This window comes from Sutcliffiella rhizosphaerae (assembly GCF_917563925.1).
Classification (GTDB): Bacteria; Bacillota; Bacilli; order Bacillales; family Bacillaceae_I; genus Sutcliffiella_A; species Sutcliffiella_A rhizosphaerae.
In genome coordinates this window covers 115,344-173,014 of sequence record NZ_CAKJTJ010000005.1, presented here as the reverse complement: position 1 = coordinate 173,014, position 57,671 = coordinate 115,344, and the positions used below count along the sequence as shown (strand labels likewise).

The following is a 57,671-nucleotide window of genomic DNA, read 5'->3' as shown; positions in this document are numbered from 1 at the left end:
ACTGGTAAAAGAACTGAATGATCTTACATCTAATACGATTTATGTTGGACAAAAGCTGAAGCTAACCTAATTTGAAACCATCTTGTCATTTTTTGAATCAGCTTTCTATCGTCTTACTATCTATGATTCTGAACCTGAAATGGAAGAGCTAGTTGCCATAATAATGGGAATCTGAGTAATTGAAAACCGAAGAAACCACAACAATACAGGAGCTATTACTCAGTAATAATCCGACAGAACACTTTAAATATAGCAAGCAGTAAATAATGTTCCTTTTCCTGCTTGCTATATTAGAATAAATTAGCCTGTTAGAGCTGCATCCTTACTTTTATTTCATAACCTATTGTTACTTTTTGCACAACCGTTTTCTTTTAACATCTTTTTCATTCCCATTACGCTTACTAATTCCCGATCCAATACTGCATATTCTTCACTTTCTTTGTTTACGATGCAAATTTTCCCAAGTAGTTCTGTTATTTTCGTTTCCAGAATGGCGAGTTTTTCCAAGTGTTCTTTTCTTGAAGGCTCTAGTTGTTTATCTTTTTGTCCACGAAAATCTCCCAGTCCTGTTTCCACTCGCTTTATTCGTTTATTTTCGATTACCAGAAGTTTATCACATAGTTTTTCTATAAAATATCGGTCATGGGAAATGATGATCAAGGTTCCCATATAGCTTGTTAATGTGTTCTCAAGCTGTTCTCTACTCGGTAAATCTAAATGATTGGTTGGTTCATCAAGTATCAACACATCATACTCTTGCATAATCATATGAACAAGTTTGACTCTAGTCTTTTCTCCGAGACTTGTAACACTCAATGGTTTGTTGAGTTTTTCTTCCTTCATACCCATATTCGCAAATATAGTTCTTGCTCTCGAAGTGTTCTCCCACCCACTTAAGTTCAAATACTCAAGAGCTGTTTGATTATCATTCATATCGTCAACGTCTTGGCTTAAATAGGCAATTTTTATAGATTCACTCTTCCAAAGAGATCCTTTTGTAATTTCTTCTTCTTCCATAAGCATTTTTATAAATGTCGATTTCCCTACACCGTTTTCTCCAATTAGTCCGATTTTTTCACCATGCTTTACATAGAAGTGACTTTTTTCAAAAAGTGTATGTGTTGTGAAGCTTTTGGTCAGCCCTTTTGCTTCTAGAATTCTTTTACCTCTTTTGCCACTATATTCAAAATCAAACTGAACTTTTTGTTCTTCTTTTGGCTTTTCCATTTTGTTTTTTGAAAGTTCGAGAGCCAGTCTTTTCATTTTTGACTTTACTTGATTATCCTTTTTCTTTGCTTTTACTCTTTCATGCTCCCTTAAACCCATTTGTTTTCTTTCACCAGGATTGTCCCGCTTTCCTGCATCTCTATGAGCCTTGTCAGACCATTGTTTCAGCTTTGAGACTTGCTTTTCTATCATATTTATCTTTCTCTGCTGCTTCTCGTAATCCCATGCCTGCTGATCAATTCGTCGTTGCTTCTCCTTCCGAAAATCGGTATAGTTCCCTTCATAAATTGTCAAAAGACTATCCTCAATCTCAAAAATTTTAGTAACTGTTTGATCTAAAAAATATCTGTCATGTGAAATGATGATTGCTGCGCCATCAAAATTTGCCACTTCTGACACAAGCCAATTAACTCCCCTCATGTCAAGATGATTGGTCGGTTCGTCTAAGCATAGAAATTGAGGCTGATTGGCCCATATTTTCGCTAACGACAACTTTAGGCGTTCCCCTCCACTGAGCGTTCCATATCTAGTTCGCTCTGTTGTAATGTTACGGTCTAAACCAAGTGCACTCGTTGCATGTAGCAGCTTTTCACCATGCTCGTATAATTCATTTTCTATGTGGACTTCATACTCTGTTGATTGAGGAAGATATCCTATTCTTAGTGTGGATGGAAATGTTGTAACACTTCCTGTATCAGCATGAATTAAACCGCTTAACAATTTGATAAGTGTCGTTTTTCCAGTACCATTCCAACCTACTAGCCCAATTTTCTCTCCATTTCTTATTTGAAAAGAGCAATCTTTTAAAACTTCTCTTTCTCCAAAACTTTTTGATAACTGTTTTACTTGAATAAGTGTTGTCAATAATAGCACCTCATTTTATTTTTTTGTGTTTGTGTTACAAAAAATGAGCAGACCTATCAATCATAGAAAAAACCTCCCTAGGAACCCTAGAGAGGTTGTTGATGAATAAGTCCATACCATATAGACAACATAAAATAGAATAAATAACACTATCTTACCAATTGTGAAATATTGCTATTTTCATGAAGTACAAAAGGGCAGACTAATCCAATTCTCTAGGGTCCTCATTTTATTAACCATATGAGTTCACTCCTAAAAATCAGATTAATTCCACATCGCACCTTGTACCTTCCTTTTCTTTATTCCCTACTAGTATATTTTCCCTTTTCACAAGTGTCAATAAAATATTTCTTCGTTTCACTATGTGATACCATATTTAACACTTCTTCTTTTGTAAAAAGACCAAAATTGTCAATTTCATCATCTTGTGGACAAATATCAGATAACTCACCGTAAAAGGAAACAAGAAACATTGTTGTAAGTTGAGACCGATACCCTATTTCTTCCGCAACATCCCGCGGGAAATCGAATTCGATTTTTCTGCTGTATTCTTTTTCTACTTCAAATAAGTTTGTTCCAGTCTCTTCCTTCAATTCTCTTAATATTGCCTCTTGTAAAGATTGGTCTTTCTCCTTAACTCCTCCTTTTATAAAATCCCATAACCCAGATATGTTTTTTTTACCCTCCTTAGTGTTGATTTTCACCTTATGAACCAGTAAATACTTTGCTTTTACTTTCACAATAGCTCCTACAGCCTGCCGTATCATATGAGTCCCCCATATCATAATGCGAATCTTTTTATTATTTTATGATATACTATAAATATCTATTTACACCAACATAACGGAGGTTATGCATTACATGGAATATTTCTTTCCAGTGATTGCGGTTTTATTATTAGGTGTTCTTGTCTTATCAGGTAGCGGGGTTATGGCATATTTAAATGGTCAAGTACATTTTATTGTGGTAGTACTCACGATGGCTGTCTTTGGAATTCTATACAGTATGATTGCAAACATTACCGGCATTCTACCGGTAATTATTACAGTTTCTACTCTCCTATCCCTTGTTGGAATATGGATAGTCAGATACTTTAGATTTAATCGTAATGCCTCAAAGGAATTAGGTAAGCTTCCTTAATTTTTTTTAGTACTTTTTCAATCACATCAGTTATACAGTTTTAAAATCTGGGGATGAACCCCTTTTGTATGGGAAGAAATTGAGATCACATTTTCCTTGTTTGCTAAAGTGCTTCCTTGCCCCTTCCTCCCTTCCACTATCATACGGGAGGAAGGGATAAGGGAATACTCCATTGGAACAGCTCCGAAGAGGCTTTCGGACCACCCGCAGAAAGCGAAGCAACTGCATTGAAAAACAACTGTATATTTTACGTTCTTTTTTTTAATAAAATACCTTGCATTACAAGATAGCTATCCTTATAATGAAGGTATCATGTAATGCAAGTTACTAACAGTTATTGAACCTCGGTACCTTGTTATGCAAGTTACCCTTACCATATTTAAAGTAGGTGAAAAAATGGCAGCACGAAGCCAGCTATTAAAAGGAATCCTTGATGCTTGTGTGATGGCAATCGTAGAAGAAAAGGCCGTTTACGGATACGAATTATCCCAGTTGCTGCAAAAAGTCGGATTGCCGGATATCAGTGAAGGAACCATTTATCCTGTACTGCTCCGACTGCAAAAGAACGGATTTATTGTGGGGGAAATGCGGCCATCCGCATCAGGCCCAAACCGAAAGTATTATTTTTTAACCGACAGCGGAAAAGCAGAACTGGAACGAATCTCAAACGAGTGGATGCTGATCGCAGGTCCAGTAAGTCAACTATTGCAAAGAGGTGAGAACGAATGAAAAATACAAAAAGATTAATCGATGAGAATAATCAAAAACGAAAGCTTTTGAATGATGAAAATCTGGAATTATATGAGGACTTTCTGACATACATTCGCACAGACTTTCGTGTTGCAGAACATGAAGGCGAGGAGCTATTAATGGAACTACTTGACCATATGCTTGAAGTGCAACATGAAGGCAGAACAGCTAAAGATATGTTCGGGGATGACCCAAAAGCTTATGCAGAAGAAATTATTGAAGGGTTACCTAGAGAAAAGAAACGGAAAACTATTCCATTTTTCGCGACGATTCTATTCAATTTTTTCGGCTTTGGCGCTATCAATATTGGAATAATTTATCTAGTACTTTCTAAATTTATTGATGTGAAAGAGTCTATCTCACTAAGCAGTTTGCTAACGATATTCCTTCCCGTTCTTTTGACATCTGCTATTGGCGTAAAAGTAATCTTCTCCTTGATTCGATCTACATTATTTCAAGAAAAGAAGAGCCATAAAAATGCGTATTGGAAAGCTGGGTTATATGGAGGAGGATCTTTCGCAATTATCTTGCTAATCGCTTGGTTGATTCCTGATTTCGGACCAGCAGTGCAAATCGTATGGTGGATTAATATTCTCATTGGTCTTTTGTTAATCCTTTTAGGAAAACTATTAAAGCGCCAATTCAACACCAATTAACCGAAAGGAGCTAGCACAAATGACCAATCTACCTTTATCGAAAAAGAGTCATACTTTTATAGAAAATTTACGGGTCTACCTTTTCTCAAGTGGTAAAAAAACAAAAGAGATCAATGAAATAACCGACGAACTGGAAGTCCATTTATATGAGGCAGAAAAGGAAAACAAAAGTGTCGAGCATATTATTGGAAATTCTCCTAAGAAATACATGGAACAGATTTCAAAGGAAATGTCCTTTGATGTTCGGGGTTGGGCTAAATACGTTCCAATCATCATCCTTGGTGCCTTTTCCGGTATTGTTCTAAAGGATATCGTGTTCGGCGGCTTTCAATACTCTCTAGTCGAGCTCATTGGTTATCCGCTAGTATGTGTCATTCTATTACTTGCCTTTATGGGGACCTTCAAGTACGTAGCTAGTGATACTTTCTCCAAATCAAAGGAGTTCTTTTTGTTAGGTATGGTGAGCTTACTTTCTGTCACCTTATTTCTTGCGCTTGCGTTTCTTCCGAATTTAATTGATTCACCAATAATATTGCTCGGCTATTATGGGAATCTCATTGTAGCAAGTTTGGCCGTTTCGTTTTTGATTGGAATTTCCATTTGGAGTAAGACACTGATTTCCATTGTTCTGCCTATCTGCTATATTGTCCCTGAATATATGTTGAGCTTTTCCAACTTGACGGATGCCAATCAACTGATAATAAGCAGCTTAGTGATGTTTGCACTTATTGGAGGATATATGTTTTTGGTAAGTAGAAAGGGACAATAAGGGGAAGGAAAATTAGGTTTGGAGTCTTTCGGACCACCGCATAGAAAAATACATTCTTATCGTTTTAAAAAGGGCTGTTAGTAAGTCAATGACTTTCTAACAGCCCTTTTTTTATCCATTTTTTAAGGACAGGCTTTCTTTTAAATACCCAAATGGTGTTTGAATGGCTTTGACTACGTATTTGTTTCCTGTTGCAATTGTGACTATGACACTAAGAAGAAGTAGCAAAATGTAACCTGAAGTTGAGTTGATTGCTTGACCGAAACTTGTTTCAAATATCCATTTAATGATAAAGCCGTGAAGAATGTAAACATAGAATGACCTTCTGCCGATACCCGTAAATATATTTTTCTTTTTAGGAACTAATGCAAAAAATGCTACTGTTACTAGAAAACTTCCTACATATATCCCAAGCCGCAGAAACATGTCAAATATAGAAGAAAACGTATATGTTCCATAAAGGATACTTGCACCATCAATTCCTCCAAGCCAAATATAGATACCAACAAATAATAGGATTAAGAATCCTGTAGCAACACCTCGGTAGGCACCACTTTTCAACTGTTGAAATAAATTTGTCTTTGATTTAGTCAAATAATAACCAATCAAAAAGAATGGAAAAAAATAAAAGGTTCGATCAAGACTAAGGAATCTTTCAGGGATATCAATAAAACCTATCCCTACACCTAGCAAAATTGCAGTTGGAATACTGATTGCAGCACGAAATCTTGCAAACAAAGGCAGTAACAGTTTCCATGCAATCATACTTAGTAAGAACCACATTGCCCATCTTGGTGTAAAATATTCTAAGCTCATAGATGGATCCGCATATAGATTACTGTAAAAAAAAGTATAAAGCGTTTGTAAAATCAAATAAGGCACTAGTAACCTTGTAATGATTTTTACATAATAACCTTTTTTATAGTAGTTAGTACTAAAATGCCCAGCCAATAAAATAAAAGCTGGCATATGAAAAACAAAGATAAAATGATAAATGGACACAAGCCACTCGTCGTTTGCACGATAAGGAGAAATCACATGTCCAAAAACAACTAGAAATATTAAAATAAACTTCGCATTATCAAAGAAGGAATCGCGAGTTCTCATGATGTTCTCCCTCCATTTCTATATTACGAAGGTCTTTACCCAAAAGCATTTACCTCGTAAACATCAGACAATCATATATTCGATGAGTATAACATGAACTTGTCCGTATGTTACATGTAAAAGTTACCTATTAGCTTCCCGAAAATAGAAAAACAGGCGAATCTAGCAGCTTCACCTGTTTATTATTATTCCTCTTCACCTTTTAACACTTTTGCCAAAAACTCGACAGCCTCTTTTTCATCAGAGCCTTCCGCTTTAATTGTGACTACATTTCCTGTTTCTATCCCTAACGACAGAAGCCCTAATAAACTTTTGCCATCAATAATTTTATTATGTCTAACAATCTTGACTTCTGACACGAAATTATTTGCTTTCTGTACGAAAGCCTGTATCAATTCCGTATATATTTCTCTATTTATTACAACAGTAATTTGTTTTGAAACCATAATAATCCCCCACATAAACAGTAATTTTATATATGGTATGTAAGGGGTTATCGATTCATGAATAATTTTTGTGAAATAGTACCAATGCCTATCCCTTATTTTTCTTCTATGCCTAAAACTCGATTTATACGTTTTTTCAGCATTTTCATTCCGCTCCCACCAGCTTGGAAATGGCGCAGCTTTCCTTCCTCATCAAAAACATAGTAAGCTGGTACATATTTGTTTTCGAACGCTTCTGTAAGTTTGTGATTCCCATCCACAAATATGGGTTGAGTTATGTCATGTCCCATTGCCATAGAACGGATAACACCGATATCAAGGTCATCTTCTGAACGCGGCATATGAACTGCGATAACATTAAGTTCGTCATCATATTCGTCACGTAATTCATTTACTTCTGGCATTGCTTCTTTACATAAATGGCAGCTCACAGACCAAAAGTGGACAAGAGTTGCTTTTCCTAAAAGCTCTTCTTTTGCCACCTCTTCATTGATCCATTCTGTAGCACCGGTCAATTCCGGCATCTGCTCTCTAAGTTTCATCTCTCTATCTCTCCCTTTTACTTCATTTATACAAAATACTTTTTAATAATTATTATCAAATAATATATTTTTTATTATATTTATATTATTTTAACTTGTCAATACAGATTATATTAATTATTAATAAGTAATGAAAGTAATATGTGTTTGATTTGTGCTTTTGACAAATTTACAGTTTTGTATCCACAAAAAAAGAAGCTGTCATTGTTCATTGACAGCCTCATTCCATAATCCTATGAAAGAGTTACGCTTCCCTCTTATAAGGTACCTTCAGGATGACTAAGAGTCCTATAAGCGATAGAATAATTAAGGATCCTAGTGCAGACCTACTCGCAAGATTTCCATAGTCCGCCATTAGCAAGGTGATCGTTCCATATAAGAGTGGACCTACAATAGATGAAACTTTTCCTGAGAAGGCAAACAATCCAAAAAATTGCCCTCTTTTCCCCTCTGGTGTTAGTTCTATTATAAGAGTACGTGAAGTAACCCACGTTGCCCCAAGTGCTACGCCGAATAAGCTTCCGGCAACCCATAGCATCCACGGTGCGATAGAGAACACTCCGAAACATAATGCGACAATAAGCAGCACAGTAACTGAAGCAACGGCAAGCTTGGATCCAATTCTTCTAGTGATATATCCATAAATGAATGAACCGATAATGCTAGAAACGGTAGAAACAAGATACAGCAAGATAAATTCTGAAGCAGAAAATCCACCAATCGCTCTTGCATATATGGCCATCATCGCAATAGCTGTTGCAAGTGCATCGTTTATGAAAAAGTATGCCACCATAAAAAGAAAAACTGGACGATATAATTTCATTTCTTTAAAGGTGAGATATATTTCCTTATAACCACTAATAAATGATTTTTTCTCTATAATTTCCTTTGGCTTGTCTTTGAAGAACACAAATAGCGGAATGGAAAATAATAAGAATAATATTCCGGTTGGAATAAAGGCTTTATGAAAACCACTATCTCCCACATACAGATAGACGGTAAGACCAAGTAGAGTTCCCATATAACCTACGGCAATTCCAAAACCTGAAATAAGTGGTAGTTCTTTTTTTGTACCAAGATCAGGAAGCATCGTATCATAAAAGATAAGCGAAGAATGAAAGAAAAACTTTGCTACTACAAATAAAAGTAAGACTAGAACAAAGCTGATTGGTAATCCAAATAATGTTTGAGTGGTATCTAAGGTAGCAAATACTCCCATGAAAATGGTAGAAAAAACAGCTATTAGCGTAAATGGAATAATATATCCTTTCCTCTTTCCTGTCCTATCAATTAATACTCCAAATAATGGAGAAAAAAGAACGAGAAAAAAACTTGCAGTAGCATTCGCGTAGGATAAGAATGTGCTAGCAATTTGATCCATCCGCTCATTAGTTCCAATTACTTCCTGAAGATAAAATGGAAAGAAAATAGTAATAATGTTTGATGAAAAGATAGTATTTGCAAAATCATAAAGCGCCCACGATAGAATTGGAAGTGAAAAATATAGAGCAAGCGGTGACCGTGGTTTGACAGTTTTTATTTCTCTGTTCTGTTCAAGATTTGCCATCATGGATCCCCCATTTAGTTTCTTTTATGATGACAATTCTCTAACAAAGTCTTTTCTCCTTTTTTTTAATGATATTTTCAAGGAAAATTTACACAAATTCACATTATATTAATTTTCATAAAATAGAGTGGAATGAATTTGTCCTCTTATTTCATACTAAGGTTAATACCGGTTACGGGTTAGGGGGTTGAAAAATGAAAAAAATAGTAATTCAACTTTTCACAGTTCTTATCATTTTTGGATGTGCAAGTCCCGATGTCAAAGAGAATTCAAAAGGACCAGGCATTACTAATACCCATGATAAGCGAGGTTTTTTATCAAATGATGAACTAATAAAAAATGCAAGGAATGAAGCCATTATCTCCATTGAAGATCACCATCTTTCACTGGAACAAGCAAAAACTATCTTAAAAGAGCACCTTAACCTCTCATACCACGATAACAATGATATCTCATTTGAAGGAATGCATGATGGGGAATATGGATTTCATGTTTCAGATTTCGTCCAAGTAAATTCTCAACAAGAGAAATTATCCGGAGACTGGTATAAGGTTAATCCTGAAACTGGAGAAATCTCACTGTGGAAAAACTAGTAAGTATCTAAGGAGAAACACTAGCAAGTGTGCGGTTTCTCCGCGTGAAGAATCAGATTTTGAAGGGCAATGCACCAGAGTTTGATGCTTTTCCATTTTTAACAGGACACATTTACATGTAAAAAGAGCAGGTAAGATTATTCGTCTTCTTTCCTGCTCTTTTCCTTCATATTTCGTAGGGTGGGTAGTACAACCGTTACTGTCGTTCCAATGTGTACTTTACTTGTATAGTCGATTGTGCCCTTCATTTCATGAATAAGCCGTGTAGTAATCATACTACCAAGACCTGTCCCTTTTGACTTCGTGGTGTAATAGGGGAGACCGATTTTTTCTAATTGTTTCTCTGACATCCCAATGCCATTATCAATAAAATATATCTCAATGGTCCCTTTCACTTCTCCATGTACTTTTTTTATTTGAACTAGCCCACCTTGCCCCTCTTCCGTTGCTTCAATACCATTTTTTATGATATTCATAATGGCTTGTTTAAGATGGTGTTCATCGCTATAGATAAAGTGATCACCTTCAAGTTCTAAATCAATTGTGACATTCCGATAAGATCCAAATGGCCTTAACAAGTCAACAGAGTCCTTGAGCACTTTGTTTACATCTACATACTCTAAGGTGATGTTGGTTGGCTTGGCTACAGTCAAATAGTTGGTAATTATCTTATTTGTTCTATCTAACTCATCTAGAATGAGCGGAGCATATTGTTTTAAGCTCTCATCTTTCGTATTAGAATTAATATATTGTATAAATCCTCTTACAGTTGTAATTGGATTTCTAATCTCATGAGCAAAAGCAGCAGCCATTTGGCCAACAGTGGATAGCTTATCCATATAAACGGTCTCATCCAATTGCTGATTTGCTTTTATTAGTCTCTCCACTGTATATATCAGCGCAATAAATGTACTACCAAAAGCAAGGAAGTAAACAAAATAAAAGTTCATATTTAAGAAGGAAACTGTTTTATACAAAATATAGATATATAGAAAATAATAAAATGACAATATCATTAGACCAACAAATAATTTTTTAGTACTTTTTAAAAAAAATGAGCGAAAAATCAAGCCGATTGTAAATGCTAAAATAGATACCGTTATACCTACATAAACAAATTCCCCGCCTATAAAATAACGAAAAACTACAACGATAGTAGTACAAATTGCACCTGGAAACCATCCGCCATATAAAGAAACAATTAGTATAGGAATCATTCTAAAGTCAAAATTGGTATCCTCTAATGTTTCGATAGGATAAAGCATACATAAACATGCTGAAAACGCACTAAAAAGACCAAAAATCAATTGCTGCTTGAAAGTCAACGGTTTTCTTTTGCTGAAAGGAAAAAATAAATTGGCATTAAACAATAACGAAAAAATAATCGTTATATTAACAATTAATGGTTTTATTAAATATATCATTCATCAAAGTTCCTCCAATTAATAGAACATAACTAAATAGCCCGCTTCTTCTGAAAAGGGAGTTTATAGAAATAAAGTCAAATTTGCACTCTACCTATTATAGGCATGTTCATCTACTTCGTCTACAGTGAGTTATTTGAAGATTATTCTTCCAAAATTTTGTTGTGAAAACAAATCAGTGTAAATATTCAATTAAAGGCTTTTATAACCCGATTTTCTCTATATTCGCTGATAATATAAAACCCAAGAATTTTTACATTCTTGGGCTAGCTAGTAATTAATATTCTTTTAAGAGACTATATTAATTTTTGGAGTATAAGCTTTATAGTAAATAATTTTAACCCTTCACCAAGTTTTCTTAAGAAAATGGGCACTGTCTACAATGGTGATTTTCTACTATTATTTTCATGAAGAATAGCCTGGTTCACCTGAAAAATGGATATTTTCCCCTTACATAAGAGTTTCTAGCATTAATGCGCAGGGAAAAATATCATTTGTATTAAAAAGATAAAAGCAAAAACATAAATAAGTGGATGAACCTCCCTTGCTTTTCCGGTAACGACTTTCATAATTGGATAAATAATAAATCCGACAGCAATTCCAGTTGCAATACTTGAAGTTAACGGCATTGTTAAAATAATTGCAAATGCCGGAAATGCTTCATCAAACTTCCTCCAAGCTATTTTTGCTAAACCTTCCATCATAAAACAACCAACAATTATTAATACAGGAGCAGTTATCGCGGGTAAACCTGCAATAGCTGATATTACTGGAGAGAAAAACATAGATAGAAAAAACAAGCCCGCAACTACTACAGAAGTCAGTCCAGTTCTCCCACCTGCAGCAACACCTGCTGAAGATTCTATATAAGCACAGGAAGGACTTGTCCCAAGCGTCGCACCTGCTGTTGTAGCAAAAGCGTCTGACAGTGTTGCAGCCTTAGTGCGTGGAAGTTTTCCATCTTTCATTAATCCTCCTTGTTCAGAAACTCCTACTAGGGTACCTGTTGAATCAAAAATGGTAACAAGGATAAAAGCAAAAACTACAGTATATAACCCATTAGAAATTACTCCACTTAATGCTTCCCCGAGTGGAATGAATTGTGGAGCAGGCGGTAAATCCACAAATCCATTAAATGTTAGCATATTTAAAAAATATCCTGCGACAGCCGTAATAACCATACCGTAAAATAAAGCCCCTGACACACGTTTAGCCATGAGGATCAATGTGATTAACAGACCACCTATAGCTAGAGCAGCAACAGGATTTGTCAAATCACCTAACGCAATCATATTTGCCTCATTAGGAACGACGATCTGCGCCATTTTCAGACCAATAAATGCGATGAAAAGTCCAATTCCTGCTGTAATTCCATATTTTAATGGAGCTGGAATAGCTTCGATAAGTGCTTTTCTCAAATTCGTTAAACTCAATACAATGATAACCAAACCAGCTAAAAAGACTGTGCCGAGAACTGCCTGATAGGTTAAGCCTTGTGTAGCTACTACGCTTGTGAAGTACGCATTCAATCCCATCCCTGGTGCAACAGCAATCGGATATTTTGCGAATAATCCCATCGTTAATGTACCAATAATTGCAGCAATTATTGTAGCCATGAAGACCTGTTCAAATGGAATTCCTGCAGCTGATAAAATGGCAGGATTAACAAAAATAATATATACCATCGTAAGGAAAGTTGTGATTCCTGCAAAAAATTCTTGTTTTATACTTGTACCGAATTTTTGTAAATTAAAATAACTCTCAAACATTAAAAATCCTCCAAAAACCGAATATATTTTAAAGACATTCATTATAATATTCGTTTTTAGCACATTATTCAAGTAGTTTCTGCAAAAATTCTAAATGAATTGTTTTTAAATGTTGCAGGTTGGGTATATTCAAATTAAATAACAAGTTGTTTTTTGACAATGTTTAGCAACATTACCAGTATTTTTTCTGATATATCCCAATATTCAAAAAACAGACTTCACAAATGACACGAAATATCAGATAATAGGTAAAAGGATGAGCTATCTTTATCGTCCTTTTCATGATTCACCCATTTTTCGGCAATTCAAAATTTAGCACAGGGGGTAGAAATTATGAATAAGCATTTTTCTTTTCAACCTGAACAATCTGTTTCATCTATTAAAAGTTATGAAATGACTAGGGAGGAAAAATTGGCGCAAATCATTGTTGACTCTTCTGTCTTCCAATTTCATAAAAAAAGGCTAATGAAAGAAATAGATGACGCTTTAAGTAAGGGAAACCGCCAACAATTTATTACTCTTTCAAAAGATTATAATTGCCTACTAAAACAATTTGCATATCTCCAATAAAAAAAAGCGGGTGTTTATTCCGCTACAGTGTTTAGAGTAACATTCTAGTTAAAGCATTTGTCAGCATTCTGAAGCGGAGAATTATTCCGCTTCTTCTTTTTTATCAAGATACTTGTTTTCTTTTTGATCCGATTTGTTTGTGCAGGGACACTGTTTTTTGTTTGCTCTTTTTTCCTGCTTATACAAATACACAAGTACCCCGATGAGCAAAAATGAAACGACCCCTGATGATTCACCTTGAAAAAACACCTGCTCTGCATACCTCTCCAACAACCTTAACCAAATGTGAAGAATTACATCCATTACACAATCCCCTTTCAGGCGGAATCCAACAGACACCAAATCCCAGTAATTCAGAGGTGAAAGGAGTACATTCCACAGGCAATGGAAACAGCAAGGTTTAATTGTGTGAATTTTCTGTGTTTATAATTATTATAGAGCATTTTCCACTTTTTCCTATCCTACTTGTATCATATTTTTGTAGGTCTTCCCTCGTAACAATTTCTGCAAACGTTCGTTTCTTTTTACATTTAGGCATGAAGCAACCCCACTTCATACCTAGATTTTCCAAATATAACTATCATATTCTTCTTTATTTATCATCTGTAATGTTTCCGGTAAATTTATTGGAAACATTCATATCTTCTTATATTCTTAACAACTACTAATACTTTTTATTTATCTTTATAATCCTTTGGACAATGTTCTAAAAGTCGGTTACACTTACTAAAAACAAGTTTTCAGATTGGATCTGTCTGTAAATTTTTTCCATTAACTAGGTAAGCGAAAACAATCGATTTATACTTATTTTACACAAAGAAAAACCACAAATTTAACCTAAATACCTTAAGGAGAACTATATATGGAACATCTTATTAACTCTAATGTTCGCGAAATAGAAATATCAGGTATTCGTAAATTTTTCAACCTCGTTTCCCAATATGATGATGTGATTTCCTTGACGATCGGGCAGCCCGATTTCCATACCCCATCCCATGTTAAGGAAGCGGCACATAACGCCATCGACAACAATAAAACCAATTACACACCTAATGCCGGTCTTCCTGAATTACGGAGAGCCGCAGCACATTTCGTACAACATAAGTATGGATTATCTTATGAAGCTGATTCAGAAGTAATTGTTTCCATAGGGGCAAGCCAAGGAATTGACATCGCTTTTCGCACTATTTTGGAACCAGGAGTAGAAGTCATTCTTCCAGGTCCCATCTATCCTGGCTATGAACCGCTTATCAAACTATGTGGAGCAACACCCGTATATATTGATACAAGAGATACATATTTTAAAATAACTGCTAAACAAATCGAACAACATCTCACAGATAAAACAAGATGCATTATCCTTCCTTATCCATCCAATCCAACAGGAGTAGCAATACAAGAGGAAGAACTTATTAAAATTGCTACATTATTAAAGGATAAAGATATTTTTATTTTGTCGGATGAAATTTACAGTGAGCTTGTTTTTACAGGTAAACATCACTCGATTGCCAATTACCCAGGAATGAAAGAAAAAACCATTGTCATCAACGGGGTCTCCAAATCCCATTCCATGACAGGCTGGCGAATCGGGCTCGTCTTTGGACCTGAATATGTGATGAAGCAAATGTTGAAAGTACATCAATATAATGTTTCATGCGCTAGCTCAATCTCTCAATATGCTGCGCTTGAAGCATTAACTGAAGGAATTAATGACGCAGAAGTAATGAGTATTCAGTACAAAGAAAGAATGGAATACGTGCATAACAGACTTGTAAAAATGGGATTGGATGTTGTAAAACCTGATGGTGCATTCTATTTGTTCCCTTCCATCCAAAAGTATGGAATTAGCTCTTTTGATTTTGCACAACAGCTAGTCGAAAATGCTGGAATTGCCGTAGTCCCAGGAAGTGCATTCTCCCCTTTAGGTGAAGGATTTGTTCGTGTGTCATATGCCTATAACATGGAGACACTAGTGGAAGCAATGGATAGATTCGAAAACTACTTAACAACTATTTCATAACTTATAAAGGACTGTCCTTAAGCCATTCACATGACATAAGGACAGTCTTTTTTTCTTTACGATGAATATCAATACTTTTTTTGCCCTACAACTACCTCAAACAGAAACAAGTATTTGCTATTAATCTGCTATTGCAATGCTGCTTCAATATTGATAACTCCATTACCGTAATACCAGGATGATCCAAGACCTGTTGCAGTGCTTCTTAATCTTTCACGGACTTGAACATTTGTTAGATTTGGGTTTTGTGCAATTAATAGGGCTGCCGCTCCAGCTACGTGGGGAGAAGCCATCGACGTCCCATTAAATTCACCGTATTGGTTACCTGGTAAAGTACTATTAATTGCAACTCCTGGGGCCATTACTTCTAACTGATTACCTACACTTGAAAAAGATGCACGATTATTATTAGAATCAACCGCACCAACTGCAATAACAGAGTCATACCTTGCTGGATATCCAATCGTATTTAGCAGTCCAAGTCCAGAACCACTGTTACCCGCTGCTGCCACAACTACGATTCCACTATTATATGCGTTGTCAGAAGCCCTTCTTAACGTTGTAGATCCTATACTTCCTCCTAAACTCATATTAATAACATCCATATTATTGTCAATTGCCCATTCAATACCTTGTGCTATCCCTGCAAGTGTTCCCCCACCACTTGAATCGAGTACTTTAACTGCATAAAGTTCTACATCATAGGCAACTCCTAATACACCAACAGTATTGTTTAGCGCTGCTACTGTACCAGCAACATGTGTCCCATGACCATTTCCGTCAGTTAAGGCATCAGGTTCAGCTGAAACAAAGCTTGCTCCACCTGCAACATTCAAATCTTCATGACTAGCATCTATTCCTGTATCTAAGACAGCGACTTTCACTCCAGATCCAGTTACATTTTGCGAGTGTGCAACATCCGCTTTAACATGTGGTATTCCATAAGGAATAGTTTGAGCAGTTGCTTGCATTTCGATGTTCTCTTCTACAAATTGCACCAAAGGGTTTTTTTCTAGGGCTGCTGCCGCAACTTCCGGTATAGTAATATGTAAGACATTCATATGTTTAAATTGATGCTCCACGCCACCACCCAGGGAAGTGACAAGATTATTAGCCGCTTTGGTTACAGCCCCAGAGTTTAATCCAATCAAGTATTCTTTCATTACTGGCTTTGCACTTGCATTTACATTTGATGGCGTAAACGAAAAAGATAGAACCACCACCGCTGTCAATATTGCAACAGCTATTTTTCGAAATGTCCTGTTCATAAGATCATCACTCTCCTATAGTATTTTGGGTTTAGTCTATTAAGATGATTTGGAGGCCTTACTCCGCGTGGTGGGGGAATGCGGGAGCCTCCACGGTCATCACAACTAAACAAAACCTTCTAAATAATCAAATTATTTAGCTAATTATGATGCTAGCATAGTTGTTAACTGATTGTTATTGGGAAAGTAAGCAAAAACTTTAAGTGTGTGACTACAAAATTAAGCATAGCTTTCCCAATGGATTATCATGGAATATGTTAGAAGTAAAAGGCTAAGCTGCTAAAATATTCTAACTCCTCCATATTTTTATATTTTACAAAAGAAAGAGCATCACCCCTTTTCCATACTTGGAACAAAGGATGATGCTACCAAAGCTTTACTGCAATGCTCTCTCTACATTAATGACTCCATTTCCGTAATAGAATGGTGTGCCAAGATATGTTGCAGTATTTCTTAATCGATCACGAATTTGTACATTTGTCATATTTGGATATTTAGCCTTAATCAATGCAGCAGCTCCGGCTACATGTGGGGCAGCCATTGATGTCCCATTAAAGGATGCATAATTGTTTCCTGGTGTTGTGCTTAGTATACTCACTCCCGGTGCCATCACTTCCAACTCATTTCCTACACTAGAGAAAGATGCACGAGTATTGTTGGAACTTACCGCACCAACCGCAATTACTGAGCTATAACGCGCTGGGTATCCAATTGTATTCTGATTTCCTATGGCACCTGAGTTACCAGCTGCTGCAATAACAACAATCCCTCTTGCATAAGCATTGTCACAAGCCCTTTGTAAAGCTGTTGAACCTGAACTTGCTCCTAAACTCATATTAATAACGTGCATTCCATTTGAAATGGACCATTCAATTCCTTGTGCAATTCCACTAAGTGTTCCACTTCCAGACGAATTTAACACTTTTACAGCATATAGATCTGCATTGTAAGCAACGCCAAGGACACCAGTTGAATTATTTAATGCAGCCACCGTACCAGCAACATGTGTGCCATGTCCATTGCCATCCTGGTATGGATTAGACTCGCCAGAAATAAAGCTAGCTCCTCCCCTGACATTTAAATCGACATGGTTGGCATCGATTCCTGTATCAAGAACTGCCACTCGTACACCACTTCCAGTTACTCCTTGTGCATGCGCAGTATTTGCCTTGATATGAGGAATTCCCCATGGTACTGTTTGGGCAGATGCAAATACTTCTACGTTCTCTTCAACAAACTCAATATTAGGGTTCTTTTTCAATGCTTCTGCAGCTTTTTCCGGTAAACTTACTTCCATAACTTCCATGTAATCAAATGTATGTTGTACTTCTCCACCAAGGGAGGTGATGAGATTTTCCGAAGATTGAGCACTTGCCTTATTACCTTTTGCAAAGCCTATTAAGTATTCTTTCTTTGCAACACCAACTGCACTTGAACTAGATGCATCAGCTGAAACAGATCCAAACGCCAACGAGAATGCAAGTATTGCAATAAGAATTGCCGAAAAACTTTTCATCCACTTTTTCAAATGGTCCACTCCTTCGAATGTTTTTTAATAATTCCCACAATTGAGAACTATTAACAAAATCTTATCACTTGTTCTCTTGATTTCATATTGGGAAAACTGTTTTGGAAATCAGGAGTATCTCAAATGATATGAGTCTGTTTTCCCAATAGAAAATATTGGTTTTGTTGCATACATTATTAAATTGAATTTTTTACAAGTCATTATCTTTTAGCCTAGCACTACCAAACCTACAGTCTCTGAAAACAAAAAAACTGCAGTCAGCCTCAATTTTCAATGAGCTTGTCTACAGTTTTAATGGTTGAATTTATTAGTATTTATCCATACTTAAAAGCAGCTTCTACAAAAGAAACGCTTAATCCGTCCTTTTCCAACATCAGTTTAAAGGATAGAGTCGAGCATCATACAAAAATAATTTCTAATGCTGAATATATTAGGTAATGGCAACAATCTTTTAGCTTACTTAAAAAATCCTAACGAATGAACAAACACGAGAAAGATTCCAATTGGAATTACGTATCTAATAAGGAAATACCAGATTTGGAATAGACTCTTTTTAACACGAGATCCCTGAAAAAACTCATCTTCAAGTATATTTTTAGGGATACGGAATCCTACAAAAAAGGATATTAATAGTGCTCCAAGTGGCAGCCCAATATTACTTACCAAAAAGTCAGCTGCATCAAAAATTGTAAGCCCTGCGATTGTAACATCAGAAAGAACACCAAATGATATCGCAGATGGAATACCGAGCATAAAAATGATTAATCCTGTAATAACAGCAACCTTCCTTCTTCGCTCTGGGTTTCCTTTAACGATTACCGCAACAATTATTTCAAGAATGGAAAATGCTGATGTTAAAGTTGCAAATAATAGCAATACGAGAAATAAGATTAAAAAGAAACCGCCTAGCGGAAGTTCTTGAAAAACAGCTGGCAACACTACAAATACTAATCCAGGACCTTCATCAGGCTGTAAACCTAATGCAAAGACCGCGGGGAAAATGACAAGGCCAGCTAAAGAAGAAATAATTATATTTAGGACTACTACTGACCCTGCAGATCGAATCAAATCTTCTCCTTTTTCCAAATAGGAACTATATGTCACCATAATGGAAATACCTACACTTAGTGAAAACAAGGCCATTCCAAGCGCCAATAAAAAGGCATTTGGTGTTATCAGGGATGGGTCAGGTTTCAAGAAATACATTACCCCTTCGTAAGCACCTTCAAGAGTAACGGATCTCACTAGCAAGACAAAAAATATGATAAATAATAAAGGCATTAAAATTTTGCTGGATTTTTCTAATCCACTTTGAACTCCTGCTTGAACTACCCAAACCGTTATTCCTAAGAAGATAAACTGGGCAAGAACTGCTTGAAAAGGATCAGCTATCGTCTGTTCAAAAAGCCCACTGAATTCTGCCAAAGTATAGTTTGACAAACCACCAGTAACACTTTTCCATAAATAAGTCACAATCCAGCCACCTACCACACTATAGAAAGATAGTAGGATAAAGGAAATGACAACTCCGAGAACACCTATGTAATGCCACTTCGAACCTTTTGCCAATTCTCTGTATGCTGAAATGGCATCTTTTTGCGTAGACCGACCAATAATAAACTCAGCCAAAAGCATCGGTGCTCCAATTAACAGGGTCAAAAGGATAAAAAGAAGAAGAAAAATTCCTCCCCCGTTCGTTCCAGCCATGTATGGAAATTTCCATATTGCCCCAATACCTATAGCAGAACCTGCTGCTGCCAAAATAAAACCAATTTTTGATGTCCATTGCTCTTGTTGTTTCATTTTCTAAAAACTCCTATTTTACAGAATAAACTCCTATAATACTATCCTTTCGTAAAAATGTATAGGGAATTTTCTGTAATATCGCAAAGAGTATGCTTGCGTATCATACCATGATAAGTTTTAGCAATTCTATTTGCTCTTATACCTTTCTCAACAATGAATTACTAAAATACAAAAAAATTTTAAGCTTTTGGTAGACCTATTTCCAGCGTGGTACCTTTTCCGGTTGTGCTTGATATTTTGACAGTACCATGGTGATTTTTTATTATATTGAACGAAATCATCAGGCCAAGACCAGTACCAGTTTCTTTTGTCGTATAGAATGGCTCCCCTAATCGTGATAGCGTATGCTCTGATATACCGCTACCCTCATCTCTTATTATAATAATAACTTCTGATTCCGATTCTTTTGTATCTATATAAATACTCCCACCACTTGTCATCGCTTCAATTCCATTTTTAATTAAATTAATAAATACTTGTTTTATTTGATTTTCATCGCATTTTACTTCTGATGAAGTAGCTTTCAATTTCATGTCAAACCAAACATTATTCATAATAGCCTGTGTTTCTAAAAGTGTTGTTACATCTCTTAAAAGCGTATGTAATGATACTGGATGAACATATACTTGATGCGGTTTTGCAAGCAAAAGCAACTCACTCAATATAAGCTCAATCCTACTTAGTTCTGACTCAATAATATGAAAATACTCTTGCTTTTCCTCTACTTCTTTTTCCAAAAGCTTAAAAAAACCTTTTATGGCTGTTAATGGATTTCGTATTTCATGGGCAATTCCCGCTGCTAACTGACCTGCAACGGAAAGTTTTTCTGATTGAAGCATTAACGCCTCTGCTTGTTTTTTTTCTGTAATGTCTCGAATAATTACTTGCATCGCATCTTTACCAAGATAAGATGTGGGAATACAAACTATTTCGGTATAAATCTGATTTCCTTTCATTGTCGTCCATTCTTGTTCAAAGGTTGGTAGCCTTGAACTATTTTGTTGTTTCTTTAACTCTCTCCATATATGTAAGAAATCCTTTTCATTAATATTTTGATAAATGGAATGTCCAAAGACATCCCCATAATTCTCCACTTCTAGCATTTTTAGTCCAGATTCGTTGATAAATGTCCACTTTTCTTCGCATATTACTCCAATTGTATCAATAGAATTTTGTACAAGTTTTCGAAAACGTTCCCTACTGTTTTGTAATATTTTATGGAAGTTTTTCCGATGTGAGATATCAACAAGCATTACAAAACAAGCAGACTTCCCTTTATATGTAGTATGGTTAGAAACTATTTCAACATCAATTGGTCTTCCATCAAACCTTTTCCATCGTTGTTCCATTTGACCAACCCTGTAACCTTGTTGCACAGATGTGATGCGTTTCTTCACAATATCGTGGTAATTTTTTTCGATATAATCAAAAACAGAAGCATCTATTAGCTGATCTTTACGACATGCCCCCAGCATAGTGGTAGCTGCTTCATTCACATACTTAATAATGCCGTTTGTTACGATGAGCAACCCATTAGGGAGATGTTCAATTAGGTCAAATGCAGAATAATTCTCATTATCTCCTATATCATCCAACACTCTTTTTTGCTCTAACTCCTGCACTGTCATTTGCTTGTCCATGGTTGATTTCTTTTCAAGTGCAGTTTGGAAGTTTTCACCCAAATCAGAAGTGGGTGATAGCATTAAAATAATTTCTTTTTCAGACCCATTCAGTGACTGTACCTCCGAAAGTACAGCCTCTACCCAAAGAAGAGAATCGTCTTTCATCTTGATTCGGAAATAGCAATGAGTTTGAGTGGAAGGTTGGTAGATTATGCTTTCTATTAAATATAAGTCCTCTGAATTAATCCATTTTTCTAAGCTGGTTTGTATTAGCTCCGTGCTCTCAAATCCAAGCAATGCCTTACAAGATGAAGATACATATTTGATCGTACCAGTTCCAGATATAATGATAATTAATTGGACCTTTGAATTGGATTCTTCATTATGATTTTGTTCCTTATTTAATAAAAAGTCAGAGCCTATTATAATCATTTCCCCCCTTCTTATCACCAGAATTTACCATAATTAAATTCCGTTCTATAGATTTTTCAATATTCTACATTATACTACAATTTTCTTTATTTTTCTAAATATTATAAATAATTACTACTCTATGATTATTGGTACCTTAAAATCTATTTCCGCTTGTTATATAATTGTATAATAATAAGATAACTATTGGAGAGAATCCCTCGGAAGGAGCTTCATATGAAAACACAATCTACAAAAGTTGCATTTATTGGTACCGGAGTAATGGGGCATAGTATGGTAAAACATTTACTCTTAAAAGGCTATGATGTTAAGGTTTTCACAAGAACAAAAGAAAAAGCACAAGACTTAATTTTACAAGGAGCAAGTTGGAGTTCAAATCCTGGAGAGGCCGCAAAAAATGCAGATATTATCATCTCAATGGTTGGTTATCCAAAAGACGTGGAAGAAATTTATTTTTATGAAAATGGTATTTTAGAGAATGCTAGAGAGGGTGCCTACTTAATAGATATGACCACTTCCACCCCGTCTCTTGCCAAACAGATTTATGTAAAAGCCAAAGAAAAAGGACTTCACTTCATGGATGCTCCCGTTTCAGGTGGGGATATTGGGGCACAAGAAGCCCGTCTTACGATTATGATCGGGGGAGACAAAGAATCAGTTGCTGCATGTCTACCAATCTTTGAATGTTTAGGTAGCAATATCATCCATCAAGGAGATCCAGGAGCAGGGCAGCATACTAAAATGTGTAACCAAATTGCTATCGCAACCAATATGATCGGTGTATGTGAAGCATTGGCTTATGCTGATTCAGCTGGCCTTGATGCAGAAAGTGTATTAAAAAGCATATCTAGCGGAGCAGCAGGAAGCTGGTCTTTATCCAATCTAGCTCCCCGAATCATCGCTGGTAACTTCGAACCTGGATTTTTCGTAAAACACTTTATCAAAGATATGGAAATCGCCTTAGATGAAGCCAACAGAATGGGACTTGAACTACCAGGACTATCACTTGCTAGAGACATGTATGTAAAGCTTTCTTCTAATGGTGAGGAGAACAGTGGAACGCAGGCCTTATATAAATTGATTTCCGAAAAAAAATAATACACGGAATATTACCTTAAGGTCTAGATAAAATGTAAATTATAGTACTGGCCCTTTTATGAATGCTAAAAGGGCCAGTACTTATCAATAAATCGGTTTCCATGCCTAGGGTGTGTTTACTTATAAACAACTCCTCCCCCGCAAAAACTCCAATACACAATGTACAGCCACTCTGCTTGTCATATCTCTAAAATCCATAGTAGGATCTATCTCTACAATATCTAGTCCACACACCGTTTTTTCTTTTCCTGCCAAAAGGATGGCTTCTAACAATTGGTCACTTGTCATTCCACCTGGACCAATAGCAGGACAACCCGGTGCAAACGCTTGATCTAAGACATCAATATCAATGGAAATGTAGATGTGGTCTACTTTTTCTTTCAGGAATCTGATAGATTCCTTCATAATATTTAAAATCCCACTATTTTTCACATCACTCATTGTATATACGGTAATAGCTTGCTCTTTGGCATATTGATGGTAATGGCTGCTGTTGGAGTAATTACGAATACCTATTTGCACCAAGTTTTCTCCTTCTATTACTCCCCCTTCCAGCAAACGTCTGAAGGGGGTCCCATTCGTCGGTCCGCCATCCTCTGTATTCCTCAAATCATGATGTGCATCAAATTGTATGATTCCAATCTTTCCGTTCTTACTAATGGATAATGCTTTAATGGTAGAATAAGTAATGGAATGATCTCCACCAATAAACATTGGCAAACAATCTTTGTTTTCTTTTACGAGAGATACTACCGCTTTCTCTATTCGTAAATATGATTCTTTAATATCTGTCGCATGCATATAAATATCACCGGCATCATACAAGCTTTCTGAATTTCTTAAGTCTACTTCCCCATCTAGAGCATAGGAAGAATAAGAATGAAACAACTTTCTGACAACAGCAGGGGTAAAGCTTGCCCCAGAATGGCTAATCGAAGGCTTAGAAATAGGGACTCCAATAAGTGTGGGACCTTTTAAAGTCTCGACCCCGTCCCATCCTACCAAAAGCTCTGCCGCTTTTGGATAATGACGGTCAACAAACGGAGGTTCTCCTGCCGGAAGAAGATACGCTGGTCTATTCAAGGTATGCCCCCCCCTTTGCTGCTTCCTTTCCATTTATGAAAACGGTATTCGTGTGGTTAACTCCATAGTGATAAGGTACATATTGATAATTCGGTGCATTCCATATAATCACATCCGCTCTTCTGCCTACTTGAAGTCGCCCTGCTATCCCTTCCATTCCAATGGCTTTTGCGGCATTTACAGTCACTGCATTCCAAATCTCTTCACAAGTCATCTTTAACTTTAACATGGCAAGATTCATAATGAATTGAATGTTTTCCGTTGGAGAGCTGCCAGGATTAAAGTCTGTAGCAAGTGCTACTGCTCCACCATAGTTGATTATGTCACGTGCTTTCGCATAACTTTCTTTATTCAAATAAAAGGTTGTTCCTGGTAAAAGTACAGCTACCGTTTCTGAACGACCAAACCATTCAACTGCTTGATCGGAAGCCGCTATAAGATGATCGGCAGATGCAGCTTCAAGCTCAATCGCAAGTTCGGTTCCTCCTAGGGAAACAATTTCATCTGCATGAATCTTTACAGAAAATCCTGCTTCTTTCGCTTTTGTCAAATAGCTTCTAGATTGCTCAATTGTAAAAACTCCCTCTTCACAAAAAATATCAACAAAAGAAGCCAAATCTTCTTCTTTTAACATAGCAAACATACTTTCCATTTCAGATAAAAAAACATCAGGATTAGTATTTCTTGGTACGGCATGAGCTCCTAAAAACGTAGATGCGATCGGCACATTTCGTGAACTCTGCAACTCTTTCACAACCCGCAGTTGTTTTAGCTCTGTCTCTTTTTCTAATCCATAACCGCTTTTCGCTTCCAAAGCCGTAACCCCATAACTTATTAACCTATTCAGGTGGAAATTGGCTTTGTTCAATAGATCCTCAAAAGTCGTATCTCTTGTTGCTTGAACGGTCGAATGGATACCTCCTCCTTGTTTTAAAATCTCTAAGTAAGGTACTCCCTGCTGTTTCATGGCAATCTCATGTTCTCTTGATCCACCAAACACCAAGTGAGTATGGGGGTCAACAAGTCCAGGAGTAACTAATTTCCCTTCACAGTCGATGGTGTTAAGCCGTTCTATCGTTTCTGCCTCTTCTGTAGTCCCTATATATTGAATGACGCCATTTTTCCATCCAATCGCTCCATTCTCTATAAATGGCAACTCGTTCATTTGTTCACCTTTTACCAGGTCAGTCGCATAATCCATTGTAAGTAACTGGCCACAATTGATTAAAAGAGTATCTAATATCATAATTTACTCAGTCTCCTTTAACAGCGGAATGTGAACACCTTTTTCCTTCGCTACCTTTTTGGCCAAGTCATAACCTGCATCAGCATGACGGACAATACCCATTCCCGGATCAGATGTCAGCACCCGTTCCAAGCGCTTGGCAGCTGCTTGCGTTCCGTCCGCCACAATAACCATTCCCGCATGTAAGGAATACCCCATTCCCACTCCTCCACCGTGGTGGACAGACACCCAGCTAGCGCCGTTCACCCCGTTGATCAGTGCATTTAGTATCGGCCAATCTGCCACAGCATCACTACCATCCAGCATCGCTTCTGTCTCACGATTAGGAGAGGCAACAGATCCACAATCAAGGTGATCTCGACCAATTACAATTGGAGCAGAAAGTTCCCCACTTGCAACCATTTCATTGATTATTTTTCCAAATCTAGCTCGTTCTCCATAACCTAGCCAACAAATTCTTGAAGGCAAGCCTTGAAATGCTACTTTTTCACGCGCCATTTTAATCCAATTACATAAATGAGTATTATCGGCAAACTCACGAAGTATCACTTCATCCGTTTTGTAAATATCCTCTGGATCGCCTGAAAGAGCCACCCAACGGAACGGTCCTTTTCCTTCACAGAACTGTGGTCGGATAAATGCTGGCACAAACCCCGGGAAATCAAAAGCATCTTTTACTCCTTCATCAAAAGCAACTTGCCTTATATTATTTCCATAGTCGAAAGTGACAGCTCCCCTTCGTTGAAGTGTAAGCATTGCTTTCACATGTTCTGCCATACTCTCTTTGGCTAGTTTCACATAGATAGAGGGATCCTTTTCTCTTAGATCTGTAGCATTCTCTAAAGTCATACCTGTTGGAATATAACCATTTAATGGATCATGAGCCGATGTTTGGTCTGTTAAGATATCTGGTGTAAATCCTTTTTCTACCAGTTGCGGGAGAATCTCAGATGCATTTCCTAATAGTCCAATAGATAATGGCTTCTTAAGTGTTTTATATTCATCAGCGAGTTCTAATGCTTCCTCAAGAGATTTCACCTTCACATCACAGTATTTAGTTTCTAGGCGCCGATCAATTCTATGTTCATCTACTTCAATTGCTATACAAACCCCGCCATTCATTGTTACTGCTAAGGGTTGAGCTCCACCCATACCACCAAGACCTGCTGTTACTGTAATTGTCCCCTTCAGTGTATGTTGAAATGATTGTTTTGCCGCTTCGGAGAACGTTTCATATGTTCCTTGTAATATTCCTTGTGTGCCAATATAAATCCAACTTCCTGCTGTCATTTGTCCATACATCATTAAACCTTTTTTATCAAGTTCATGAAAGTGATCCCAGTTTGCCCATTTAGGTACAAGATTGGAATTTGCCAACAGCACTCTAGGAGCATCGGCATGGCTCCGAAACACAGCAACTGGCTTACCTGATTGAATAAGGAGAGTTTCATCTTCCTCTAGAACTTTTAAAGACTCCACAATAGCGTCAAAGCTTTCCCAGTTACGCGCTGCCTTTCCTATTCCCCCGTATACAACTAACTCTTCTGGAATTTCCGCAACTTCTGGATCCAAGTTGTTCATGAGCATTCTTAGCGCAGCCTCCTGCACCCATCCTTTAGTAGTTAGTTTATTTCCCCTCGGTGCACGAATTACGTTTAATTGTTCATTAGCCATTTATTTCATCCCCTTTATTTGAATTAGATATTAGTGCACTTCCCTCATCCATGAAGCAAGTAATTCAATGTCATGTGAAAAAATGCGATCTTCTGTAATACTTGGCACAATATTCCTTCCTTCTTGATACCATTTTTGCATGGCTGGTGAAGCGAGAAACACCCCTCTGAATTCTAACGCCTGCATGGCGCAAATCCATTCAATTGCCAACACTCGTCTTACATTTTGTATAATTTGATAGGCATGCCTCGCACCAATTGTTCCCATGCTTACATGGTCCTCCTGATTTGCAGATGAGGGTATGGAATCTACACTTGCAGGATGAGCTAATGTTTTATTTTCAGAAACAAGAGAAGCCGCACAATATTGCATGATCATAGCACCTGACTGAAGTCCAGGTTTTGGACTTAGAAAAGGAGGAAGATCATTTAACTGTGGATTGACGAGACGCTCAATTCGCCTCTCGGATATGTTTGCAAGCTCTGCCATTCCTATTTTCAAAAAGTCCATCGCAAAAGCAATTGGCTGACCATGAAAGTTCCCACCTGAGATAACCTTCTCTCCTTCGTCGAAGATCAATGGATTATCAGTAGCTGCATTCATTTCAATTTCCAGCTTTTCCTTAACATAACCTAGAACCTGCCAGGAAGCTCCATGCACCTGTGGTATACAACGTAGGGAATAAGCATCCTGAACACGCTTCTCACCTTGTTTCGTTACAAGCTGACTGCCATGAAGAAGTTTCCGCATCCTATCAGCAACATCGACCTGTTCTTGATACTCTCTCGCTAAATGTACATCTGCATCAAGCGCATCAATAATGCCTTCCAGCCCTTCAAAGGTCATGGCAGCAATTGACTCCGATTGATATGCAATCATTTCCGCCTCAAGGTATGCTATCACTCCCACTGCTGTCATTGCCTGAGTACCGTTAATGAGGGCAAGGCCTTCCTTTGCCTTCAATTCTATGGGATCTATATTCTTTTCTGCTAACACACTTGCCGTATCACGCCTAACTCCTTCGAAAAAAACTTCTCCTTCTCCAAGTAATGGCAAGACTAAATGAGAAAGTGGAGCTAAATCACCACTTGCTCCTAAAGAACCTTGCTCTGGAACTACTGGGTGAATTCCTTCGTTGACATATTGTAGCAAGCGTTCAATAATAATTGGTCTAACTCCTGAGAAGCCTTTTAATAAAGCATTTGCCCGAAGAATGAGCATTGCTCGTGCTGTCATTTCGGAAAAAGGATTGCCTACTCCGCATGCATGAGAGTGAATCAAATTCCGCTGAAGTGCAGCTGTTTCCTCTTGGGGAATTAGTACATCGCTAAACTTGCCAAACCCTGTTGTTATTCCGTAAACGACCCTGCTACTACTTACAATCTGTTCTACTACCTCACGACTTTCTACTACTCTCTTCAAAGCTTCTTTACATGGTTCCACTCTTTCTCCATGAAACAGAATTCGCTTCATTTGTTCTAAGTTCAATGAACTACCATCCATAGTTATCATTGATACTCTCCCCTTTTCCTTTTGTATCTCCATTATTCATGACCCCCTTAAGAAAAGCGCAAGCGCATGGAACAGCCCCGACAAGCATAAGACGAACTCGCAAAGGTAGCTTATGACCTCGAGGGGCTAGGCGCTGGAGCTAGACACCCTTCAAACTTCCCATAAAATGCAAAAAGAGGCTATACGTTGACATCATAAAAAATGTCAATGTACAGCCCCCTAATGATTAGCTACTATGGGCAATGCTATAAAATTCTTTACTGTTTAAATATGATTAATTCCAAGCCCAATCGTTTCGTGCTCTGACCCCCGTACCGGGGCACCGATTGTACCGTACAAAGCAACCGCTATCCAGTCACCTTCTTCTACATCCTCATACGGGTTTCCCCTAACAACTGCAAATCGTAGGCCAACCGTTCTCATGACAGCTCCTAACTGAACCTGCCCACGGGTAACTCCACTAAGTGCATCCATGATGGCATGATAGAGTGCATGCGTTTCCCGATAACCCTCCGTCTTGATGATTCCCTCTCTTTTTGCAGCTGTTTCAATTGCCGCAACTACTTTTTGGGAATCCATGGACCCTACTTTTCCAATACAGCTCTTCCATTGCACGGGAATGGTAAGCGAAGACACTTCCTGTTCATTGCTCATTGCCAGAAGAATAGCATGTTTACCTATTCGTCGATCAATTGCTAGCACCATATACATTTTCCTCAATAATAAAAATTTTCTAACAACTAGTATCTACTACAAGTGTATGTCTGTTCATGCATACATGTCAAGATGAATCTCCTTTTAGTTGCTCAAACTCACGATAAAGCATATAGTATTGCAAGCCTTTTGTGACTGCTAAAGCTTGTTCCTTTTTTTCCTTTGCCAATGAGTAATTTTTCCTCCCCAACGCCATCTCTAGCTCGATAGCAAGTTTCATCCAGTCTTTGCTTAACAGCGATTTGAATTCTTCTGCTACTTTGAAGTTTTTCTCTTCAACAGCAATTCCGGCTTGAATATAGGTTCTAATATCCACTTGTTCAATTTGTTCCAGTTTTTCCTTAGCTTTTGATAGATTTTTTGCTTTTAAATAATACTGAGCCCAAAAAACAGCTGTTTTCTTCCCTTTCCATTTACGCTCCAGCTCATCCAATTCATTTTTCGCTAAGGATAAATTGCCATTTGCTAGTTCTAAAATAAATCCATAGTATGGTTCATGCCGCTTTTTCTCTAAATATCTTTCAATTTTATCAATATCTTTTGATAAAAACATATATCGGACGTCCCTATATGATAATGCTGCAAAAGCTAAAATTAGTATGACAACAAAGCCCCAAAAATTAAACTGAATATTTAAAAAGGCTAAAAGGATGCCGATAGCGAAGCCACCAACAATTAATAATAGTATATTCTTCATTATGTGTATTTCCTTCCTAACTCTGTTTAAACTAGATAGACTTAATCATCCCACCATCTACAAGGAAGGAACTGCCTGTCATATAAGTGTTTGCATCTGAAACTAAAAAGGTCACGATATTAGCAAATTCCTCAGGCTTCCCGTAACGACCAAGCGGTATACCACTCTTTACTTTCTCTTCCATCTCTTCTTTCGTTATTCCTTGTTTTTCAGCGTTAACCTCATCAAGAAAAGCTACTCGATCTGTTGCAATCCTTCCAGGGGCAACCGTGTTAATAAGAATATTATCGTTTGCTAATTCACTAGAAAGCGTTTTTGTTAATCCCACAATACCAGTTCTAAATGTATTAGATAGAAGTAGACCAGGAATAGGCTCTTTAATAGAAGAAGAAGCAATGTTAATAATTTTCCCGCCATTTTTCTTCAGATGTGGCAATGCCTCACGAATGGTTCTTATGTAGCTTAATAGATTAAGTTCGAATGCTTGCTGCCATTGTTCATCTGTAATTTGTTCAAATGTCCCAGCTGGTGGTCCACCTGCATTATTTATAAGAATATCTAATTGTCCAAAGGTTTCAACCGTATGTTGTACAGCTTCCTTCACCTGAATTGGATCTGTTATATCCGTTTGTATGTATGATACGTTTCCGTTATTTAGTGAAAGTAATTCCTCCTGAACACTTTGTAATTTCTCGTCATTTCTACTCGCAAGAACTACATTAACTCCTTCCTTTACGAACGATGTAGCAATCGCTTTACCAAGACCTTGACTTGAAGCCAATACAAGTGCTGTTTTCCCAGTTAAATTTAATTCCATACTAACACTTCCTTTCAAAATTTTCATACTCTTATTATAACGTTTACATGGCAACTTGTAACCGATGAAAGGAGGGATTCTCCTCGTAAATGGCGAAAGATTTTACGAGAATGGTAATTAGAAAAGAGGGTTTACAATGGCAGTAGATTTTCAGAAGGCAAGAGATTATGTATATTTAAATGGATCTCTTTGGGAAAAAGTATTGTTTCAGCATTTGTTCGAAAGTGGTTCTCTATCCCAACTACATAAGGTTTTAAAGAGTTATAAAAATGAGGACAACGGTTTTGGACATGGCTTTGAGTATGACATAAAATGTCCAGATTCTCATCCACTTGCCTTAGAGTTCATGCTAGGGGTTTTACGAGATTTTAATCTTTCTGCCGGAAATATTTTTGAAGGAACCCCTGAATGGGTGGAAGTAAATCAAAATGAGGATGGTAGTCTTAAAAACCCAGAAACTCTTTTAGACTATCCTTTCTCTCCGTGGTGGAGTGAAGGAGGACAAGCAATCCCAGCATCTATTACAGGAAATTTGCTTCGTCATGGAATATGTACAGAGAAAATTGCAGAGAGAACAGCAAAATGGGTCAAAGAGCATTTAACAAGAGAAAAGATTCAAAAAACAGATTGGCTGTTTATGAACTATCATGCTTTTGATTATTATCGTTATGCAAAAGATGACGCTGAGAATGAGAAACTAAAGCTTGCTGCCGTTGAACAAATAGTAAAATGTGCTTCTTCTGCACCAGAAAATCAGTATTTTACCTTTTTCCAATTTGCGCCAACCCCAGATTCCTTGGTTGCTAAAGCGACACCAAATGAACTAATTAACAAATTCTTGACTCATCTTGAACATTCACAACGAGAAGACGGTGGATGGGATGATGAGCATGGCTTACCAAACTGGCAACCGTATTTTTCTATTGTTATTTTGCATGCGTTGAAGGAATATAATCGGTTGTAAATAAAAAACCTAGTCTCAGGAGGCTAGGCACAAGATTCATCCTAAAAGAAAAGCGGTTAACCAAACCGCTTTTCTTTTAATCAATCTGAATTCTATACTTCCCTTCTTTAAACCAATAATCAATATATATGTTTGAAGAACGAATTGTCAAGACATCCATTGATTCTGATTCTGGATAAACGCGTACATTAATAAGCTCTATTGTTTCTGGTACCCATCCTGAAGAATAAATATCATAATTATGGTTTTGATAAAACCTTTGAATACCATTATTATCAGAAAAATCCCAATTGTAATAGCTTCTTTTTTCTTCTTGGGTTTTTCTACCTGTAATGATCACTTGGAAAGCTCCTTTTTAATTTTTTTCTACTGTCAACTTTTCCGTTACAAAGCCATCCAAGTCGTATTCAAAAGGCTCGTCAATTTTTGGACTAAGCGGGATGTGAAAGGTATATTCACCTCCTGGATCAGAATAATGGATTCTCTTAACCTCTACAAAATAAGTACTGTCTTCCTGAGCCTCCCCTAAATAATTTATATAATCTTTATCAGTAAGCATATTATTAAATGTTAATTGATACGGCTTCTGAATACCTCTATTTAACCTATTTAATCCATAATAATCAGCAGTATAGTTTATGGGAATAATATATTCATTCTCCTCATTTACAAGAGCAATTACATGATTGATATGGTATAAATCCGGATGAAAATAACCCATATCTTCCATTGTGCTAATTTCTTCTAATCTTTTACTTTCTTCTTCTGTAAAGCGAACATCGTAAGTTAACCTATTCCCATTAAGTCCTTTTTCTAAAGAAAATAACTCTACCTCCACCTTATCATCAATCGTAATTACTTCTTGTAATTGAATTACTTCTATTTCATTCATCCCTTTTTGATAATCAACGGGTATAAGTATTTCCCAATTTCCCCTCCATCCATTTAATAAGCTGAAGGTTAATTGGAGAGTAAATTCATTTGGTAATGGTTCATCGATAAGAGGTCTAATAAAAATTTTGTTATCATCTAACCCCTTAGGAAAATCCTCCAACTCAGTATGGCTCCAAGAGGTTTCTAGTGGATATGATTTTCCATTAGAATCTACAGCTTCTATCTTTATATGATTAAAGGTTGTATTGTTTACATCCTTTATGTCACTTGCCAAATCGTATGAAACTACCATATGAATTGGGTCAATTTCAATGCTGTTAATTTCAACAGTAATATCATTATCTGTAGCTGTATAAGTGCCTTTCTTCCAGACATTGTAAATGGTGCCGTATGTCATATAATTACCAATCATCGTTGTCCATGTAGAAATCGTTGGTAGGATTGAAATAATTATAAGCGATACTGTAACTATAACTCCTACAAGGAAGGACTGATATTTCCAAAAATGATTTTTAGTTTTTTTTGGTGAATAAGGTGTGATCTTTTGCATTAGTCGTTCATTAAAATTTTCATCCTCTTTAGGTAGTCTAATAAGCAACTCCAGCTTTTTTTCCTGCATATCCAACATTTTTATAACTTCTCTGCATGTTGGACAGAATTCGAGGTGATCTTCTACTTTTGTTTTATTAGACAAAGCAATTTCATCTTGAAAATAACTCTCCAATTCTGAAATATGTAAGCACTCTTCACCTAAAAAAGGTAGCTCTTTTATAGTTTCTTTCCTTACATATTCTTTTGCGAGATTTACAGAATCCTTTAGATCGATAGTACTAATTCCAAGGATTTCTGCAACTTCATCTTCATTTTGGTATAAAAAAGATAAGAGCAAACTAATTTTTTCGTTTTCGGGAAGATTTCTTATTACCTGCTCCATTCTCTCATGTGAAGGGTTATGAGAGAATGGAACGCTCACTCTTTCTAGGACACTATTATTTTTTTTTGGAAGTTTACTAAGTACCAGCTCAAATAAACGTTTCGTAACATTCCCATTGTAATCCTGTAATTGATTGTAAATCTCCACAAAACATTCTTCCGTTTTCGCTGTTGCCTCATCCTGACTTTTTGTATATCTTATGAAAATTTGAAAGACAGAGTTTTTATTTTCATCAAGAAAATATTGATAAGCAGTTTTTTTCCCATTTAATACACTTGTTATCCAATCTTGATTTATCATCTTTCGTCCTCTTCAGCCTCTGATTTTATAAAAAGAGGATATTTTTCTCCGTCCATATCATAAAGCTGCATATAAATACTGTCAGCTTTTAAAGTTAAGGTTTCTGTTTTTGTATATGGATCATATGTTTCAACATGAAACAATCGTCTTAATCCATTCTTTTGACTATCTTCATGATGATACCATCCCTGATAAGGAAAGTACTCTCCTTTATCATCATAAATGTTCCAATTTATTTCTCCAAAGAAATCTCCATCTTTCTCTTTCCCTCTAATTATTAACTCAAATAGATTTTCATTTTCTTTTAAAGGAGTTAATTGATAGTCTACTAGTTCTATGTCGTTTATTACCTCGTTTAAAGGTGTGCGTTCTGTTTCTTCAAAAGGAATGGTCATCGAGAAAAATGCAGGCTCACTGTAATTTCCTCCCCATATTTTCACATACATGTTTTGGTCAAGATTTTCAACCTTTCCTTTCACCTCATACCTTTCATAATCCATATAGTACTTGGAAAAATATAATTCCATCGTTTCGGATTCTTCCATACCCCAATTATTAAAATAATGAGGGATCAAATGTTCCTCATTTTCAGTTACCGGAATTAATGCAATGTACTTGTTGTTATCTAACCATTCATTTAAGGTGAATTCATGCTCGTGCTCCTCTAATATTGAAGTGATTCTCTGAATTGCATCATCTGTGTGATTAACTTGATATCTAAGCCTTGCACCATTTCTTCCAATTGTATAATCAATTATCGTAATTTCTAATCTGTCAATATAAGTGAATTGTTCATTTATTACAACCGTCTTAGTTTGATCCTCTACCTTATCAAATCGAATTGGAATAGTTAAATCCCAATTTCCATAACGACTTTCAAGGGTTGAAAGGCTTACTTCAATGTCAAATACATCTGGAAAAGAATCACCATTTAGAGGAGCAACAATTAAATGCGGTTTAATTTGCTCTCCCAGGTCATCCTGTAAGGAAGAATAATGAAACATTTCAGGAAGTGCTAGTTTGATAGGGAAATCTTTTCCGTTCTCATCGATAATCTTTACCGAATTTGAATTATAAATATCAATTGCTCCATATTGAAAATCCTCTAATACTTCATCCCCTTTTCTCACCTCATAGTAAATTAGCATATTTATAGAGTCCAACTCTACTTCTGTAATTTCAATGGAAATTTCCTTATCAGTTGCTACATACGTTCCTTTAGCCCAAACGTTGTAGATTGTGCCATGTTCAAGAAAAGTTTTTATCGTTGATGCCATTGATTGAACGTTTGGATAAATAAATAGAATGGCGATTACGACTGCTCCTAATAATCCTAAAACACTTACCTGGTATTTCCACGTCTTATGTTTAGGTTTTATTGGTTTATATGCTATCAACTGATCCATTACTTTTCTATCAAAATCATCTTGCAAGGAAGGAGAAAACAGGACTTCATCTAACAAAGCCTTTTCCCGTGATAATCCCGCAAGAACATTTCTACAATGAGGGCAAAATTCAAGGTGGTCGTTAATTTCATTGTTTTTTTCTTCTGGAAAATTATCGTCTTTATAATCTATTAGTTCAACCAATTGATAGCAATCATGGCTATGTAATGGAGAGTATTCGAAGCTTAATGTGTTTTTTCGAATATCATCCATAACTTCCCTATTCATTTTATCTATCTCTTCCATTTTTAAATTTAATAACGAAGAGACTTGCAATGGAGATATATCTAAAATACGGATCAGCAAGAGAGGTAATTTATCTTCCGGATCTATTTCATGGAGTGCCTCTTCTACCTTAATCAGCTGCGGATTATGATAAGATGAAGGCACCGCTTTATCAGCATGTTGAAGCTCTTTGAAGAAACTAATAAATCTCTCATATAACCAGTTAGAAAAGATTGTTGATTCATCATAGGTACGCAAATCATTATATGTATTAATAAAACCTGTAATTATTAGTTTTTCCGCCAACTGCTTATTACCGGTTAGATGATATGCAACAGCAAATAATCTATCTTTGTAGCTTTCTAGTACTTCTTGGTATCTTTCTTTACTTCCTGCCAATATATCTTTCACCAATTTCATTTCACCATTCAAGTCTGTATTCACCTACTTGCAAGTATTTAACTTCATTTCCTTAATTATACCATTTATCTTTAATTTTCCGAATAGGTTAAATTTTATAAAACTATAGATTACTGATTCAACGTATGATGAATATAAAAAAAGAAGCTGCCCTCTTTCTGCAACTTCTTTTAATACCGATATGGAATATCACTTTTCAAATAGATTTCTCTTCTTTTCTCGTCAATGGATGCTTCTTTATTCTGGTTCTTTATTTTCTTACTTCCGAAAAAAAGTGTTAGCATTTTTTTCATCCTCCATCATTCCTTTGTTCTGTTCTCTATTACAGTATAGAATTTTCTACTGCATTGGATAACAAACTCCAGAATGGTTTTTTTTCATTCTTTTACCTACAGTCATTTCCAGCTTAGTACGGAAAGATACTACGACTTAAGGAGGAATTTAAATGCGTACGCACCTTTGTCAGCCCAGACAAACTTAAGACGTGGTGGCGATATTGGTTGGGTTTTAGCATTTTGACGAGCTTAAGACCTCGATAGACATAAAAAAACCCAATAAAGATCGAATCTTTATCAGGCAATACTCTGACAATTAAAGGTATGTCATATATGAATAGGGGAGTATTCATGATATGAATCCACACATAAAAAATGTGTCGAACATCTTAATAATTTCATGATACCCCTTGTATATTAAGCTTGTATAAAATCACTATTAATACTTTGTAAAGATTTACATTTATAATACTCGGACAGCTTTTACTGCTCTTGGCTTCCAATAATTGTTGTATGTAGCAAAAGCAACACCTGTGTTTGTTGCAGCATGAAGTAATGTGTTAGAGTCAACAACTATTGATACATGGTTTATTGTGCCGTCTCCCTCTGTATCAAAGAAAACTAAATCTCCTTTACGAATATCGGAAAGGGGTATCTCTTTTCCTACATTTCCTTGCTGTGAAGAAGTTCTTGGCAAATTAACTCCATTTTGCTGATAAACTACTACAGTAAAAGAAGAGCAGTCGAAGGCATCTGTACGGTTGGTTGATGCACCGTATAAATATTTTGCTCCAAGATATTTTTTACCTGTTTCAATAATAGCGTCTGCTTTTGCTTCCCAGGCAGTATTATTAGATCCAGGAGTTACAACCTTACTACCAGGAATAGAAACTACTTGTCCAATTGAAATTCTGTTGGCATCCTTTATGGTTGGGTTTGCAGATAACAACGCATTCAAAGTTACTCCATGCCTAGAGGCAACAGAAGAAAGATTGTCGCCACTCTTAATGGTGTAAGTTCCTGAAGCTGGCGCTGGGGTTGCAGGAGGAGTAACTGGAGTAGAAGGTGCTTGTCCCCCTTGTCCTCCTATTTTTACTACTTGACCAACAAAGATTCTGTTTACATCTTTTATATCAGGATTCCATTTTAATATCTCAGAAAGTGTAGTGTTGTGATTCCTTGCTATAACAGATAAAGTATCTCCGGATTTAATTGTATATGTAGAAGTACTTGGTACAGTTGGAGTTGGTTGAGAAGGGGCTGTGGCTCCATTCTTTTTTACTAATAATGTTTGTCCAGGAAAAATCAAATCGCTTTTAAGATTATTCCACGTTTTCAAATTGTTGACAGAAACTTGGTTAGAATTAGCTATCTTCCATAAAGAGTCACCTGATTTGACGACATAATCTGATGCATATGCTTGTCCAGAAAACATTATTGAAGTGGCGATGGTGCCGGCAATTACTTTCTTTTTCATTTTTATTTCATTCTCCTCTATCAATACGTTTTTATGTATACAAATATAGTAGCATGAATAATTCTACAATTACATATAAAATTTTTCTTTTTTCTTCTAAAAATGACAAAAAGCATCTAAAAAGAAAAGCGCAAGCGCCTTGGATAGCCCCGACAAACATAAGACGATCCGTCATAAAGGTTTGTTTTTCCCTTCTTTACGGATCGTCTTTTGACCTCGAGGGGCTTGATGCAGTTGCTAGAATTCTTTATTTAATCTTAATTATTTACAAATATACAAGCTCATCCCTCTAACTTAATTCCTGCAGACCTTTGAAGCCTTTTGGCAATTTCCATAAAATCTTCTTGTGAAATGCCTGGGGCAAATTCTTCTGGGACATTGTCAAGATCCGGTACTGGTGCACCTGGTGGAGCCCCTTGGATAACTTCAAGCCTGCCTCCATCCTCAGGGTGTCTTCCTTTCCAAATCATTGACACATCCTTATAGTCATTTGCACTAAAGGTATAAAGTTTCCGGTGCACTCCTTCCGCTTCAAATTTTCTGGTAGTTTCAAAAGCTCTATTTTCAAGACTTGGAATAGGTACAAGCTTTGTAACATCGACCCCTGTTGCTATTTCAAGCGCCTTCGCATACGCAAGCACATGAACGCCTCCTCGCACAAGCAAATAGCCGATTAATTCCCTTGCTACTGGATTATCCGTCATTTGATAGACCCTCATTTTATGAGTTCTTGCACCACATTCCAAAAAGAAATTATGAAGTAAATCAAGTACAAGATTACCGCTATTAAAAACATTGTCCCCTGTCCATGGCCTTCCCATTGAATCACCAACCAGTGCGGTTTGAGCATTAACAATATAATGGTATGAGTTTCTTAAATCTTTAGTATTTCCTAATGGTGTTGCATCAGGAGGTGCAGGGCTAGTAACACCTTCCAACATAAGATTAATGGTGGTAGCAACAAGCTCCACATGACCTAACTCTTCTGCTGTAATACTTGCGACTAAGTCATAAAAAGGCTTCAGCTTCCTTTTATTTCGAAAATTGTGTGATTGAAACATATAATTGTTCAAGGTAGACATTTCACCGAATTTTCCTCCTAATAGTTCTTGAACTGCCGCCGCTCCATTAGGATCTGGTTGTTTCGGTTTTGGCAAGGGTATCAATAAGCGATTTACTCTTGTAAACAATGTTCTCCCTCCTCCTAGACAAACAAAAACAAGATTCTCTTTTACATCTATGAAAAGAGGAAATTGTCCTATGACTAAGAAGTGAAAGTCATCTTTCATCTCCACACTTTCTCTCTATTCAAGTTTATTTATGTAAAGTTCATTTTTAATGGCCAACTCTCCATGTAATCGATTTTCTTATATTGCTATTAAATCAGGGCATTCGCCTATACCGATTGGGTGTTTGTAACATATAAGTAAATATCAACATCCAAAAGGAGAGACTTATATATGAGCAAAGAAGTTGGTTACGGTTCAGGATTTACCCTTTTTATCATCCTGTTTATTCTTCTAGTAATTATTGGTGCGGCATATTTGTGTTAATAATCAAGAGGTAATTCAGAAAGTGAATTTTGACTTTCTGAATTGCCTCTTTTTATTTATTTTTTTTGAAATTTTTTCACATATAAAAAAAGCCATTTGGTCAAGCTATTAGTAGAGTAATGGCTGGAGGAGTTAACATGTTTCAATGTTCGACTATAGCTTTTATAACAACTAGGTATCGACAATGAATAATGCAGTGGAACGGCTATTATGGAGTATTGCTTTACCCGGATTTGGTCAATTACTCAACAAAAAATATATTAAGGGTTTAACTTTTATCATCTTAGAGTTCCTAATAAATGTACAAGCTAATTTTAATTCCATCATCATGTACAGTTTTAGAGGAGAAATCAATCTTGCCATTACAGAAGCCAATTATTTATGGCTCATGTTCTATCCATGTTTATATTTTTTTGCAATGTGGGACGCATTTAAAGATGCAGGTGGCGGACAATCGCCCTATATTTTTTTACCATTTGTCAGCTGTGCATATTTCGTGACTGTTGGATTGATGTTGTCTGGGAAAATAAAGCTTTTCGGCACTATTATTGGACCTGTTTGGATGCCGATGCTTTTCGTTATTCCTGGTTTAACGGTTGGCTTTCTAGTTAGAGGATTACTTCTTTACTTTCATTCAAAGACTTAAGCGAGGAAGATAAATGGGTTATATAAAAACAAGAGACAAAGTTCATATTTTCTATCGGATAATAGGAAATGGCCCGAAAACCATTTTATTCATACACCCTCCAGGTATGGGACACATAACCTTTAAACAACAGTTGCCGTTAGCCAAGGATTATCGGCTCTTATTCATAGACTTACGTGGAAATGGAAAAAGCGAAAGGAATAACACGCTTATAACTTTTCCTTTATTAGCTCGAGATATTTTTGATGTTTGTCACTCTCTCAAAATTGAAAAAGTAATTTTATGCGGCTATTCAAACGGTGGATCCATTTCTTTAGAAACAGCACTCACTTATCCTAATTTAGTGGAAGGCTTGGTGCTATCTGGCGCTTTTCCTAGAGTAAGTACGGGTTTATTAGGGATGGAATTTATATTAGGAATTTTTGCATCTAGGCTAAATGGAATAAATATTATAGCAAAGGTTATTGGACAAGCTCATACCTATTCAAATGGCTTTGCCAAAGAGTTAGAACGTTACATTTTACTGACGAGCCCCCGAACATTATTTCAAATGTATACGGAAGGGTTAACCTATGACTGTACAAGTAGACTCGCAAAAATTAAAGTGCCGATACAGCTAGTGTATGGAAGTCAAGATTATTATGTCCACCATTATCAAAAAGAGTTCTTAGCGTTCCTACCGGATACAAAAATTAGTTTTATTGCCAAGGCTAAGCATCAACTTCCCACTAAGCACCCAAATGAATTCAACGCCATTATCAAAAACTACATTAACTTTATTCAATCGAACAATACGTAATTAAAATTTTAGGTATTGCTTTTACTTGCTTATCGTCTTGTTTGATACATAAATACAGTTATGTGCTATTTTCATTTTACTTAAGGTTGTTTTTAATGTTTCTTGAGAACCTTTTTCTTTTTTTAAATGGATATTTGTCATATCTATCATTGCTCGTGCTACATTTTCAAAAGCAATTTTGAGTTTGTCATCCTTAATAGAGCAGCTATCCTTAACAATCATTTGTACTAAATCAATTGCGTAAGCGTTCATTTTTTCTAGTTCAACCTGTTTTTCCTGCAATGCCTTTTCCCCCATTCATAATAAATTTCCATATTAGTATATGAAACGATCATACGGGGCATGCTGTATAGACATTTTTTCTATACAGTATATGAGGTATTGTATTTAATTCTTAAATATGTATAATAACTTTAACTATATATTTAATCATTAATGATAAAGAGAGTACTTCTAGAATGGCTAAAGCGAGTTGGGGATGGTGTGAGCCCAATGAAAGTTCTTGAACGAAGCGCACTTTTGAAATGACAGGTCTTTCCACCTTAAGGAAATCAAGCGGCATTTATGAAAATGCAATTAGAGTGGCACCGCGGGCAAAATTACGAAAGCTCGTCTCTTCATTTATTGAAGAGGCGGGCTTTTTTTATTTACGCTCTTTTCTAAAAGAATGTTTGCTTGTAACTTATCCTTTTGCATCAACTAATTGCAGAAAAAGAGCACGGCAGTAATGATTAAAACTAGTTTTTATTAAGGGTCGTAAAAGCAGCAAAGTTTGCGAAAACAGCCTTTATTTATTTTCTAAAGGAGTTGAAAGCAATGAAGTTAACAGAAATAGCTGTTGAATCTCTTCAACAAGTCATTCAGGAACTATCACAATCAGAAATTAATTTACTTATGGAAAAACCGAAATACGCTCAACATGGAGATCTTTCCTTTCCATGCTTTTCCCTTGCAAAAATAAAAAAACAACCCCCTCCTAAAATTGCAATAGAGATAGCGTCACAACTTAAAGATGAGTTTATCGAAAAGGCTGAAGCAGTTGGTCCATATGTGAATATTTTCTTTAAAAAAGATAAAGTTCAACAACACGTGGTGAAAAACATTATGGATCAAACAAACAACTATGGGAATCTTAACATCGGAAAACAAGAAACCGTTGTCTTAGATCTATCATCTCCTAATATTGCAAAACCTTTTTCGATGGGACATCTTCGTTCCACAGTAATTGGTAATTCCATAGCTAATATTCTCGAAAAATGCGGATATAATACCGTTCGTATTAATTACCTTGGTGATTGGGGCACACAATTTGGCAAATTAATTGCTGCCTATATAAAATGGGGAGATGATGAAACCATTCAAAGAAGCCCGATTCCAGAACTATTGAAACTTTATGTTCGATTTCATGAAGAAGCTGCCATTGATCCTTCCCTAGAGGATGAGGGAAGGCTTTGGTTCAAAAAGTTGGAAGATGGTGAAGAAAGAGCAGTTGCTTTATGGAAATGGTTTAGAGAGGAGTCTTTGAACGAATTTAATAAAATCTATCAACTTCTTGGAGTTACATTTGATTCAAATCAAGGTGAAGCATTTTATAACGACAAAATGGAGAAAGTTGTTTCCCTTTTAGCTGAGAAAGGGCTGCTAGAAGAATCTAATGGGGCAAAAGTTATTCAAATGGATGATAGCACTTCGCTTCCCCCATGCCTGATTAAAAAATCTGACGGTGCAACTCTATACGCTACACGGGATTTAGCTGCTGCTCTCTACAGAAAAGAAATGTATCATTTTTCAAAGGCTTTGTATATCGTGGGGCAGGAGCAAACCATCCATTTTCAACAAATTAAAGCGGTTTTAAAAAAGGCTGGCTTTGAGTGGTCAGAGGAAATGTATCATATCTCTTTTGGACTACTTTTGAAGGATGGAAAAAAAATGTCCACCCGGAAAGGAAAAATAGTTTTGCTGGAACAGGTTATCGAAGAAGCAATTCAACTTGCCAAGCAAAATATCGAAAATAAGAATCCTAACCTTCAAAACAAATTAGAGGTTGCTAGACAGGTTGGTGTTGGTTCTATTATTTTCCATGACCTAAAAAATTATCGGCTACATTCTGTAGAGTTTTCTCTTGAAGATATGCTTAAATTTGAAGGAGAAACGGGCCCTTACGTCCAATATACCTACGCAAGAGCGAAATCCATCTTAAGAAAAGGTGAATGGAGCGTACAAGAAATGAAAGAAGGGTTAAATGATTCCTATTCCTGGGAATTGACGAAGTTATTAAATGTATATCCTCAGATAATCCAAAAGGCGATTAATAACTTTGATCCTTCAACTATAGCAAAACATATAATAGATGTCTGCCAAAGCTTTAATAGTTGGTATGCCCAAGAGAAATTTCTGGTTGTTGATGAAAAAAGAAATGCTAGATTGTCACTAGTTTATTCAACCTCTATTGTCATTAAAGAAAGTTTGTACTTACTTGGAATGGATGCCCCCGAAGAAATGTAAAGATAAATAGGTAAAAGAACATGAAAATTCCATCCCCCTCATATATTGAATTATCAATGCTATTGGGGGGATGCCTATGAAATGGCTTGTACTTATCCATGTTATGGTTGCAATAATCGGCTTTGGTCCCACATTTTTCGGAAATATTCTACTTAGAAAACACCAAACCATTTCAGACCTTCGCCACAACGTCCTGTTGCAGCACAAACTAGATTATTTCCCAAAAATAGCTGGGACACTTGCTGTTATTACAGGAATTCTCCTTGTCCTTACTGGAAATTACGGTTCTATTTTACAAGTATGGCTACTCGGTTCACTCATCCTTTATCTTGCTATTCAATTCATTATCATCGGCTTCATATCACCATCTCTAAACGTAATGCAAAGATGGCTATTCAACCCTGATAACCGTGCTTCCACACAACTTCCACCTCATCAAACTGCAGCTCTTCATAAAATAAATAATCTTTATTGTTTAACAACCTTTCTTGCCTTTTTTATTCTGGTATTAATGATTATGAAGCCTTCCTGACATTTACCTAAATGGTGTAGTAATGAACATCTGAACAATGGCAACAAGAGTAATTTGTCTACAAACTGAATGCACCTAGCTATGCTGGTGCATCCTTTTCATTTAGATTCTTTCTTTTTCGATAAAATGACTCTTTACCGAGATAAGTATTCATTAACATTTCCATCCTCTCTAAGTCTTCTTCTGTAACGACAGCGTCTCTTTCATCCCAATACACATAAGATACAAAATAGTAGTTTTTAATTGGAGAAAAAAGTACTTTGGAAGAGGGGAACTTATCAAAAAATCCTAATAGTTGTCCTTTTTTTAAATAAGAAATATTTAATAATTCCATCCTGATCACCTACTTTATTTTTAATAGGCCAAAATCAAGGAGTTTGTGTCTTATAATGTATATACCACAAATAAAAAAAGTAACACTTGTTTTAGATATCTCTTCTTAAAGCTTGTAATACATCTATACGGGTAGCCTTAGAAGCTGGTTTTAGACCGGATAAAGTGGCAACAAGTAAGCTAATTCCAACACATATTAATGCGAGAGATAAAGGAATATAAGAAAGCAAGATATCGTCACCTATTTGTTCGTCAAACACTAACTCCATAATAATTGGAAGCGCCTTATTTGCAGCAGAGCTTATGATAAACGAGGCAATTGTACCAATTACTGCTCCAATTAGCCCGATATATGCACTCTCCATAAGGAATAAGCTCTTAATCATCCTTGGACTTCCACCAATTGCTTTCATTATCCCAATATCCTGAGTTCTTTCCGTTACTGCCATAGACATTGTATTAAAAATTCCAATAGAAGCTATTAAGACAGCCACTGTACCAACAAAAATCAAACCAATTTTCATTACTGCAAACAGCACATTTACTTCTCTCAAACGCTCTAATGGAGAATATGCATAGTATCCTTCCTCCCTAATTTTATCTAAAATGGGTAGAACCTCCTCCATACTCGTTGCAAAAACACCAAGATAAGAATAATTTGACGGAACTTCTTTAGCAGCTTGTATCTGTTCATCCGTCATGTAAAGTTCGAGAAGTACGCCATATGCCGTTTCAGTAAATGCCTCAATCTCTTGCATAGATTGCAAAGAAATGTTAACAAAGCTATCCATTGCGTATTTATTTGCTGGTTCCTCTCCAATTCCTACAATTTTAAAGGTCCATTCTTTCGTTTCCCTTTTATCACCAAAGTATTGAGGGACAGTTAATGTCATTTCACTATTTAAAATACTATCTTCATAAGTCACATTTTCAGTGGATTCGGACTCTTTCCATAAACTTTCAGCAAAATGGAATCCAACAACAATTTCATTGTCATTTTCCGGCATCCTTCCTTCAGACAATGTAAACCCGGCTTCGGTCTCTAAATCATAATTCACTACTCTCGTTTCGGAATATTGAGAGGTATATCCATCTAGTTCATAAATCGCCTCCCAGTTTTCTAATTTTTTTTGTGGAAGCACTATCTTTACATTTTCAAATGATTCAAAATAAGTTATGTCTTCATCTGTTAATCCACTTGATTCCTCCTCCGAAGACTTACCTCCAACTTCTATTTCAGTTACAACGTCATTTTGAGTGATATCCTTTACAATGGTCTCTTGTAGACCAAAACCGATAGAAGCAAGTACCATAAGAAAAGCACAGCCCATAGCTGTAGCTAAGATTGTCATGTAAACCCTGCTACGATTTTTCTTCATATTTTCTCTAACAAATTGATATTTATCTATGAACTTCATATATTTCTCCTCTTTCTATGAAACTACCTTCCATCAGTTCTACCTTTCGATGTGCCACCTTAGCAACGTCCATGTCGTGAGTAATAATTACAAAGGTAATGCCTTCATTTCTATTCAGTTCTCTTATAAATTCTAAAAATTCTTGTTCTGTCTCGCTATCTAAACTACCAGTTGGTTCATCTGCAAGAATTATTTTAGGTTTCGTAATTAAAGCTCTCGCAATCCCAACTCTTTGCTGTTGTCCTCCAGAAAGTTCATTAGGGTAAAAGTCTTCAAAACCCTTTAGACCAACACGAGCTAGTACTTCAAGTACCAATTTTCTTCTTTTATCTATTGATGTCCCTTTAATCTTTAATGCCAACTCAACATTACTATAAGCTGTCATACTGGGAATCAATTGGAAACTCTGAAAGATAAATCCGATGTGCTTTAATCTAAAGTCAGCCCATTCGGCTTCAGAGAACGCACTTACCTTTTGACCATTAATCTCAATCATGCCTTCGGTAGGCTTCATAAATCCGCTTATTAAATTCAACAAGGTAGACTTACCAGATCCACTCTTTCCAACTATTGCAACAATCTCCCCTTCAAAAATAGACATACTAATATCTTTTAACACAGGAACTCGCTGCTCCTTATGCTTTTTCCCCACTACAAAATGATGGGATAGTCCTTTTACTTTTATCATTATTTGTAACTCACCTTTATTTTAGGATTTGTATCGATACATAGAATAAACGAAGAGGAAGTTAGAAAGGTTTAAATTTTTTGCTCGAGATTTTTAACAGAAGTAATTTTATTGTTAACCAGTAATGGAGGTTACTGTGACTTTTTTCAAATTGCTTGAAATTTTTTGTGTGGTGAGTGGTACCTCCAAAGGTTTTTAAAACTCCTTCAAAGGTTCGTGATTTACCTCGATAGGTTTGGAGAATATCATCTGAGCTTTTCATAAGACTACTTAAGGTTTTCACGATTACCTCTAGGGGATAGAGTGGAAATCCACCACTAAGCTGCAATTCTTGGACAACCTGCGATGCGAGCAGCTACTCAAAAGTAAATTCCTAGAACTTAACTTAAATTTTGAAAGCAACGATTACTAATATGCGAAAATAAATAAAAACCCGGCCTTAGCCGGGTTCATCACGCTGCAATATCTCGTTTCACAAATGTTAGGAAACTTACGACATGCAAGATTACAAAGTAAATGAAAAACATCACAACAGAAAACCAGAAATTCACTCCCGCTACCATTGGCATGCCGTCCAAGAATGTTTGAAAATGAATATTGGCAAACGGTGAATACTTTGCCCACTCAAATTTCATTGAAACCAAGGCTGTAATTTGGGTTCCTGTAAACAATAGAAAAAGTGAGATTCCAATTGCTAATGAGTTGTTGCGGAATACACTTGAGATCATGAAAGCGATAGTTGCAAACATGACAATACCTATACTTTGTAGCCCAAGTTTTAGTAATAGAAATAAAAGTGGATAAACTTCATAAACTTCACCATTTAAATATAAAAGAAATGGTGTACTATCAAACCCGAATGCAATCGCACCTGTGATGAAGGAGGTGATAAAGAAAATAGCTAGGAAAATAACCATAAATACTAAGACACTTAAATATTTGGCCACAAGTATCTTACTTCGGCTGATTGGGCGGATCATCAATAACTTAATTGTTCCCCACGTAAACTCACTCGCGATCATGCCCCCTGCAATTATGACGACAAATAAAGTAATTAAGCTCGTAAGTCCAAGGTTTTCATCTATGTAAGACCACACAGAGGTTTTACTTGATGGCTCCATATTATGTTCTAAGCGGTGTTCGTTGATTGCCAATTGTCTTTCAAGATGACCTGTTTCTCGTTCATCTCCATCTATAATGGACGATTCCAAATATTGATTTTCTTGCTCAAGCGTTTCTCTCCAATTTAGCTGTTCTTCATTTGAAGAGTTCATACCATCCATCATCGGCCCTACCATAATGGTTAAAACAACGCCAATTATACTCAATAATACTAAAATACCGCTCATGACATAAAAACTAGGTCGCTTAATCCACTTTATCAATTCATTCACAATTAGATTTTTCATTGTTATGCCCCCCTTTCTTCAGATGTCTTTTCAAGAAACTTATCTTCCAAGGATTTCGTCATTTCTTTTATTCCATATACGTCAACATTAATTCCAACTAGACTTTTAATGAGTTCAGGTATTTCTGTACGGTCTATTTCCATATGAATTTTTTCATCTACAACCGTATAAGTGAATTCCTTTTGAATTACATGCTCAATTGCTTTTTCTAACGGAACACAGTCCAATTGATAGAAGGATTTCCCATCTTGTATAAAATCTCTGATGGTTTGAATATCAATCAATTCCCCTTTTTGGATGATACCAACGCGATCACACATTAATTCCATCTCTGATAGAAGATGACTGGAGACGACGATTGCCATTCCCTCTTCTTTTGCAAGTCCTCTTAAGTAGTCACGAATTTCTCTAATACCAGCAGGATCAAGTCCATTTGTCGGTTCGTCAAGAATAAGTACTTTTGGTTTATGCAATAATGCTTGTGCTATGCCTAGACGTTGGCGCATCCCTAAGGAATAAGTTTTTACTTTTTCATGGATTCGACCATTTAACCCGACTAGATTTACTACATCCTCAATTCTTTGTTTTGCAACACCTGGCACCATTCGAGCGTATTGCATAAGGTTTTGATAACCTGTCAGGAATTTATACATTTCCGGATTTTCAACAATTGCTCCGACTTGTCCGACCGCTTTTTCATAATTCGTTTTAATACTAGCACCAGATACTTGAATATCACCAGAAGTAATGCTCATAAGACCTACCATCATCCGAATGGTTGTCGTTTTACCTGCACCATTTGGGCCAAGAAAACCAAAAACTTCCCCTTCATAGACTTCAAAAGAAACATCTTTAATTATTTGCTTACTACCTATATCCTTACAAACATTAGAAAGTTTTATCGCAACTTTTTCCATAAAATTATGACCTCCTGTTAGATTTCTATTTTTGTAATGTTTTTCGCCGTGAAGAAAAAGACTACAATACTAAGTACACTAAATAAAATAAATAAAGCAATGGAGAAATTGGATATCTGGACTCCCATAGCTACTTCCTGATAATACATATCCTGTTGTATAACCGATGTACTGATTCCAAACGCTTGAAATGTTCCTAAGGATTGAAGTATGCTAAACCATTCACTTGAAAAAAAATGAAGGTGTAAACGTAAAAGAATGTACGCAAAGATACCGCATATCACATATCTCCAATACGCAAGGCGATTTGATTTCAAGGCGGTGAATAAAGACCAGAAAAACAAGGTCCATATCCCTAGGTACACTGCAATTCCTATAATAGTCCATATTAATGCAAGCGCATCATATAAGCTTTTTCCTTGAAGAAAAGACTCCCCAAATAGGATACAAGAAAATGCATAAAAGCAGACACAGTAGAAAATAGAAAGTAAGCAATTTAAAAGTGAGATGGTTAATTTACTTGTAAGCATAGCAGAAGAAGAAGCGGGATTATGTAGCCAGATTTTCAATTTCATTTCAGCTCCGAAGTTTAATAGCATATCGACACTAATATAAAAAATGTGAATGCCAATAAGTGTCAAACTTATTCCTAGAACTATGTCAGGCGACTTCCAATGTATGCTTGCTCCTAAACCTAGCAGCCACAAAAGAAGTAGTAATAAAAAAGTTTGCCATTGGCCTTTCATGGAAATTTTCCAGTCTTTCACCAATAATCCAGTATAATAATACATATCTTCTACCCTCCTACTCCTTAAGTTTGCTAATCAACCACTCTTTTATAGAAAGCCCTTCTTTCTCCCTTATTTCTTCTACGTTTTTATGAGCAATAAAGTTTCCATTTTTTATTAGTACGACTTCATCCAGCAGTGATTCTACTTCATCAATCTCATGTGTGGCAATAATAATGGTCTGATTCCCAAAGTCAACGAAATTTATTAGACTTGTCACAATGGAATCCCTTACCATTGGATCCAATCCTGAAAACGGTTCATCCAAGAGAATATATGCTGCATTACGGGAGAGTGCCTGAACTAGCTTTAATCTTCCTCTATTTCCTTTTGATAAGTCTTTTATTTTTTTGTTTTTTTCTAGATTCATAAACATCAAAAGTTTTTCCGCTTTTTCCATGCTAAAGTCGCTAAATTGAGAGTGATAGAAATTAATCATATCTATGACAGTTAAAGCTTCATAATAGACATCAAGTTCCGTCAAATAGGCAACTTTGTGAGCAATTTGCCTAGTAACTTCCTCACCATCAATTGTTACTTTTCCTTTATCAGGTCTTACTAAGCCGGCTATCATTTTAAGACTGGTTGATTTTCCACTACCATTTGGTCCAAGAATTCCAATTATTTTCCCCTTATCTAAAGCTAAATCACCATCTTTTAAAGCTATATCTCTCCCATATGATTTGTTAACATCTTTAAATAGTATCAATGATTTCCTCCCCCTTTGACTAGATCCAAGTACTTAACCACACTTTCTACTATTTCTTTTTCGTTTGCACCAATATCTTTCATATTCTGTACAAAGCCTTCTACCACTTTATTTTCCAATTCCTCTTTTAATTGTCTAATCATCCCTTTATTTTCTGTTATAAATGTCCCCTGTCCCCGTTTTGTTTCCACAATTCCCATCCTTTCCAATTCACTGTAAGTCCGTTGAATGGTGTTTGGATTGACACTCGATTTAATAGCCATATCTCTTACAGATGGAAGTTTTTCACCCGTTATCAGTTCACCACGAACTATCTTTTTGCTTATATTTTCGATAATTTGAAGATAGATTGGCTTATTTGTATCATATTGGGTTGTCACTTAGCTTCCACCACCCTATGAAGAATCCAAGCTGATAAATAAAAGAAACCAACAATTTTTCCGATTGAAAAAATAATACCTAAAAAAGATGTCGTTTCCGCTTGTGCGATAGCTCCTACTCCAGAACCTGATATATTAAAAGAAAATGCGACTGGAAGCTCTATAGATAAAGGGACTAGAGTTTCTAAACCACTTATTATTTGCTTGTTTATAAAAACAAACAAGATTTGACTTGCTACGATAAGAAATATCAGGAGAGGTACTCTCATTTTTTTCAAATAATAATTTTTATACATTGCCTGGTATGCTGTCCAATAGAACAAATAATACATTGCTAATTCCAAACTCAGTAATATTATTTGAACCCAAGAAATAGCGATTACTTTAGGTGGAACCTCAAAGTAACTAATAATCTCCGCTTTCCCTAACAGGAATGTAACAGCGAACATTATCATGGTTAGTAAACCGCTTATCAATTGCATGTAGAAACCAGTTGCTAATTTACTTGCTAGCAGAATTCTAGCTGGCAGAGGATTATGTAACCACAGCTGAGTTTTTGCTTCCATTTCCAAACCTGACCCGAAAATCATCACTAGATAGATCACATGAACAGACACCAACATTGCAGTGATAATCCAGGCTAGATCACTGTTTGTTTGAAATACACTCCATACTACTGCTGTAAACCAGACACAAATCATAGCAGTCAACAATATAAAGAAAATATGTTTTGTAATTAGCCATTCTTTTTTCATCAATCCCCAAAAAGCTTCACTCATTAATATTTCATCCCCCTGTCATAGTGTTCTAGTTAAATAGTACACTATGACAAGTAAAAATCACAAGTTTTTTTATAATGCAATTTCGTAAACGTTAGGTGCTTTTACGGATTTTGCAAGAAACTGGTAAATATCGTTACAGTCGTGTTCATTTCCCCTTGAATTCGCCAGAAAATCTTGCAGCCAACTTTTTAGGGATTAATAACAATTACTTTTTAAAAAAGCGTCTATACAAATAATCTTCATTATTATATCGATAAAATTATTGCTAGGATTGGATTTTGAAGGTAGAATACTACTGTTGTACATAAAATTTGTTTTTTTTACAAAATTCTACTTAATTCTTTTTTATTTGTTTGAATTTTTTGTATAATATACTTACAAATTTCTTCATGTATGTAGGAGTGAAGTGATGGATACGAGAGCGAGAAGGATTGTCCGAAATAACAAAAAAAGCAGGTTTCATTATTTTATTGTGTTAAAAGACTTTTTAAGTTCTTTTATTCTTCATATGATTTCACTAGTCATCATTGCAGCTTTTTTAATCTGGGTCCTTGATAAAGTATAACGACCTATGTAGTGACAAATAAAAACGAGAGGGGTCGCCCCCTCTCGTTTTTATTTGTTATTAACATTTTCGTTTATTGGTTGATGTTTGGCTTTGTTATAGCGTACTTTTGTTGCAGCATATAAAACTCCTAGAGTTCCTAATGCCAGCACAAGCAGTACTTGTATCCATCTAGAATGAATACCTGCAGCAGCACTAAATGAATATACAAGGATAATAGGAATCATAACCGTATAAAGTGAGAGAATAAATCGGAATTTTTCATCCACCTCATACACAATTCCACAATTTGAGCAAGTAATTGGACGGTACCCGAAGAATACTGATGTTAATTTTGTTTTATAGTTCATTTTTTCTTTACAGTTTGGACATTGGCGAAAAGACATGGATACTACTCCTTTTTGTTCATAACATTCTTATAACTTTATCATAACAAACCAATTCAATCAGGAGTAGAAAAAAATCAGTACCTTAGGAATTAATGAAGGAATTATTATTATATATTTTCAACTGAAAACGAATTGTTTTAAGTAATGTAAATACCATCCCACCACAAAAGTTAAGACTTTTTTCTGGTAAAAAGTTAAGACTTTTTTCTGGTAAAAAGTTAAGACTTTTTTCTGGTAGTTTCATTAATTGGGAGAGGACCAGACATGACTTTTATGAAATCATCGGCAAAAGCTTGATAATCAAACTCCCATGCAATTGTAATTTTATTGCCCTCCTCTTCTGGCTTTGGTCTAAAATCCGCCATACTAACTCCACGTAGGTTACCTTCAGCCAAACCAATCGTCACTACTTTTTCTACGTATTTGAATGCTTGAGGAGTTGTGACTGCAAATAAGGTCATGACATCGTGTAATGAAGGGCCTTCTATCCCAGGTACTAGTTTTTTATATGCTTCAAAATAATATTGGAAAATGTCATTCATTAACGCTTGATAAGGGTTGTTTTTTGTTGCTACTATTTTCTCAATCATAACAGGAGTAATAACTGCATCATTTGTAACGTTGAGAGGATATAAAACGCCATTTTTTACTGAACTCATCACAATTCCTGCTGCAATTGGATCACCATAAAAATTGGCTTCAGCTCCAGGTGTTACATTTCCTGGAGTTAAAAATGCTCCTCCCATTATAAAATAAGCCTTCACAATATTCATTGTCTCTTTTCCGGCAAGATTAAACGCTATCGCAAGTGATGTTGATCTACCTATATCAACTATGACCAACTCTTCTTTATAATTCTCAATCACTTTAAATATAGTATCAAAATTAAGTAGTTCTCCCTTTATTGTGGATGGCGGCTTAATTGGACCAAGCCCCTGTTCACCATGAATTTCTGGATAAAAGGGAGTAAATTCTCCTGTTAAAGGTGTTTTTGCTCCGCTTATAAGAAGGACACCTTTTCTATTTGCAAGTTCTAACAGATAAGCTACATTTTGTGTCGCTTGATTTTGGTCGATATTTCCATAGCTTGTTACAATTGCAATTAAGTCAATCTTTGGATTTAGAAGTGCATACATAATGGCAAGTGAATCATCAATTCCTGGATCACAAAACAATAAAACCTTCTGAGGCATATCAGGACCCCTCCATCTTAGGTTATATCATAGTATATTCAGGGATCTCATATTTGCCTATTCAGTTATACCTGTACTAATAATTCTCACTTTTGCAGTTACTGTAACATTTACTTCTGGATATAATTGATCTTTCCATTTTTTATAATCAAAGCCTCTTGTTCGCGATTTCACCTCATAGCCTAAGCCTACTGGATCCACCCCTCTTTGCTTAAATTCCTGTATCATGGATTCCGACTCAGCTATTATTTTTTCTTCAAACAATTTTTCAAATTCCAACAATTTTTCAGGCGTAACTTTATTGCCGGTAAATTCTCTTAAGGCGCCGTCCACCTCAACATGGATGTTTATATATGGCATACCATTTTTCCATTTCACTTTAAATTTCCTGTCAGAACTAATACTTTTTACTGAAACATACTCCTCCTTATTAGGGACTTTAAAAGCAGCAGAACCATCTGTATGCTTATCAACTAGCATTTTAAAGTAAAATAATTGACTATTAGGAATGAGCATTTCATACTTATCACCCTTCAGTACTGCCACTCCAATTATCTCTACTTTATTTTCCGTTTTCTTCAAGACTGGCAAATTGGCATCTTTCCCTTTTTCTAAATAGTCTGATAAAAATATATGCATATTTATTTTAGGTACATCTCGCCGATCCATATTATGTTCAATTAAATCATATATGTACTCTCCAGTTCCTCTTGCCCCAAGATTTTCTTCTAATATTTCTTTTGAAGGTCCATCTACTACTGCAACAAATAAACCCGTTCCGATACTTGAATCCCTCTGCAGCCCATCCATTAACTCAATAACTCCTCTTTCCGCTAGCGCTTTATTAAATAGAACTACCTGTACACTACCGTTTACGATTGGCGCAGACGACTCCTTTTGTGCATTTCGCAAAATGTCTTTATTTAAATGTGCAACCGCACTGAATGTCTCATTTTCAATCGTTTTATCTGCTTTATAAACTGGAACCAAAAATGTCCCTACAATTAGATCCTCTTCAATCAAATCAAAGCCTTCCACAGATTCAATATTTATATCATCGACAATCTCTTTCTCCAAACAACCACATAGGCAAAGGAAAATACACAGGAGACATATTATTCTAAGCAGGCGCATTTTTCTTTTTCCCCTTTCTCCAATATACAAAAGTTACAAATAAAAACAAGATAGGAATATAAACATACCCCATATAGAACCCTACCTCTCCTATGTATTTGTTCAAATCATTTATATGTTTCCTGTCTTCAAATTGAGTCATTAAAATAAGAACAACGAGCGTAATAAATATTAATGTAGTTCTTTGTTTTAAACCGGACATTCTTTTCGCTAATCTACTTGAACACCATAAGAAGATGCATACATTTGGCAAAATGATAAGACACCAGTTAGCAATTCCTATATACTCCACTCTTTCAACAAAAGGCAGCTCGATTATTTTCCAAATGGAAAGAGTAGCCCATATATTTTTTTGTAGCTTCCCTTCGCTGAAGTAAGCAAAAGTAACAAGTGCAAATACAAGATATATAAAGGACGTAATAAAAATACCAAACTGTGCCCATTTCTTAGACTTTTCTGGATTTTTTATGTAAGGATAATAAAGTAATAATGCTTCGAAACCTAACATGCTCAATGTCATATCTTTTCCTGATTTTAAAATATCTTTAATAGGATGATCAAATATCGGTAAGAGGTTCCGAAAATTTGCATACTCCAATGGCATAATAATGGTCAAAACAAGATAGGAAGGAAGGACCACTCCTAAAAAACTTATACCTGTAATAACTCTGAAACCACCAGTAATTAAGTAAAAGACTAACATTAAAAAAATCAATGAAAAAAACCAAGTTTTAAGATCTGGAAACAACCAAACCTGTACAACCTCAATGTATGAACGCAATACGGTAACAGCAGTAAAAATGAAATAAAAAACAAAAAACAAATTGAATATATTCCCAATCCACTTACCGAAAACTAAACGATGGGCACTCACAATATCTCCATTACTCTTTTCACATATTTTATATATCATATAAACGATAATATGGGTGAGAGCCCCAAAAAGGATGATGCCTATCCATGCATCATAGCCGGCAGCCATTGCAATGATACGCTGATATCCTAAAGCCCCTACACCAAATTGAGTCCCATGAATTAAGAAAAAGACTAGAAACGGAGAAATCTGAAAATTAGTCGGGATCTTTTGCAATGTACTGCCTCCTTTCATATGAGATTATTCGTCAATATCTTTTTTAAATTTTTGCTTTTGCTTAATGGTTCGTTGCGGTTTTTGGGTTCTCAATTGTCCTGGCCGTTCCTTTTGCATGGAGAATGGAAGGCGTAATAAGGCATCTTTCATGTCAGTTACCCTTGGTGGATAAATAGGCTCCAGATATGGTCTTCCTAGTGATGTAAGCCTTAGCAGGTGTGCTGCTAAAATACAGAAACAAAATACTATTCCAAGGAGCCCCCATAATTGTGCAAACAGCAAAAATGGAAAACGCAATAAGCGAATGGTATTGCCCATTTTATATACAGGTGTGGTGAAGGAAGCAAGTGCTGCTAAAGCAACGATAATAAGGAGTACATTACTAGTTAGTCCAGCTTCAACAGAAGCAGTCCCGATAACAATCCCTCCCACGATACCGATCGTTTGACCTACTTTGGTGGGTAGTCGTGCACCGGCCTCTCTCAAGAGCTCAATCGTCAACTCTAAAAAAATGGCTTCTAATATAGGTGGTAGTGGGACCTCTCTTCTAGAGGAGATTAACGTACTAAGTAAGTCTTTTGGAATTAATTCATAATGATAGGTAAGAACTGCTACATATAGTGGAGTAACCAATATGGAAAATGCTACCCCAAATAATCTAATCAATCTAAAAAAAGATGCTAGGAAATAACTTATGTAATAATCCTCAAAGGAGGAGAAAAATTCTACTAAAGTCGTTGGTCCGATAAGACCATGCGGAGAACCGTCTACAAGTATAACAACCTTACCCTCTGCAAGAGCTGAAACTACCCGATCTGGTCTTTCTGAGTCAAGTAAAAGAGGGAAGATTGTATTATCATTATCAGAAATTAACTGTGCAATATATGAACTGTCATTTATATGATCAAATTGCACTTCATCTAATCGAGTCTTAACGATATTTACGTTGTCTTTGTTGACAATTCCCTCAATATACATTGTAGCTATTCTCGTTCTAGACATTGTTCCAAGGAGCTTTTCTTCTATAGTGAGCATTGGAGTACTAAGTCTGCGTCTAATCATATTAATATTAGAATCCACATTTTCAACAAACGATTCTTTTGGACCAATTACACTGAATTCTACTTCAGGCAATGACACAGCACGGGTTTGAACGAATTCCGAGCGCACTAATAGACCTGATTTATCATGCTCACCAATTTGGACAAAAATAAATCCAGTTAACATTTTCTCTAAAATTTCTTTCGAATCCGAACTGATCGTCACTGCTTCGATAGGTAAGATATTTTTTAGGTCCTGGAGATTTGACCAAGGCCTTGATGTAATATGGTTCAAAATATCACGATGTAAAAAATCTGTATCGATTAATGTATAGTAGTAATTCACCCATACCTTTTTACTTCCATCATTCGTAACATTGGAGAATCTAAGAAAGTCAACTGATTTATTCATCTGTAACAATAACTCTGTGACGGACATGCTTTCCACTTTATCAGACGATAGGTTTTTACTGCCTGTAAAAAGTTTCTTAAAAAGGTTTTTCACAGTGACTTTCTCCCTTCTCTTAGGCTGTTTTTACAAACTTTTTTTAAATATAAAAGTGCTCTTTTTCACCATTAATGCAAAGAGTAAGTTTTAAAGCAAAATCAACAAAAAGGACCTGAAGCCATTTTTCACACGTTCTAATAGACGTAAGCTTTAAAAAAGCCTACAAATAAGACGGAATTAGCGGAAATTTCCTTTTTATTTTCCCTAGAAAGTACTGGAATATACTTCACTATTCTTGTAGTAACAGTAAAACAAAATAAAAAAGAGCCCCTTACAGGACTCCTTCACGAATTATTTATTAGGACGTCTAACAATTTCAATAACATCAAAGATGCGAATATGGTAGATGTTCTTATCTAAATCTTTTATGGTTAGTTTGTTGCTTGTATATCGAAATGATTGAATTCGACCAACTATC

Annotated in this window: 58 protein-coding genes and 1 other annotated feature (2 of these 59 cut by a window edge); of the genes, 17 read left to right on the top strand and 41 right to left on the bottom strand. The window is 36.0% G+C overall.

Annotated elements, in window-relative coordinates; genetic code table 11:
* On the top strand, positions 1–70 hold the final stretch of the coding sequence (locus LRP81_RS07070; protein WP_230500556.1) for a LysM peptidoglycan-binding domain-containing protein. The gene continues 611 nt to the left of window position 1, outside the view; 70 of the gene's 681 nt are visible here — the last part of the coding sequence; the start codon falls outside the window, past its left edge; the stop codon is at positions 68–70.
* Between the two features lie 263 nt (positions 71–333).
* Here the strand turns inward: LRP81_RS07070 and abc-f are convergent, their stop codons facing one another.
* Both abc-f and LRP81_RS07060 read right to left on the bottom strand, forming a co-directional pair.
* The gene (gene abc-f / locus LRP81_RS07065) at positions 334–2,091 is read right to left on the bottom strand and encodes a ribosomal protection-like ABC-F family protein (RefSeq protein WP_230500555.1); all 1,758 of its coding nucleotides are present in this window, start codon (positions 2,089–2,091) and stop codon (positions 334–336) included.
* Between the two features lie 299 nt (positions 2,092–2,390).
* A complete protein-coding gene (locus LRP81_RS07060; protein ID WP_230500554.1) occupies positions 2,391–2,858 on the bottom strand; it encodes an NUDIX domain-containing protein in 468 nt (155 codons plus the stop codon).
* A 94-nt stretch (positions 2,859–2,952) separates the two neighbouring features.
* Between LRP81_RS07060 and LRP81_RS07055 the strand changes: the two genes are divergently transcribed.
* The 4 genes from LRP81_RS07055 (at position 2,953) to LRP81_RS07040 (ending at position 5,406) form a co-directional block, all read left to right on the top strand.
* Positions 2,953–3,231 (top strand): hypothetical protein, encoded by a 279-nt coding sequence (locus LRP81_RS07055; protein ID WP_230500553.1) that lies wholly within the window; start codon positions 2,953–2,955, stop codon positions 3,229–3,231.
* A 396-nt stretch (positions 3,232–3,627) separates the two neighbouring features.
* The gene (locus LRP81_RS07050; RefSeq protein ID WP_230500552.1) at positions 3,628–3,960 is read left to right on the top strand and encodes a PadR family transcriptional regulator; all 333 of its coding nucleotides are present in this window, start codon (positions 3,628–3,630) and stop codon (positions 3,958–3,960) included.
* The gene (locus LRP81_RS07045) at positions 3,957–4,637 is read left to right on the top strand and encodes a DUF1129 family protein (RefSeq protein WP_230500551.1); all 681 of its coding nucleotides are present in this window, start codon (positions 3,957–3,959) and stop codon (positions 4,635–4,637) included. Before LRP81_RS07050 ends, LRP81_RS07045 begins: the two co-directional genes overlap by 4 nt.
* 19 nt (positions 4,638–4,656) lie before the next feature.
* Positions 4,657–5,406: an HAAS domain-containing protein gene (locus tag LRP81_RS07040; RefSeq protein ID WP_230500550.1), complete on the top strand. Its 750-nt coding sequence runs from the start codon at positions 4,657–4,659 to the stop codon at positions 5,404–5,406.
* Between the two features lie 111 nt (positions 5,407–5,517).
* On the opposite strand, the gene LRP81_RS07035 is transcribed toward LRP81_RS07040, so the two are convergent.
* The 4 genes from LRP81_RS07035 to LRP81_RS07020 all read right to left on the bottom strand — a co-directional run bounded on the left by LRP81_RS07035 (position 5,518) and on the right by LRP81_RS07020 (position 9,068).
* Positions 5,518–6,513, bottom strand: a complete 996-nt coding sequence (locus LRP81_RS07035; protein WP_230500549.1) for an acyltransferase family protein — start codon at positions 6,511–6,513, stop codon at positions 5,518–5,520.
* A gap of 185 nt (positions 6,514–6,698) precedes the next feature.
* Positions 6,699–6,959, bottom strand: coding sequence for an HPr family phosphocarrier protein (locus LRP81_RS07030; RefSeq protein WP_230500548.1), 261 nt, complete (start codon positions 6,957–6,959; stop codon positions 6,699–6,701).
* A gap of 95 nt (positions 6,960–7,054) precedes the next feature.
* On the bottom strand, positions 7,055–7,501 hold the full coding sequence (locus tag LRP81_RS07025; RefSeq protein WP_230500547.1) for a TlpA family protein disulfide reductase: 447 nt from the start codon (positions 7,499–7,501) through the stop codon (positions 7,055–7,057).
* Between the two features lie 244 nt (positions 7,502–7,745).
* Positions 7,746–9,068, bottom strand: coding sequence for an MFS transporter (locus LRP81_RS07020; protein WP_230500546.1), 1,323 nt, complete (start codon positions 9,066–9,068; stop codon positions 7,746–7,748).
* A gap of 194 nt (positions 9,069–9,262) precedes the next feature.
* Between LRP81_RS07020 and LRP81_RS07015 the strand changes: the two genes are divergently transcribed.
* On the top strand, positions 9,263–9,661 hold the full coding sequence (locus LRP81_RS07015) for a hypothetical protein (protein ID WP_230500545.1): 399 nt from the start codon (positions 9,263–9,265) through the stop codon (positions 9,659–9,661).
* 137 nt (positions 9,662–9,798) lie between these two features.
* Here LRP81_RS07015 and LRP81_RS07010 read toward each other — a convergent pair whose 3' ends face one another.
* Both LRP81_RS07010 and LRP81_RS07005 read right to left on the bottom strand, forming a co-directional pair.
* Positions 9,799–11,085 (bottom strand): ATP-binding protein, encoded by a 1,287-nt coding sequence (locus LRP81_RS07010; protein WP_230500544.1) that lies wholly within the window; start codon positions 11,083–11,085, stop codon positions 9,799–9,801.
* 470 nt (positions 11,086–11,555) lie between these two features.
* Positions 11,556–12,854 (bottom strand): NCS2 family permease, encoded by a 1,299-nt coding sequence (locus LRP81_RS07005; RefSeq protein ID WP_230500543.1) that lies wholly within the window; start codon positions 12,852–12,854, stop codon positions 11,556–11,558.
* Positions 12,855–13,187: 333 nt separating this feature from the next.
* On the opposite strand from LRP81_RS07005, the gene LRP81_RS07000 reads away from it, so the two are divergent.
* On the top strand, positions 13,188–13,424 hold the full coding sequence (locus LRP81_RS07000) for an IDEAL domain-containing protein (protein WP_230500542.1): 237 nt from the start codon (positions 13,188–13,190) through the stop codon (positions 13,422–13,424).
* Between the two features lie 81 nt (positions 13,425–13,505).
* Here LRP81_RS07000 and LRP81_RS06995 read toward each other — a convergent pair whose 3' ends face one another.
* Positions 13,506–13,727 carry a hypothetical protein gene (locus LRP81_RS06995; protein WP_230500541.1) on the bottom strand — a complete coding sequence of 74 codons (222 nt, stop codon included), beginning with the start codon at positions 13,725–13,727 and terminating at the stop codon, positions 13,506–13,508.
* Between the two features lie 559 nt (positions 13,728–14,286).
* On the opposite strand from LRP81_RS06995, the gene LRP81_RS06990 reads away from it, so the two are divergent.
* A complete protein-coding gene (locus LRP81_RS06990; protein WP_230500540.1) occupies positions 14,287–15,444 on the top strand; it encodes an aminotransferase A in 1,158 nt (385 codons plus the stop codon).
* A gap of 128 nt (positions 15,445–15,572) precedes the next feature.
* On the opposite strand, the gene LRP81_RS06985 is transcribed toward LRP81_RS06990, so the two are convergent.
* Positions 15,573–16,712: a S8 family peptidase gene (locus LRP81_RS06985; RefSeq protein WP_230500539.1), complete on the bottom strand. Its 1,140-nt coding sequence runs from the start codon at positions 16,710–16,712 to the stop codon at positions 15,573–15,575.
* Between the two features lie 376 nt (positions 16,713–17,088).
* The gene (locus LRP81_RS06980) at positions 17,089–18,228 is read right to left on the bottom strand and encodes a S8 family peptidase (RefSeq protein WP_230500606.1); all 1,140 of its coding nucleotides are present in this window, start codon (positions 18,226–18,228) and stop codon (positions 17,089–17,091) included.
* A 291-nt stretch (positions 18,229–18,519) separates the two neighbouring features.
* On the opposite strand from LRP81_RS06980, the gene LRP81_RS06975 reads away from it, so the two are divergent.
* Positions 18,520–18,678: a hypothetical protein gene (locus tag LRP81_RS06975; RefSeq protein ID WP_230500538.1), complete on the top strand. Its 159-nt coding sequence runs from the start codon at positions 18,520–18,522 to the stop codon at positions 18,676–18,678.
* 18 nt (positions 18,679–18,696) lie between these two features.
* Here LRP81_RS06975 and LRP81_RS06970 read toward each other — a convergent pair whose 3' ends face one another.
* On the bottom strand, positions 18,697–20,043 hold the full coding sequence (locus tag LRP81_RS06970) for a sodium-dependent transporter (RefSeq protein WP_230500537.1): 1,347 nt from the start codon (positions 20,041–20,043) through the stop codon (positions 18,697–18,699).
* 182 nt (positions 20,044–20,225) lie between these two features.
* A complete protein-coding gene (locus LRP81_RS06965; protein ID WP_230500536.1) occupies positions 20,226–22,100 on the bottom strand; it encodes a PAS domain S-box protein in 1,875 nt (624 codons plus the stop codon).
* Between the two features lie 216 nt (positions 22,101–22,316).
* Here LRP81_RS06965 and LRP81_RS06960 point away from each other — a divergent pair, with 216 nt between their 5' ends.
* Positions 22,317–23,198, top strand: a complete 882-nt coding sequence (locus tag LRP81_RS06960; RefSeq protein WP_230500535.1) for an NAD(P)-dependent oxidoreductase — start codon at positions 22,317–22,319, stop codon at positions 23,196–23,198.
* A gap of 120 nt (positions 23,199–23,318) precedes the next feature.
* Here LRP81_RS06960 and hutG read toward each other — a convergent pair whose 3' ends face one another.
* The 7 genes from hutG to LRP81_RS06925 all read right to left on the bottom strand — a co-directional run bounded on the left by hutG (position 23,319) and on the right by LRP81_RS06925 (position 30,941).
* Entirely contained in the window at positions 23,319–24,281 is a 963-nt protein-coding gene (gene hutG / locus LRP81_RS06955) for a formimidoylglutamase (RefSeq protein ID WP_230500534.1), read from the bottom strand.
* The gene (gene hutI / locus LRP81_RS06950) at positions 24,274–25,524 is read right to left on the bottom strand and encodes an imidazolonepropionase (RefSeq protein ID WP_230500605.1); all 1,251 of its coding nucleotides are present in this window, start codon (positions 25,522–25,524) and stop codon (positions 24,274–24,276) included. Before hutI ends, hutG begins: the two co-directional genes overlap by 8 nt.
* A gap of 6 nt (positions 25,525–25,530) precedes the next feature.
* Positions 25,531–27,201, bottom strand: coding sequence for a urocanate hydratase (gene hutU / locus LRP81_RS06945; RefSeq protein WP_230500533.1), 1,671 nt, complete (start codon positions 27,199–27,201; stop codon positions 25,531–25,533).
* Between the two features lie 30 nt (positions 27,202–27,231).
* Positions 27,232–28,713, bottom strand: coding sequence for a histidine ammonia-lyase (hutH, locus tag LRP81_RS06940; protein ID WP_230500604.1), 1,482 nt, complete (start codon positions 28,711–28,713; stop codon positions 27,232–27,234).
* A gap of 264 nt (positions 28,714–28,977) precedes the next feature.
* Positions 28,978–29,418: a hut operon transcriptional regulator HutP gene (gene hutP, locus LRP81_RS06935; protein WP_230500603.1), complete on the bottom strand. Its 441-nt coding sequence runs from the start codon at positions 29,416–29,418 to the stop codon at positions 28,978–28,980.
* 76 nt (positions 29,419–29,494) lie between these two features.
* Positions 29,495–30,124, bottom strand: coding sequence for a hypothetical protein (locus LRP81_RS06930; protein WP_230500532.1), 630 nt, complete (start codon positions 30,122–30,124; stop codon positions 29,495–29,497).
* 31 nt (positions 30,125–30,155) lie between these two features.
* Complete coding sequence (locus LRP81_RS06925; protein ID WP_230500531.1) at positions 30,156–30,941, bottom strand: SDR family oxidoreductase; 786 nt, start codon at positions 30,939–30,941, stop codon at positions 30,156–30,158.
* Positions 30,942–31,077: 136 nt separating this feature from the next.
* Here LRP81_RS06925 and LRP81_RS06920 point away from each other — a divergent pair, with 136 nt between their 5' ends.
* On the top strand, positions 31,078–31,905 hold the full coding sequence (locus LRP81_RS06920; protein WP_230500530.1) for a hypothetical protein: 828 nt from the start codon (positions 31,078–31,080) through the stop codon (positions 31,903–31,905).
* Between the two features lie 76 nt (positions 31,906–31,981).
* Here the strand turns inward: LRP81_RS06920 and LRP81_RS06915 are convergent, their stop codons facing one another.
* From LRP81_RS06915 to LRP81_RS06895, 5 genes are all read right to left on the bottom strand, one after another.
* Entirely contained in the window at positions 31,982–32,245 is a 264-nt protein-coding gene (locus LRP81_RS06915) for a hypothetical protein (RefSeq protein ID WP_230500529.1), read from the bottom strand.
* Between the two features lie 15 nt (positions 32,246–32,260).
* On the bottom strand, positions 32,261–34,033 hold the full coding sequence (locus tag LRP81_RS06910) for a sigma-70 RNA polymerase sigma factor region 4 domain-containing protein (RefSeq protein ID WP_230500528.1): 1,773 nt from the start codon (positions 34,031–34,033) through the stop codon (positions 32,261–32,263).
* Complete coding sequence (locus LRP81_RS06905) at positions 34,030–36,147, bottom strand: sigma factor (protein WP_230500527.1); 2,118 nt, start codon at positions 36,145–36,147, stop codon at positions 34,030–34,032. The genes LRP81_RS06910 and LRP81_RS06905 overlap by 4 nt, the downstream gene beginning before the upstream one ends.
* Positions 36,148–36,861: 714 nt before the next feature.
* On the bottom strand, positions 36,862–37,875 hold the full coding sequence (locus tag LRP81_RS06900) for a C40 family peptidase (protein WP_230500526.1): 1,014 nt from the start codon (positions 37,873–37,875) through the stop codon (positions 36,862–36,864).
* A 281-nt stretch (positions 37,876–38,156) separates the two neighbouring features.
* Entirely contained in the window at positions 38,157–39,065 is a 909-nt protein-coding gene (locus LRP81_RS06895; protein ID WP_230500525.1) for a manganese catalase family protein, read from the bottom strand.
* A gap of 270 nt (positions 39,066–39,335) precedes the next feature.
* On the opposite strand from LRP81_RS06895, the gene LRP81_RS06890 reads away from it, so the two are divergent.
* The 3 genes from LRP81_RS06890 (at position 39,336) to LRP81_RS06880 (ending at position 40,873) form a co-directional block, all read left to right on the top strand.
* Positions 39,336–39,428 (top strand): YjcZ family sporulation protein, encoded by a 93-nt coding sequence (locus LRP81_RS06890; RefSeq protein WP_230500524.1) that lies wholly within the window; start codon positions 39,336–39,338, stop codon positions 39,426–39,428.
* 184 nt (positions 39,429–39,612) lie between these two features.
* On the top strand, positions 39,613–40,074 hold the full coding sequence (locus LRP81_RS06885; RefSeq protein ID WP_230500523.1) for a hypothetical protein: 462 nt from the start codon (positions 39,613–39,615) through the stop codon (positions 40,072–40,074).
* A 13-nt stretch (positions 40,075–40,087) separates the two neighbouring features.
* Positions 40,088–40,873, top strand: a complete 786-nt coding sequence (locus tag LRP81_RS06880) for an alpha/beta fold hydrolase (RefSeq protein WP_230500522.1) — start codon at positions 40,088–40,090, stop codon at positions 40,871–40,873.
* Between the two features lie 21 nt (positions 40,874–40,894).
* Here the strand turns inward: LRP81_RS06880 and LRP81_RS06875 are convergent, their stop codons facing one another.
* A complete protein-coding gene (locus tag LRP81_RS06875) occupies positions 40,895–41,155 on the bottom strand; it encodes a hypothetical protein (RefSeq protein WP_230500521.1) in 261 nt (86 codons plus the stop codon).
* A gap of 144 nt (positions 41,156–41,299) precedes the next feature.
* Positions 41,300–41,493 (top strand) — a binding site (T-box leader).
* A gap of 196 nt (positions 41,494–41,689) precedes the next feature.
* Between LRP81_RS06875 and argS the strand changes: the two genes are divergently transcribed.
* Complete coding sequence (argS, locus tag LRP81_RS06870; RefSeq protein ID WP_230500520.1) at positions 41,690–43,378, top strand: arginine--tRNA ligase; 1,689 nt, start codon at positions 41,690–41,692, stop codon at positions 43,376–43,378.
* 76 nt (positions 43,379–43,454) lie between these two features.
* Positions 43,455–43,910 carry a DUF2269 family protein gene (locus tag LRP81_RS06865; RefSeq protein WP_230500519.1) on the top strand — a complete coding sequence of 152 codons (456 nt, stop codon included), beginning with the start codon at positions 43,455–43,457 and terminating at the stop codon, positions 43,908–43,910.
* 79 nt (positions 43,911–43,989) lie between these two features.
* On the opposite strand, the gene LRP81_RS06860 is transcribed toward LRP81_RS06865, so the two are convergent.
* The 9 genes from LRP81_RS06860 to LRP81_RS06820 all read right to left on the bottom strand — a co-directional run bounded on the left by LRP81_RS06860 (position 43,990) and on the right by LRP81_RS06820 (position 51,331).
* On the bottom strand, positions 43,990–44,244 hold the full coding sequence (locus LRP81_RS06860) for a hypothetical protein (RefSeq protein ID WP_230500518.1): 255 nt from the start codon (positions 44,242–44,244) through the stop codon (positions 43,990–43,992).
* 91 nt (positions 44,245–44,335) lie between these two features.
* Positions 44,336–45,661: an ABC transporter permease gene (locus LRP81_RS06855; protein ID WP_230500517.1), complete on the bottom strand. Its 1,326-nt coding sequence runs from the start codon at positions 45,659–45,661 to the stop codon at positions 44,336–44,338.
* Entirely contained in the window at positions 45,645–46,349 is a 705-nt protein-coding gene (locus LRP81_RS06850; protein ID WP_230500516.1) for an ABC transporter ATP-binding protein, read from the bottom strand. Before LRP81_RS06850 ends, LRP81_RS06855 begins: the two co-directional genes overlap by 17 nt.
* 452 nt (positions 46,350–46,801) lie before the next feature.
* Complete coding sequence (locus LRP81_RS06845; RefSeq protein WP_230500515.1) at positions 46,802–47,758, bottom strand: ABC transporter permease; 957 nt, start codon at positions 47,756–47,758, stop codon at positions 46,802–46,804.
* Between the two features lie 2 nt (positions 47,759–47,760).
* Positions 47,761–48,675: an ABC transporter ATP-binding protein gene (locus tag LRP81_RS06840; protein ID WP_230500514.1), complete on the bottom strand. Its 915-nt coding sequence runs from the start codon at positions 48,673–48,675 to the stop codon at positions 47,761–47,763.
* A 17-nt stretch (positions 48,676–48,692) separates the two neighbouring features.
* The gene (locus LRP81_RS06835) at positions 48,693–49,466 is read right to left on the bottom strand and encodes a hypothetical protein (protein WP_230500513.1); all 774 of its coding nucleotides are present in this window, start codon (positions 49,464–49,466) and stop codon (positions 48,693–48,695) included.
* Between the two features lie 13 nt (positions 49,467–49,479).
* A complete protein-coding gene (locus tag LRP81_RS06830; RefSeq protein WP_230500512.1) occupies positions 49,480–50,172 on the bottom strand; it encodes an ABC transporter ATP-binding protein in 693 nt (230 codons plus the stop codon).
* Positions 50,169–50,552, bottom strand: coding sequence for a GntR family transcriptional regulator (locus LRP81_RS06825; protein ID WP_230500511.1), 384 nt, complete (start codon positions 50,550–50,552; stop codon positions 50,169–50,171). Before LRP81_RS06825 ends, LRP81_RS06830 begins: the two co-directional genes overlap by 4 nt.
* The gene (locus LRP81_RS06820; RefSeq protein WP_230500510.1) at positions 50,549–51,331 is read right to left on the bottom strand and encodes a hypothetical protein; all 783 of its coding nucleotides are present in this window, start codon (positions 51,329–51,331) and stop codon (positions 50,549–50,551) included. The genes LRP81_RS06825 and LRP81_RS06820 overlap by 4 nt, the downstream gene beginning before the upstream one ends.
* A gap of 412 nt (positions 51,332–51,743) precedes the next feature.
* Between LRP81_RS06820 and LRP81_RS06815 the strand changes: the two genes are divergently transcribed.
* Entirely contained in the window at positions 51,744–51,899 is a 156-nt protein-coding gene (locus LRP81_RS06815) for a hypothetical protein (RefSeq protein ID WP_230500509.1), read from the top strand.
* A 50-nt stretch (positions 51,900–51,949) separates the two neighbouring features.
* Here the strand turns inward: LRP81_RS06815 and LRP81_RS06810 are convergent, their stop codons facing one another.
* The 6 genes from LRP81_RS06810 to LRP81_RS06785 all read right to left on the bottom strand — a co-directional run.
* On the bottom strand, positions 51,950–52,285 hold the full coding sequence (locus tag LRP81_RS06810; RefSeq protein ID WP_230500508.1) for a TIGR04104 family putative zinc finger protein: 336 nt from the start codon (positions 52,283–52,285) through the stop codon (positions 51,950–51,952).
* A 221-nt stretch (positions 52,286–52,506) separates the two neighbouring features.
* A complete protein-coding gene (locus LRP81_RS06805) occupies positions 52,507–53,481 on the bottom strand; it encodes a nucleoside hydrolase (RefSeq protein ID WP_230500507.1) in 975 nt (324 codons plus the stop codon).
* Between the two features lie 57 nt (positions 53,482–53,538).
* Complete coding sequence (locus LRP81_RS06800; protein ID WP_230500506.1) at positions 53,539–54,558, bottom strand: Ger(x)C family spore germination protein; 1,020 nt, start codon at positions 54,556–54,558, stop codon at positions 53,539–53,541.
* Positions 54,559–54,601: 43 nt separating this feature from the next.
* On the bottom strand, positions 54,602–55,705 hold the full coding sequence (locus tag LRP81_RS06795) for a GerAB/ArcD/ProY family transporter (RefSeq protein WP_230500505.1): 1,104 nt from the start codon (positions 55,703–55,705) through the stop codon (positions 54,602–54,604).
* Positions 55,706–55,729: 24 nt separating this feature from the next.
* Complete coding sequence (locus LRP81_RS06790) at positions 55,730–57,184, bottom strand: spore germination protein (protein ID WP_399207253.1); 1,455 nt, start codon at positions 57,182–57,184, stop codon at positions 55,730–55,732.
* Positions 57,185–57,544: 360 nt separating this feature from the next.
* On the bottom strand, positions 57,545–57,671 hold the final stretch of the coding sequence (locus tag LRP81_RS06785; RefSeq protein WP_230500503.1) for a hypothetical protein. It continues 200 nt past the right edge of the window; the window shows 127 of its 327 coding nt (coding positions 201–327); its start codon lies off the right edge, out of view — the gene reads right to left on this strand; the stop codon is at positions 57,545–57,547.

Coding starts and splice junctions, on each gene's coding strand:
- LRP81_RS06980 (WP_230500606.1), bottom strand. CDS start 18,228: ATGAAAAGTTTTTCGGCAATTCTTATTGCAATACTTGCATTCTCGTTG.
- LRP81_RS06995 (WP_230500541.1), bottom strand. CDS start 13,727: ATGGATGTAATTCTTCACATTTGGTTAAGGTTGTTGGAGAGGTATGCA.
- LRP81_RS06865 (WP_230500519.1), top strand. CDS start 43,455: ATGAAATGGCTTGTACTTATCCATGTTATGGTTGCAATAATCGGCTTT.
- LRP81_RS07060 (WP_230500554.1), bottom strand. CDS start 2,858: ATGATACGGCAGGCTGTAGGAGCTATTGTGAAAGTAAAAGCAAAGTAT.
- LRP81_RS06805 (WP_230500507.1), bottom strand. CDS start 53,481: ATGCCTCAGAAGGTTTTATTGTTTTGTGATCCAGGAATTGATGATTCA.
- LRP81_RS06930 (WP_230500532.1), bottom strand. CDS start 30,124: ATGAAGAATATACTATTATTAATTGTTGGTGGCTTCGCTATCGGCATC.
- LRP81_RS06960 (WP_230500535.1), top strand. CDS start 22,317: ATGAAAACACAATCTACAAAAGTTGCATTTATTGGTACCGGAGTAATG.
- LRP81_RS07015 (WP_230500545.1), top strand. CDS start 9,263: ATGAAAAAAATAGTAATTCAACTTTTCACAGTTCTTATCATTTTTGGA.
- LRP81_RS07045 (WP_230500551.1), top strand. CDS start 3,957: ATGAAAAATACAAAAAGATTAATCGATGAGAATAATCAAAAACGAAAG.
- LRP81_RS06845 (WP_230500515.1), bottom strand. CDS start 47,758: ATGAAAAATCTAATTGTGAATGAATTGATAAAGTGGATTAAGCGACCT.
- LRP81_RS07005 (WP_230500543.1), bottom strand. CDS start 12,854: ATGTTTGAGAGTTATTTTAATTTACAAAAATTCGGTACAAGTATAAAA.
- LRP81_RS06880 (WP_230500522.1), top strand. CDS start 40,088: ATGGGTTATATAAAAACAAGAGACAAAGTTCATATTTTCTATCGGATA.
- LRP81_RS06990 (WP_230500540.1), top strand. CDS start 14,287: ATGGAACATCTTATTAACTCTAATGTTCGCGAAATAGAAATATCAGGT.
- LRP81_RS07025 (WP_230500547.1), bottom strand. CDS start 7,501: ATGAAACTTAGAGAGCAGATGCCGGAATTGACCGGTGCTACAGAATGG.
- LRP81_RS06890 (WP_230500524.1), top strand. CDS start 39,336: ATGAGCAAAGAAGTTGGTTACGGTTCAGGATTTACCCTTTTTATCATC.
- LRP81_RS06965 (WP_230500536.1), bottom strand. CDS start 22,100: ATGATTATAATAGGCTCTGACTTTTTATTAAATAAGGAACAAAATCAT.
- LRP81_RS07030 (WP_230500548.1), bottom strand. CDS start 6,959: ATGGTTTCAAAACAAATTACTGTTGTAATAAATAGAGAAATATATACG.
- hutP (WP_230500603.1), bottom strand. CDS start 29,418: ATGGTGCTAGCAATTGATCGACGAATAGGTAAACATGCTATTCTTCTG.
- LRP81_RS06970 (WP_230500537.1), bottom strand. CDS start 20,043: ATGAAACAACAAGAGCAATGGACATCAAAAATTGGTTTTATTTTGGCA.
- LRP81_RS06835 (WP_230500513.1), bottom strand. CDS start 49,466: ATGTATTATTATACTGGATTATTGGTGAAAGACTGGAAAATTTCCATG.
- LRP81_RS06855 (WP_230500517.1), bottom strand. CDS start 45,661: ATGAAGTTCATAGATAAATATCAATTTGTTAGAGAAAATATGAAGAAA.
- LRP81_RS06850 (WP_230500516.1), bottom strand. CDS start 46,349: ATGATAAAAGTAAAAGGACTATCCCATCATTTTGTAGTGGGGAAAAAG.
- hutU (WP_230500533.1), bottom strand. CDS start 27,201: ATGGCTAATGAACAATTAAACGTAATTCGTGCACCGAGGGGAAATAAA.
- LRP81_RS06790 (WP_399207253.1), bottom strand. CDS start 57,184: ATGTCCGTCACAGAGTTATTGTTACAGATGAATAAATCAGTTGACTTT.
- LRP81_RS07000 (WP_230500542.1), top strand. CDS start 13,188: ATGAATAAGCATTTTTCTTTTCAACCTGAACAATCTGTTTCATCTATT.
- LRP81_RS07010 (WP_230500544.1), bottom strand. CDS start 11,085: ATGATATATTTAATAAAACCATTAATTGTTAATATAACGATTATTTTT.
- argS (WP_230500520.1), top strand. CDS start 41,690: ATGAAGTTAACAGAAATAGCTGTTGAATCTCTTCAACAAGTCATTCAG.
- LRP81_RS06810 (WP_230500508.1), bottom strand. CDS start 52,285: ATGTCTTTTCGCCAATGTCCAAACTGTAAAGAAAAAATGAACTATAAA.
- LRP81_RS06885 (WP_230500523.1), top strand. CDS start 39,613: ATGAATAATGCAGTGGAACGGCTATTATGGAGTATTGCTTTACCCGGA.
- hutH (WP_230500604.1), bottom strand. CDS start 28,713: ATGATAACTATGGATGGTAGTTCATTGAACTTAGAACAAATGAAGCGA.
- LRP81_RS06900 (WP_230500526.1), bottom strand. CDS start 37,875: ATGAAAAAGAAAGTAATTGCCGGCACCATCGCCACTTCAATAATGTTT.
- LRP81_RS07055 (WP_230500553.1), top strand. CDS start 2,953: ATGGAATATTTCTTTCCAGTGATTGCGGTTTTATTATTAGGTGTTCTT.
- LRP81_RS07040 (WP_230500550.1), top strand. CDS start 4,657: ATGACCAATCTACCTTTATCGAAAAAGAGTCATACTTTTATAGAAAAT.
- LRP81_RS06985 (WP_230500539.1), bottom strand. CDS start 16,712: ATGAACAGGACATTTCGAAAAATAGCTGTTGCAATATTGACAGCGGTG.
- LRP81_RS07020 (WP_230500546.1), bottom strand. CDS start 9,068: ATGGCAAATCTTGAACAGAACAGAGAAATAAAAACTGTCAAACCACGG.
- LRP81_RS06920 (WP_230500530.1), top strand. CDS start 31,078: ATGGCAGTAGATTTTCAGAAGGCAAGAGATTATGTATATTTAAATGGA.
- LRP81_RS06860 (WP_230500518.1), bottom strand. CDS start 44,244: ATGGAATTATTAAATATTTCTTATTTAAAAAAAGGACAACTATTAGGA.
- LRP81_RS06910 (WP_230500528.1), bottom strand. CDS start 34,033: ATGATAAATCAAGATTGGATAACAAGTGTATTAAATGGGAAAAAAACT.
- LRP81_RS07050 (WP_230500552.1), top strand. CDS start 3,628: ATGGCAGCACGAAGCCAGCTATTAAAAGGAATCCTTGATGCTTGTGTG.
- LRP81_RS06840 (WP_230500514.1), bottom strand. CDS start 48,675: ATGGAAAAAGTTGCGATAAAACTTTCTAATGTTTGTAAGGATATAGGT.
- LRP81_RS06820 (WP_230500510.1), bottom strand. CDS start 51,331: ATGAGTGAAGCTTTTTGGGGATTGATGAAAAAAGAATGGCTAATTACA.
- LRP81_RS06925 (WP_230500531.1), bottom strand. CDS start 30,941: ATGGAATTAAATTTAACTGGGAAAACAGCACTTGTATTGGCTTCAAGT.
- LRP81_RS06815 (WP_230500509.1), top strand. CDS start 51,744: ATGGATACGAGAGCGAGAAGGATTGTCCGAAATAACAAAAAAAGCAGG.
- LRP81_RS07035 (WP_230500549.1), bottom strand. CDS start 6,513: ATGAGAACTCGCGATTCCTTCTTTGATAATGCGAAGTTTATTTTAATA.